This is a genomic window from Streptomyces sp. NPDC058701, assembly GCF_042715295.1.
GTDB lineage: Bacteria > Actinomycetota > Actinomycetes > Streptomycetales > Streptomycetaceae > Streptomyces.
Genome location: NZ_JBHXSY010000048.1, coordinates 1 through 50,967 on the forward strand (window position 1 = coordinate 1; position 50,967 = coordinate 50,967).

The 50,967-nt window shown below is 73.6% G+C and carries 53 protein-coding genes and 3 pseudogenes; 35 read left to right on the forward strand and 21 right to left on the reverse strand.

Annotation, left to right across the window (positions count from 1 at the left end; translation table 11 throughout):
• From ACFWW8_RS32430 to ACFWW8_RS32450, 5 genes are all read left to right on the forward strand, one after another.
• Positions 1–972, forward strand: a 972-nt coding sequence (locus ACFWW8_RS32430; protein WP_386534748.1) for a vWA domain-containing protein, incomplete at its 5' end; no start/stop codon positions are given.
• Positions 973–1,048: 76 nt separating this feature from the next.
• A complete protein-coding gene (locus ACFWW8_RS32435) occupies positions 1,049–1,741 on the forward strand; it encodes a class I SAM-dependent methyltransferase (protein WP_386534751.1) in 693 nt (230 codons plus the stop codon).
• A 927-nt stretch (positions 1,742–2,668) separates the two neighbouring features.
• The gene (locus ACFWW8_RS32440) at positions 2,669–3,139 is read left to right on the forward strand and encodes an LAETG motif-containing sortase-dependent surface protein (protein ID WP_386534753.1); all 471 of its coding nucleotides are present in this window, start codon (positions 2,669–2,671) and stop codon (positions 3,137–3,139) included.
• A gap of 7 nt (positions 3,140–3,146) precedes the next feature.
• Complete coding sequence (locus tag ACFWW8_RS32445) at positions 3,147–3,824, forward strand: RNA polymerase sigma factor (protein WP_386534756.1); 678 nt, start codon at positions 3,147–3,149, stop codon at positions 3,822–3,824.
• Positions 3,821–4,393 (forward strand): hypothetical protein, encoded by a 573-nt coding sequence (locus ACFWW8_RS32450; protein ID WP_386534759.1) that lies wholly within the window; start codon positions 3,821–3,823, stop codon positions 4,391–4,393. Before ACFWW8_RS32445 ends, ACFWW8_RS32450 begins: the two co-directional genes overlap by 4 nt.
• A 19-nt stretch (positions 4,394–4,412) precedes the next feature.
• On the opposite strand, the gene ACFWW8_RS32455 is transcribed toward ACFWW8_RS32450, so the two are convergent.
• Positions 4,413–4,883 carry a MarR family winged helix-turn-helix transcriptional regulator gene (locus ACFWW8_RS32455; protein ID WP_386534762.1) on the reverse strand — a complete coding sequence of 157 codons (471 nt, stop codon included), beginning with the start codon at positions 4,881–4,883 and terminating at the stop codon, positions 4,413–4,415.
• Positions 4,884–5,119: 236 nt separating this feature from the next.
• Here ACFWW8_RS32455 and ACFWW8_RS32460 point away from each other — a divergent pair, with 236 nt between their 5' ends.
• From ACFWW8_RS32460 to ACFWW8_RS32475, 4 genes and pseudogenes are all read left to right on the forward strand, one after another.
• Positions 5,120–6,418, forward strand: a complete 1,299-nt coding sequence (locus tag ACFWW8_RS32460; RefSeq protein ID WP_386534765.1) for an MFS transporter — start codon at positions 5,120–5,122, stop codon at positions 6,416–6,418.
• 26 nt (positions 6,419–6,444) lie between these two features.
• A pseudogene (locus tag ACFWW8_RS32465) lies at positions 6,445–6,591 on the forward strand (heme-binding protein); the annotation flags it as partial.
• Between the two features lie 101 nt (positions 6,592–6,692).
• Positions 6,693–8,285: a glycoside hydrolase family 20 protein gene (locus ACFWW8_RS32470; protein WP_386534767.1), complete on the forward strand. Its 1,593-nt coding sequence runs from the start codon at positions 6,693–6,695 to the stop codon at positions 8,283–8,285.
• Between the two features lie 263 nt (positions 8,286–8,548).
• Complete coding sequence (locus ACFWW8_RS32475; RefSeq protein ID WP_386534770.1) at positions 8,549–9,145, forward strand: hypothetical protein; 597 nt, start codon at positions 8,549–8,551, stop codon at positions 9,143–9,145.
• Between the two features lie 109 nt (positions 9,146–9,254).
• On the opposite strand, the gene ACFWW8_RS32480 is transcribed toward ACFWW8_RS32475, so the two are convergent.
• The 3 genes from ACFWW8_RS32480 to ACFWW8_RS32490 form a co-directional block, all read right to left on the reverse strand.
• Positions 9,255–9,638 (reverse strand): amphi-Trp domain-containing protein, encoded by a 384-nt coding sequence (locus tag ACFWW8_RS32480; protein ID WP_386534773.1) that lies wholly within the window; start codon positions 9,636–9,638, stop codon positions 9,255–9,257.
• An 89-nt stretch (positions 9,639–9,727) separates the two neighbouring features.
• Entirely contained in the window at positions 9,728–10,078 is a 351-nt protein-coding gene (locus tag ACFWW8_RS32485; RefSeq protein ID WP_386534776.1) for a DUF3040 domain-containing protein, read from the reverse strand.
• 96 nt (positions 10,079–10,174) lie between these two features.
• On the reverse strand, positions 10,175–10,990 hold the full coding sequence (locus tag ACFWW8_RS32490; protein WP_386534779.1) for an endonuclease I family protein: 816 nt from the start codon (positions 10,988–10,990) through the stop codon (positions 10,175–10,177).
• 299 nt (positions 10,991–11,289) lie between these two features.
• Here ACFWW8_RS32490 and ACFWW8_RS32495 point away from each other — a divergent pair, with 299 nt between their 5' ends.
• Entirely contained in the window at positions 11,290–11,964 is a 675-nt protein-coding gene (locus tag ACFWW8_RS32495) for a hypothetical protein (RefSeq protein ID WP_386534781.1), read from the forward strand.
• Positions 11,965–12,030: 66 nt separating this feature from the next.
• Here the strand turns inward: ACFWW8_RS32495 and ACFWW8_RS32500 are convergent, their stop codons facing one another.
• Positions 12,031–12,843 (reverse strand): glutamate ABC transporter substrate-binding protein, encoded by an 813-nt coding sequence (locus tag ACFWW8_RS32500; protein ID WP_386534784.1) that lies wholly within the window; start codon positions 12,841–12,843, stop codon positions 12,031–12,033.
• 214 nt (positions 12,844–13,057) lie between these two features.
• On the opposite strand from ACFWW8_RS32500, the gene ACFWW8_RS32505 reads away from it, so the two are divergent.
• Together ACFWW8_RS32505 and ACFWW8_RS32510 are read left to right on the forward strand one after the other, a co-directional pair.
• Positions 13,058–14,176, forward strand: coding sequence for a hypothetical protein (locus ACFWW8_RS32505; protein WP_386534787.1), 1,119 nt, complete (start codon positions 13,058–13,060; stop codon positions 14,174–14,176).
• Between the two features lie 109 nt (positions 14,177–14,285).
• A complete protein-coding gene (locus ACFWW8_RS32510) occupies positions 14,286–14,822 on the forward strand; it encodes a TerD family protein (RefSeq protein ID WP_386534790.1) in 537 nt (178 codons plus the stop codon).
• A gap of 431 nt (positions 14,823–15,253) precedes the next feature.
• Here ACFWW8_RS32510 and ACFWW8_RS32515 read toward each other — a convergent pair whose 3' ends face one another.
• Positions 15,254–15,877 (reverse strand): TetR/AcrR family transcriptional regulator, encoded by a 624-nt coding sequence (locus ACFWW8_RS32515; RefSeq protein WP_386534793.1) that lies wholly within the window; start codon positions 15,875–15,877, stop codon positions 15,254–15,256.
• A gap of 151 nt (positions 15,878–16,028) precedes the next feature.
• Here ACFWW8_RS32515 and ACFWW8_RS32520 point away from each other — a divergent pair, with 151 nt between their 5' ends.
• From ACFWW8_RS32520 to ACFWW8_RS32545, 6 genes and pseudogenes are all read left to right on the forward strand, one after another.
• Positions 16,029–16,967, forward strand: coding sequence for a phosphatase PAP2 family protein (locus ACFWW8_RS32520; RefSeq protein ID WP_386534796.1), 939 nt, complete (start codon positions 16,029–16,031; stop codon positions 16,965–16,967).
• Positions 16,964–17,959: a hypothetical protein gene (locus ACFWW8_RS32525; RefSeq protein WP_386534799.1), complete on the forward strand. Its 996-nt coding sequence runs from the start codon at positions 16,964–16,966 to the stop codon at positions 17,957–17,959. Before ACFWW8_RS32520 ends, ACFWW8_RS32525 begins: the two co-directional genes overlap by 4 nt.
• Positions 17,960–17,964: 5 nt before the next feature.
• Positions 17,965–18,297 (forward strand): hypothetical protein, encoded by a 333-nt coding sequence (locus tag ACFWW8_RS32530; RefSeq protein WP_386534803.1) that lies wholly within the window; start codon positions 17,965–17,967, stop codon positions 18,295–18,297.
• A gap of 154 nt (positions 18,298–18,451) precedes the next feature.
• Positions 18,452–18,586 (forward strand): hypothetical protein, encoded by a 135-nt coding sequence (locus ACFWW8_RS32535; protein ID WP_386534888.1) that lies wholly within the window; start codon positions 18,452–18,454, stop codon positions 18,584–18,586.
• 388 nt (positions 18,587–18,974) lie between these two features.
• Positions 18,975–20,504: pseudogene (locus tag ACFWW8_RS32540) on the forward strand (peptide-N4-asparagine amidase); the annotation flags it as partial.
• 27 nt (positions 20,505–20,531) lie between these two features.
• Entirely contained in the window at positions 20,532–22,259 is a 1,728-nt protein-coding gene (locus tag ACFWW8_RS32545; protein ID WP_386534805.1) for a protein kinase, read from the forward strand.
• Positions 22,260–22,312: 53 nt separating this feature from the next.
• Here the strand turns inward: ACFWW8_RS32545 and ACFWW8_RS32550 are convergent, their stop codons facing one another.
• Positions 22,313–22,972 (reverse strand): transglycosylase SLT domain-containing protein, encoded by a 660-nt coding sequence (locus ACFWW8_RS32550; RefSeq protein WP_386534808.1) that lies wholly within the window; start codon positions 22,970–22,972, stop codon positions 22,313–22,315.
• Between the two features lie 598 nt (positions 22,973–23,570).
• Here ACFWW8_RS32550 and ACFWW8_RS32555 point away from each other — a divergent pair.
• Together ACFWW8_RS32555 and ACFWW8_RS32560 are read left to right on the forward strand one after the other, a co-directional pair.
• A complete protein-coding gene (locus ACFWW8_RS32555) occupies positions 23,571–24,659 on the forward strand; it encodes an S-(hydroxymethyl)mycothiol dehydrogenase (RefSeq protein WP_386534809.1) in 1,089 nt (362 codons plus the stop codon).
• Between the two features lie 133 nt (positions 24,660–24,792).
• The gene (locus tag ACFWW8_RS32560) at positions 24,793–26,103 is read left to right on the forward strand and encodes an alpha/beta fold hydrolase (protein WP_386534811.1); all 1,311 of its coding nucleotides are present in this window, start codon (positions 24,793–24,795) and stop codon (positions 26,101–26,103) included.
• Positions 26,104–26,172: 69 nt separating this feature from the next.
• On the opposite strand, the gene ACFWW8_RS32565 is transcribed toward ACFWW8_RS32560, so the two are convergent.
• Positions 26,173–26,925, reverse strand: coding sequence for a YqjF family protein (locus tag ACFWW8_RS32565; protein WP_386534814.1), 753 nt, complete (start codon positions 26,923–26,925; stop codon positions 26,173–26,175).
• A 188-nt stretch (positions 26,926–27,113) separates the two neighbouring features.
• On the opposite strand from ACFWW8_RS32565, the gene ACFWW8_RS32570 reads away from it, so the two are divergent.
• Together ACFWW8_RS32570 and ACFWW8_RS32575 are read left to right on the forward strand one after the other, a co-directional pair.
• Positions 27,114–29,126 (forward strand): hypothetical protein, encoded by a 2,013-nt coding sequence (locus ACFWW8_RS32570; protein ID WP_386534817.1) that lies wholly within the window; start codon positions 27,114–27,116, stop codon positions 29,124–29,126.
• Between the two features lie 4 nt (positions 29,127–29,130).
• Complete coding sequence (locus ACFWW8_RS32575) at positions 29,131–30,609, forward strand: branched-chain amino acid ABC transporter substrate-binding protein (RefSeq protein WP_386534820.1); 1,479 nt, start codon at positions 29,131–29,133, stop codon at positions 30,607–30,609.
• Between the two features lie 92 nt (positions 30,610–30,701).
• Here ACFWW8_RS32575 and ACFWW8_RS32580 read toward each other — a convergent pair whose 3' ends face one another.
• Both ACFWW8_RS32580 and ACFWW8_RS32585 read right to left on the reverse strand, forming a co-directional pair.
• Entirely contained in the window at positions 30,702–31,058 is a 357-nt protein-coding gene (locus ACFWW8_RS32580; RefSeq protein ID WP_386534823.1) for a PRC-barrel domain-containing protein, read from the reverse strand.
• A 28-nt stretch (positions 31,059–31,086) separates the two neighbouring features.
• Positions 31,087–31,746: a helix-turn-helix domain-containing protein gene (locus tag ACFWW8_RS32585; protein WP_386534826.1), complete on the reverse strand. Its 660-nt coding sequence runs from the start codon at positions 31,744–31,746 to the stop codon at positions 31,087–31,089.
• Between the two features lie 96 nt (positions 31,747–31,842).
• On the opposite strand from ACFWW8_RS32585, the gene ACFWW8_RS32590 reads away from it, so the two are divergent.
• Positions 31,843–33,249 (forward strand): MFS transporter, encoded by a 1,407-nt coding sequence (locus ACFWW8_RS32590; protein WP_386534829.1) that lies wholly within the window; start codon positions 31,843–31,845, stop codon positions 33,247–33,249.
• 70 nt (positions 33,250–33,319) lie between these two features.
• Here the strand turns inward: ACFWW8_RS32590 and ACFWW8_RS32595 are convergent, their stop codons facing one another.
• The 4 genes from ACFWW8_RS32595 to ACFWW8_RS32610 all read right to left on the reverse strand — a co-directional run bounded on the left by ACFWW8_RS32595 (position 33,320) and on the right by ACFWW8_RS32610 (position 36,012).
• Positions 33,320–33,946, reverse strand: coding sequence for a putative glycolipid-binding domain-containing protein (locus ACFWW8_RS32595; RefSeq protein ID WP_386534832.1), 627 nt, complete (start codon positions 33,944–33,946; stop codon positions 33,320–33,322).
• Between the two features lie 504 nt (positions 33,947–34,450).
• Positions 34,451–34,783 (reverse strand): hypothetical protein, encoded by a 333-nt coding sequence (locus ACFWW8_RS32600; RefSeq protein ID WP_386534835.1) that lies wholly within the window; start codon positions 34,781–34,783, stop codon positions 34,451–34,453.
• A gap of 15 nt (positions 34,784–34,798) precedes the next feature.
• Positions 34,799–35,095, reverse strand: a complete 297-nt coding sequence (locus ACFWW8_RS32605; protein ID WP_386534838.1) for an NAD(P)-dependent oxidoreductase — start codon at positions 35,093–35,095, stop codon at positions 34,799–34,801.
• A 65-nt stretch (positions 35,096–35,160) separates the two neighbouring features.
• The gene (locus ACFWW8_RS32610; protein WP_386534841.1) at positions 35,161–36,012 is read right to left on the reverse strand and encodes an inositol monophosphatase family protein; all 852 of its coding nucleotides are present in this window, start codon (positions 36,010–36,012) and stop codon (positions 35,161–35,163) included.
• A gap of 111 nt (positions 36,013–36,123) precedes the next feature.
• Between ACFWW8_RS32610 and ACFWW8_RS32615 the strand changes: the two genes are divergently transcribed.
• The gene (locus ACFWW8_RS32615) at positions 36,124–37,182 is read left to right on the forward strand and encodes a LysR family transcriptional regulator (protein WP_386534844.1); all 1,059 of its coding nucleotides are present in this window, start codon (positions 36,124–36,126) and stop codon (positions 37,180–37,182) included.
• Positions 37,183–37,492: 310 nt separating this feature from the next.
• Here the strand turns inward: ACFWW8_RS32615 and ACFWW8_RS32620 are convergent, their stop codons facing one another.
• Positions 37,493–37,711: a hypothetical protein gene (locus tag ACFWW8_RS32620; protein ID WP_386534846.1), complete on the reverse strand. Its 219-nt coding sequence runs from the start codon at positions 37,709–37,711 to the stop codon at positions 37,493–37,495.
• A gap of 178 nt (positions 37,712–37,889) precedes the next feature.
• Here ACFWW8_RS32620 and ACFWW8_RS32625 point away from each other — a divergent pair, with 178 nt between their 5' ends.
• The 4 genes from ACFWW8_RS32625 to ACFWW8_RS32640 all read left to right on the forward strand — a co-directional run bounded on the left by ACFWW8_RS32625 (position 37,890) and on the right by ACFWW8_RS32640 (position 39,390).
• The gene (locus tag ACFWW8_RS32625; RefSeq protein ID WP_386534848.1) at positions 37,890–38,147 is read left to right on the forward strand and encodes a WhiB family transcriptional regulator; all 258 of its coding nucleotides are present in this window, start codon (positions 37,890–37,892) and stop codon (positions 38,145–38,147) included.
• Between the two features lie 87 nt (positions 38,148–38,234).
• Positions 38,235–38,648 (forward strand): phage holin family protein, encoded by a 414-nt coding sequence (locus ACFWW8_RS32630; RefSeq protein WP_386534851.1) that lies wholly within the window; start codon positions 38,235–38,237, stop codon positions 38,646–38,648.
• Positions 38,645–39,127 (forward strand): DUF3618 domain-containing protein, encoded by a 483-nt coding sequence (locus ACFWW8_RS32635; protein WP_386534854.1) that lies wholly within the window; start codon positions 38,645–38,647, stop codon positions 39,125–39,127. Before ACFWW8_RS32630 ends, ACFWW8_RS32635 begins: the two co-directional genes overlap by 4 nt.
• Positions 39,124–39,390: a DUF4235 domain-containing protein gene (locus tag ACFWW8_RS32640; RefSeq protein ID WP_386534856.1), complete on the forward strand. Its 267-nt coding sequence runs from the start codon at positions 39,124–39,126 to the stop codon at positions 39,388–39,390. Before ACFWW8_RS32635 ends, ACFWW8_RS32640 begins: the two co-directional genes overlap by 4 nt.
• 117 nt (positions 39,391–39,507) lie before the next feature.
• Here the strand turns inward: ACFWW8_RS32640 and ACFWW8_RS32645 are convergent, their stop codons facing one another.
• Positions 39,508–39,684, reverse strand: a complete 177-nt coding sequence (locus tag ACFWW8_RS32645; protein ID WP_386534859.1) for a hypothetical protein — start codon at positions 39,682–39,684, stop codon at positions 39,508–39,510.
• Positions 39,685–40,166: 482 nt separating this feature from the next.
• On the opposite strand from ACFWW8_RS32645, the gene ACFWW8_RS32650 reads away from it, so the two are divergent.
• The 3 genes from ACFWW8_RS32650 to ACFWW8_RS32660 all read left to right on the forward strand — a co-directional run bounded on the left by ACFWW8_RS32650 (position 40,167) and on the right by ACFWW8_RS32660 (position 42,394).
• Entirely contained in the window at positions 40,167–40,967 is an 801-nt protein-coding gene (locus ACFWW8_RS32650) for an MEDS domain-containing protein (RefSeq protein WP_386534862.1), read from the forward strand.
• Positions 40,964–41,932, forward strand: a complete 969-nt coding sequence (locus tag ACFWW8_RS32655; protein ID WP_386534864.1) for an anti-sigma factor RsbA family regulatory protein — start codon at positions 40,964–40,966, stop codon at positions 41,930–41,932. The genes ACFWW8_RS32650 and ACFWW8_RS32655 overlap by 4 nt, the downstream gene beginning before the upstream one ends.
• Positions 41,933–42,121: 189 nt before the next feature.
• Positions 42,122–42,394 (forward strand): DUF3253 domain-containing protein, encoded by a 273-nt coding sequence (locus ACFWW8_RS32660; protein ID WP_386534867.1) that lies wholly within the window; start codon positions 42,122–42,124, stop codon positions 42,392–42,394.
• A gap of 128 nt (positions 42,395–42,522) precedes the next feature.
• On the opposite strand, the gene ACFWW8_RS32665 is transcribed toward ACFWW8_RS32660, so the two are convergent.
• Positions 42,523–42,756, reverse strand: a complete 234-nt coding sequence (locus tag ACFWW8_RS32665; RefSeq protein WP_386534870.1) for a DUF2945 domain-containing protein — start codon at positions 42,754–42,756, stop codon at positions 42,523–42,525.
• 185 nt (positions 42,757–42,941) lie between these two features.
• Between ACFWW8_RS32665 and ACFWW8_RS32670 the strand changes: the two genes are divergently transcribed.
• Together ACFWW8_RS32670 and ACFWW8_RS32675 are read left to right on the forward strand one after the other, a co-directional pair.
• Positions 42,942–44,447: a cryptochrome/photolyase family protein gene (locus tag ACFWW8_RS32670; protein ID WP_386534873.1), complete on the forward strand. Its 1,506-nt coding sequence runs from the start codon at positions 42,942–42,944 to the stop codon at positions 44,445–44,447.
• Positions 44,448–44,534: 87 nt separating this feature from the next.
• Positions 44,535–45,728, forward strand: coding sequence for a spore photoproduct lyase family protein (locus ACFWW8_RS32675; RefSeq protein ID WP_386534875.1), 1,194 nt, complete (start codon positions 44,535–44,537; stop codon positions 45,726–45,728).
• 33 nt (positions 45,729–45,761) lie between these two features.
• Here the strand turns inward: ACFWW8_RS32675 and ACFWW8_RS32680 are convergent, their stop codons facing one another.
• The 3 genes from ACFWW8_RS32680 to ACFWW8_RS32690 form a co-directional block, all read right to left on the reverse strand.
• Complete coding sequence (locus tag ACFWW8_RS32680) at positions 45,762–46,406, reverse strand: HdeD family acid-resistance protein (protein WP_386534877.1); 645 nt, start codon at positions 46,404–46,406, stop codon at positions 45,762–45,764.
• Positions 46,407–46,508: 102 nt separating this feature from the next.
• Complete coding sequence (locus ACFWW8_RS32685; protein WP_386534880.1) at positions 46,509–46,904, reverse strand: VOC family protein; 396 nt, start codon at positions 46,902–46,904, stop codon at positions 46,509–46,511.
• 62 nt (positions 46,905–46,966) lie between these two features.
• A complete protein-coding gene (locus tag ACFWW8_RS32690; protein ID WP_386534882.1) occupies positions 46,967–47,725 on the reverse strand; it encodes a hypothetical protein in 759 nt (252 codons plus the stop codon).
• 372 nt (positions 47,726–48,097) lie between these two features.
• On the opposite strand from ACFWW8_RS32690, the gene ACFWW8_RS32695 reads away from it, so the two are divergent.
• Positions 48,098–48,625: an NUDIX hydrolase family protein gene (locus ACFWW8_RS32695; RefSeq protein ID WP_386534890.1), complete on the forward strand. Its 528-nt coding sequence runs from the start codon at positions 48,098–48,100 to the stop codon at positions 48,623–48,625.
• 110 nt (positions 48,626–48,735) lie between these two features.
• Here the strand turns inward: ACFWW8_RS32695 and ACFWW8_RS32700 are convergent, their stop codons facing one another.
• Positions 48,736–50,268, reverse strand: coding sequence for a SpoIIE family protein phosphatase (locus ACFWW8_RS32700; protein ID WP_386534885.1), 1,533 nt, complete (start codon positions 50,266–50,268; stop codon positions 48,736–48,738).
• A gap of 433 nt (positions 50,269–50,701) precedes the next feature.
• Between ACFWW8_RS32700 and ACFWW8_RS32705 the strand changes: the two are divergent.
• Positions 50,702–50,967 (forward strand): annotated as a pseudogene (locus ACFWW8_RS32705) (glutamate dehydrogenase); the annotation flags it as partial.

Below are 50,967 nucleotides of genomic sequence, written 5' to 3' on the forward strand. Positions count from 1 at the left end.
CAGCCGCAGCCGCAGCCGCAGCCGCAGCCGCAGCCGCAGCCGCAGCCGCAGCCGCAGCCGCAGCCGCAGCCGCAGCCGCAGCCGCAGCCGCTTCCGCAGCCGCAGGCCGCCGCTTCGGCACGCCCCGCGCCCGCGCCGCCCGCGCCCGCGCCGCCCGCACCCGCGCCGCCCGCACCCGCTGCCGCGGCCGCCGAGCCGACCGTACGGTTCACCAAGGGGGAGGAGCGGCTGCCCTCCGACGTGCGCGAGCGCCTGTCGCTGCGCAAACGGCAGGTGGCCGTCAGCCTGAGCAAGCGGGGCGTCACGGGCCTGTCCGCCCGGGTCGTCCTCGTCCTCGACGCGTCCGGCTCCATGGCCGGGCTCTACCACCGCGGCACCGTCGCGGGCGTCGCCGAACGGATGGCCGCCGTCGCCGCCCAGCTCGACGAGGACGGGGAGATGCAGGCCTGGACGTTCGCCTCCCACCCGGCGCGGCTTCCCGACCTGACGATCGGCGCCCTGCCGGAATGGCTGCGCCTGCACGTGCGCGGCGGCGAGTTCAGCCTCTTCGGCCGGCGCAAGCCGCCCAAGGGGCTGGTCTCCGGCCAGGTCGACATGCGCGCCGTCGGCATCGGCAACGAGGAGCAGAAGGTCATCGCGGAGGTCCGGGCGTTCGTCCGTGACCATCCGGCACCCGAACCCACACTGGTCCTGTTCTTCTCCGACGGCGGGGTCTACCGCAACGACGCGATCGAACGGGAGCTGCGCGCGGCCGTGGAGGAGCCGGTCTTCTGGCAGTTCATCGGCCTCGGCCGGGCCGACTACGGCGTACTGGAACGCTTCGACACCCTGCCCGGCCGCCGCGTCGACAACGTCGGCTTCTTCGCGGTCGACGACATCGAGACCCTCTCCGACCCAGAGCTGTACGACCGGCTCCTGTCGGAGTTCCCGTCCTGGATCCAGGACGCCCGCCGGGCCGGCATCCTGCGCTGACGCACACCGGACCGCACACCCCTGGACCTGTGCCGGGGCACCCCGCAGAGCCGACGACCGACCGGGAGGAACGTACGTGCCGACGAACGAGCGGGAACCGTCCGCAGCCGAGGTGTTCGACGCACTGTCCACGCGCTACGAGGAGGCTTTCGGGCAGGACCCCGCGCAGCTGGAAGCGCTCGACTGGCTCGCCGCCCGGCTCTCGCACGGCGCCCGGGTGCTGGACGTGGGCAGCGGCACCGGCCGGCCGACCGCCGAAAGGCTCGCCGCCGCGGGCTGCGCGGTGACGGGCATCGACGTATCGGGGGCGATGGTCGCCCTGGCCAGCGGCCGGGTGCCGCAGGCCCGCTTCGAGCAGGCCGACGTCCGCACGTACACGCCGGGTGAGGCCGGTTTCGACGCCGTGTGCTCCTTCTTCCCGCTGCTGATGATGGACCAGCCGGAGGTGGCGGCGGCCCTGGAGCGGATGGCTTCGTGGGTCCGGCCCGGCGGCTACCTCGTGCTGGCGACCGTGCCCGGTGACATCCGGGGCCTGGGCATCGAGTTCATGGGCCACCGGGTCACCGTCAGCAGTCTGTCCACCGAGGACCACCTGGCCCGGCTCACGGCCGGCGGGCTGGAAGTGCTGCACCACCGTACGGTCCTCTTCCACCCCGCCGGCGGCCTGGCCGAACCGGAGCCGCACCTGTTCTGTTACGCCCGGCGCCCCGACAAGCGGCTCGGCGAACCGGCCCCGGACCCCGTACCGACTGCCGGCCCCGGAACCTGACGGAAGCCGTGCCCACCCGGCGCCTGGCCAGCCGCGTGCTCGCCGCCGAGCCCGGCGTGTCCCGGGGCTCGTCACGGAGGCGTACCAGCGGCTGGCGGAGACCGGCCGGGTCTCCGGCCCGGGGCCGCGGCGGCACGGTCGTCGCCGCGGCCCCGCCCGCGCCGACCGCCACCCTGGCGGCGGCCCTGGGCGGGCCGGGCGGAGCGGGGCGATCGGGCTGAGGGGCCCGAGCGGGCGGCCGAGGCCGGGCAAGCGCGGGGCGGGGCCGCCCGAGGACACCCGCCCGGCCCTTCTGACCTAGGCCTATGCCCCTTGACGGGAGGGCCGGTCCGCTCTACGGTCCGAGTCCGGCCCGTACCGATCCGGCCCGGGACTTCGTTCTCCTCCCCCCGGGAAGTCATGCACCACTACGCCGATGCCCTCGGGAGATCCGCGGTCTTCCGCGGTCGGGCCCCACGCCGCGAGTTATGGACGTTCTGGCTGGTCAACGCGCGACGCGCTGATCGTCGCGGGCTGTGTCCGCCCGGGCGACCTCCCCGGCACCGACCGCCCCGCCCTCTTCCTCAGTCGTGCCGTCCTGCTGCCGACGCTCGCCGTGACCGTACGCGGGCCGCACCGCATCGGCCGGGGGCCCCTGGCGAGACCTACGGGCTCGGCTCGGCTCGGCTCGGCTCGGCTCGGCTCGGCTCGGCCCGGCTCGGCCCGGCTCGGCCCGGCCCCGCCACGACCCGTCTCCCGCTCCCGCACTGACGCCCCCGGCGGACGCGGCTCCCTCAGCGCCCGGCCGTCCGCCGACCGGGCGCGGCGATGACCGAGTTCCGGGCCGCGGAAAGTTTTTCGCCCGCGGCGGCAACCGAACGGCGGGTCGCGCGTCGTGCGGGGTGAAGGGCGTGATCCGGCGTCCTCGACCGACCGTGGAGAACCACCGTGAAGAACCTGAAGCGCGTCCCCCAGCCCGTCCGCCGAGCGGTGGCCGTCACCGTGGCCGCCATGGGTGTGGCCGTCGCTCTCGCCGGGCCCGCCTCCGCCGCGACCACCTCCTCGGCCGCCCCCGCCCCCGCCCCGGTCGCCCCCGGGGCTCCGGCGAGCGCCACGCCCGGCGCCGCCCCCAGCGCTCCCGGGAGCGCCAGGCCGAGCGCCGCCCCGGCGCCCGCTCCGTCGGTCAGCACCCCGTCGAGCGCCTCCCCGAGCGCCTCCCCGAGCACCGCGCCGAGCGGCCGGCCGACCGGCGCCCCCGCCGCCGTTCCCAGCGCGGCCCCCAGCGCACCGTCCGGTACGCCCGAGCTCGCCGAGACCGGCTCGTCCTCCACCACCACCGCCCTCGGCGCCGGGGCCGCCGGCCTGATCGTCGTCGGCGGCGGAGCCCTGTACGCCGTACGGCGCCGCGCCAACGCCTAGGAACCACGTGCTCCACTTCGCACCGACCGCCGGCCCCGCCGCTCCCGTCATCGACCGGGCGTGGCGGGGCCTGTGGTCGTTCCTGCGCCGCGACGGCTCCTCCCCGACGGCGGCCGGGCACGCGTACGCGCACCCGTACGACCGGCCCGGCAGCCACGATCCCGTCCCCGGCCACGAGCCGTTCCCCGGGGACGGCGCCCCGCCCACGGTCAGCGCGCTGTACCACGCGCACCGGCTGGGCATGGTGCGGCTGGCCGTGCTGCTCGTCGACGACCTGGCCACCGCCGAGGACGTGGTGCAGGACGCCTTCACGGCCCTCTACCGCCGCCACGGAGAGCACATCACCGAGGTGGACAACGCCCTCGGTTACCTGCGTACGGCAGTGGTCAACACCTCCCGCTCGGTGCTGCGCCGCAGACGGACGGTACGGGCGTGGACGCCACCGGCCCCGGCCGACGTGCCGTCTGCGGAGGCGCACGTCGTGCTCGGCGAGGCCCACCGCGAGGTGCTGGCCGCGCTCGGCAGGCTGACCCCGCGCCGGCGGCAGGTCCTGGTGCTGCGGTACTGGGCCGACCTCAGCGAGGCGGAGATAGCGGCCACGCTCGGCATCAGCCGGGGCGCGGTCAAGTCGAACGCGAGCCGGGGACTGGACGCGCTGGAACGGATTCTGGAGGGTCGGGTATGACGCGTACGACGCACGACGGCGAACACTCCGCCGAGCGGCGGTTGCGGCAGGCCCTCGACGCCCGCGCCGCCGGGATCACCGTGCGCGACCTCCGCCCGGCGGACCCGCCGGGCCCCGGCCTGCGCCGGTCCCCGGTGGCGCGGCTGCGCGGGTTCGCGCTGCCCCTGGCCGGACTCGCCGCGGCGGCCGTGGCCCTGGTGGGCTACCTGTTGCTCGTGCCCGACCCCGGACCGCCCCGGCCGGTCCCGCCGGCCGCGCCGCCGGAGCTGACGCCGTCCACCCCGACGCCGGGCCGGTCACCGTCCGTGCGCCCGTCCCCGTCGGCCGGTACCGCGGAGCCGGCGGGGCCCACGTCGGCGCCCGGCCCGGCCGCGACGGCGTCGTACCCGGTCCCGCGGGCGACTCCCTCCGTGACCCCGACGTCCCGGGCGGGGAACCCGTCGGCAGCCCCCTCGTCCCCGTCGCCGCAGCCGCCGGGCGCGCCGAGCACGTCCCGGCAGCCGTCCTCGTCCCCGTCGGCCCCGTCGGCCGGCCCGGGGTCCACGCCGTCGTCACAGGGGCAGCGCTGACGGGCCCGCTCGCTCGTGTTCAGTGCCCCCGGGGAGCTGCGGGGACGGCGTTCTCCACCGCCGTGACCAGCGGAGCGAGTTGCGGGTCGAGCGCGGCCTCGTCCAGGGCCTCGCGCAGGGCGGCGTCGTTCGTGGGGCGGGCCGCGGCGAGGAGGTCCAGGCCCGCCCCGCTCACGTCCGTGTAGATGCCGCGCCGGTCCGTGTCGCAGATGTAGCGGTTCAGCAGGCCGCGGTCCTCCAGCCTGCTGACCAGGCGCGTCGTCGCGCTCTGGCTGAGGACGACCGAGTCCGCGACCTGGTGCATCCGCAGGTGCCCGCCCGGTCCGCCGTGCTGGCGGCTGAGGACGTCCAGCAGCGAGAACTCGCGCACGCTGAGGCCGTGCCCCGCCTGCAGCGCCCGCTCGATGTGCGTCTCGATCCGCCCGTGCAGGAGGGAAAGGGCGCACCAGCCCTGCGAGAGGGCGGTGAGCGCGCTGTCCGTGGCCGTCATGGGCTCCTCCAACTGAGGGTGCGGTGCTGCGGTGCTGCGGGGCTGCGGTGCGTCAGCGAAGGGCGCCGCGGCGCGGATACCACCAGGATAGGCCACCCATGCAATATCCCGCGTTTGCAATTATCCCGCGTCTGCAATTAATGTGGACGCACATAAGCCGCGACAGCAACCGTATGTCGCCCCGGGCAGCCACACGCCGCACCGCTCCACCACCTCCCTGAAGGGCACCTCCCCTCATGCCTCTCGCACTCCTCGCCCTCGCCATCGGGGCCTTCGGGATCGGCACCACCGAGTTCGTGATCATGGGTCTGCTCCCCGAGGTCGCCGGCGACTACGGCGTCTCGATCCCCACGGCCGGCTTCCTGGTCACCGGATATGCCCTCGGCGTGGTCCTCGGCGCGCCGCTGATGACCGTCCTCGGCACCCGTATCCCCCGCAAGCGGATGCTGATGCTGCTGATGAGCCTGTTCATCGCGGGCAACGTGCTCTCCGCGCTCGCCCCCGCCTTCGGCGTCATGCTGACCGGCCGCGTGGTCGCCTCCCTCGCCCACGGCGCCTTCTTCGGCATCGGCGCGGTCGTCGCCGCCGAACTCGTCGCCCCCGAGAAGAAGGCCGGCGCGATCGCGATGATGTTCACCGGCCTCACCGTCGCCAACGTGATCGGCGTCCCCCTCGGCACCCTCGTCGGGCAGATCCTCGGCTGGCGCGTCACCTTTCTGATCGTCGCCGGACTCGGCGTCCTCGGCCTGCTCGGCATCGCCAAGCTGGTGCCCGAACTGCCCGGGCCCGTCGGCGGCGTCCGCATCCGCAGCGAACTCGCCGCCTTCCGAGACGTGCAGGTGCTGCTCGCGATGGCGATGACCGTGCTCGGATTCGGTGGCGTCTTCGCCGCGATCACCTACATCACCCCGATGATGACCAACGTCGCGGGCTTCGCCGACGGCTCCGTCACCTGGCTGCTGGTCCTCTTCGGCCTCGGCATGGTCGCCGGGAACCTCGTCGGCGGCCGGTTCGCCGACCGCGCCCTGATGCCCATGCTGTACGTGTCCCTCGGCGCCCTCGCCGTCACGCTGGCGGTGTTCACCCTGACCGCCCACACCAAGGCCGGCGCGGCCGTCACCATCGTGCTCATCGGCGCCCTCGGTTTCGCTACCGTCCCGCCGCTGCAGAAGAGGGTCCTCGACCAGGCCGCCGGCGCGCCCACCCTTGCCTCCGCCGTCAACATCGGAGCATTCAACCTCGGCAACGCCCTCGCCGCGTGGCTCGGCGGGCTCGTGATCGCCGCCGGCCTCGGCTGGACCGCCCCGAACTGGGTCGGCGCGGCCCTGGCGGCCTCCGCCCTCGTGCTCGCCCTCGTCTCGGGCGCGCTGGAGCGCCGCACGGCGCCCGGCGCCGTCCAGCCCAGCGTCCCCCAGCCCGGCGTCCTCCAGCCCGGCGTCCTCCAGCCCGGCGCCGTCCAGTCCGGCGTCCTCCCGGCCGACGCGGAGCGGAGCGTGGCCGCGGGCAGCGCCGCACCCGTCCCCTCCCGCCACTGACTCCCCGCCGACCCCCACCTCACCCGCCGACCGCCCTCGACCGGCCGCTCCTCCTCGTCGCGGGCGGGCTGCCCGTCCACCGCGACGGGCGGCTGATCGGCGCCATCGGCGTCGGCGGTGGCGCCCCTGACCAGGACCACGGGTTCGCCGCGGCCGCGCTCGACGCCCTGGTCCGAGCCCTCCGGGTAGCGCGCCCGTGTCCCGCGTGCCACGTTGGTACGGGGGACAGGGGCGCACGATGCGAAATCCGAGGCGACAGATGAGGGTCCACGTCATGGCGACGGCAACGGTGGCCGCGCTGGTGACCCTCGCCGTCCCGAGCTGCTCCGCCGCCTCCGAGGAGGCCCCCGCGGCCGCCCCCACCCCCGGCAACAGCACGCCGGCCCGGGCCGCGACCCCCGGAGCGGCCGACCCGACCCCGGATCCCACGCGGACGTACCCGATGTCGACGGCGCCGAGCACCATCCCGGCCGTCCGCGAGCACGTCCCGGCCCGCGGTCCCGGCTGGAAGCCCGCCACCAGTGGCCGCGTGATCGTCGGCGCCGACGACGCCGCGGCACTCACCGACGAGGCCAAGCTGCTCGCCGGTGAACTGGGCATGGGCTTCGCCGAGGCGCAGGAGGCCGACCCCGGCGACGTACGGCTGTCCCTGGACGACGCCGCCTCCGAGGCGCCCGAGTCGTACACCCTCACCGTCAAGGACGGCCGGGCCTCGGTCACCGCCCGCGACGAGGCCGGCGTCTTCTACGGCACCCGCACCCTCAAGCAGGCCGTGAAGGCCGCGGGCTCCGCCCCGGAGGGGACCGTGCGCGACGCCCCGGCCCGCGCCCAGCGCGGCCTCAACCTCGACATCGCGCGCAAGAACTTCACCCCGGACTGGATCGAGGACCGGCTGCGCGAGATGGGCGACCTCAAACTCAACCAGCTCGGCCTGCACTTCTCCGACGACCAGGCCTTCCGGATCCAGTCCGACAGCCATCCCGAGATCGTCTCCACCCCGCACCTCACCAAGGCGGAGGTCCGCAGGATCACCACGCTCGCCGCGAGCCTGCACATCACCGTGGTCCCGGAGATCGACTCGCCCGGACACCTCGGCGCGGTGCTGCGCGCCCACCCGGACCTGCAACTGCGCGACGTCCAGGGCAAGGCGGTGAAGGGCGCGGTGGACATATCCAACCCCGCCGCGGCCAAGCTCATCGACGAACTGCTGCGCGAGTACCTGCCGTTGTTCCCGGGCGGTGCCTGGCACCTGGGCGCCGACGAGTACCAGGCCCTCGTCGTCCGCGACCCGCAGGCGTCCTTCCCGCAGCTCGCCGCGGCCGCCCGGGAGCGCTACGGGCCCACGGCGCGGGTCCAAGACCTCGCGACGGGCTGGCTCAACGACCGTGCCGACGTGGTCCGTCCGTCCGGCAAGGCGCTCAAGGCCTGGAACGACGGCTTCTTCTCCGACGGCGTCGCGAAGGCCGCCGCGGACCTTCAGGTCGAGTACTGGACGGGCAAGGAGCTCGGCGCCCGCCCGCCGCTGGAGTACCTGCGCGAGGGCCGCAAGGTGGTCAACCTGAACGACGAGTACCTGTATTACGTCCTCGGCCAGCCCAACCAGTTCACCTACCCCACCGGCCGGCGCATCTACGAGGAGTGGACCCCGCTGGTGCTCCGCGGCACGACTCCGGTCCCCGCGCGGTACGGGCCGCAGATACTCGGAGCCCGCCTCGCCGTGTGGAGCGACCTGGCGAACGCCCAGACCCAGGCGCAGGTGGCGCAGGGTATCCGCACCCCGCTGGCCGCGCTCTCCCAGAAGGTCTGGGACGACCGTCAACCCGCCCGCTCCTGGGCGGAGTTCAAGGCCCTGTCCGACCGCCTCTGACCGCGAACCGGGACGCTCACGGGAAGGAAGGCAGGAGCGTGACTCCCGGTGGCGATTTGCCCTATTTGTGCATCGCTTTGAGCGCGACAGGTGCACGGGGGCGGGGGACCATGGAACGGAAGGCCTGCCTTTCGAGCGGATCGGTACGTGCGCGGGGAGCGCACCCGTCCCATACGAAGCTCGGGGCCCCGTCCGTACGCCCGCCTCCGGGGCGCGGACCTGACGCCCTCTACCGCTCTCCCACCAAAGGTGAGGACCACGAGATGAACAAGCGCAATCGCATCATCCTCTGTACCCCCCTCCTGGCCTGTTCGCTCGCCGTCGGGCCGACGGCCGCAGCGGTGTGGGCGGCCGGTCCGCAGTCCACACCGCAGGCCGTGCCGTCCGCGGCGTGCTTCGTCGAAGCGAAGGCGGGCGACGCCACCAAGGCCATCGTCACGGGCGAGGGCTTCACGAAGGGGACCAAGGTCACCGTCGATCAGACCGACGGCCCCGGTGGTGTGCTGATCACCGTGGGCGAGGACGGGAAGTTCACGGCGAGCGACGTACCCGCCGGCAAGTACACGGCCACGCAGGCGGGCGCCGGCGGACTCAACGCCACCTGCCTGGGCGGCCAGGCGGCTCAGGACGCCGTGAACAAGAAGGCCATCGACACGGCGCGGAAGGCCGGCGCGAAGGAGGGCTTCACGGACGGCAAGGAGCTGGCCCAGTCCGGTGTGTGTGACGCGAAGCCGCAGCTGAAGCCGCCGCCGCAGGGCCTCGCACCTGACGCCGCCGCGCAGAAGGCCGCGAAGGAAGCGCACGCCGCTGCCTACACGGCCGCCTTCGACTCAGCGCTCAAGAGGTACTGCACCGACTAGCCCGTACCCCACGCACGGACTGTGTGCCGCTGCCACCACACGGTGGCAGCGGCACACAGTCCTGCGTAGCCCCGCCGCGGCGTCCGGCCGCAGGCCCGCGGGGAACGGCTCACGTCGCCTTCGCGGCGGACCGCTTGGCGCTCTTGCTCCTGCTGGTGCCCGCGCCGCTCCGGCCGGCCTTGGCGGCGGGCGCGGTCTTGCGTGCCGGGGCCTTCTCCCGGGACCTCTCAGGGACTGCCGCCGTCCGGGACGGCGCGGTCTTCGCCGCTGTGGTCGACCACGTGAGCTCGATCTCCAGCTCGATCTGCCCGTCGTCGACCTCGACCTCGATCTCGCTGCGAAGGTCGTCCGGAATCCGCAGGCTCAGTGTCCCGGCGCCGAGTGCGACGTCGGCCTCACCGCCCTCCCTGAGCATGGCCGCGAGCGCCGAGAGCTGGTCGGCCGCCTCGAAGCGGGACAGGGAGCGCTTCTGCTCAAACTTGAGGTCCGTCATGCTCGTGTCCAATCAGGATCGACGGTGCATACCGTCCATTCTGCGGCCAAGCATCGGATCGGACATTTCCGTGGAGCCGTGGGCGGGCCCTATCCGCGGTCGTCGGGGTTCCGGCCGGTCGTGCGGTCCCGCTGCTGCCAGTGGCGGAGGAGCCACCCGCCGAGCAGTGGCAGCGCGGTCACCACAGTCAGGGTCCAGGTGGCGGCGAACGCCCAGATCAGCGCGTGCGACACGGTGACCGAGGCCGCCACGAACAGCGCGGCCGTCACCGCGCCCAGCAGGCCTGCCGCCACGGTGCGATGACGTCGGGGCGACGAACGCATCATCCGGTCGAGGGAGCGGTCCTGCCTGAGTTGGGCCTCGATCGCGGAGAAGGCGCGCTGCTCGCGATCCGAGAGTCCGGCTCCGTCCATGCGACGCACCTCCGTCGGCTCGGCCACCGGCCGCAGTGTGCGGTCGGTGGCCTCTGACCGGCGAATACCCTTCCTGGCGCGGCCCAACCCCCGCACCGCGCGGTCACCGGCCGCCACGCGCGGTCACCAGATGGAGGCGACCCACTCCGGGTGGTCGATGAACGGGTTGCGGTTGTGCTGGTAGCTGTCGAATATGACCTGGTTGCGGCGCTTCTCGAAGGCGTCCGGCGGGTCCTGCTGGCTCCACTGCTTCAGGACGCTGATCCGGCCCATGGCGGGTGCGGAGCCGTTGTTGACCTTGTCGTTCATTTCCAGGTTCGCGAAGCCGTCGCCACCGTCGTAGCGGACCGCCATGTACAGCAGCATCCGCGCCACGTCACCCTTGACCGCGTCCCGCGGCTCGAAGGAGTCGGAGTCGGTGAGGCTGCCGGGGGCCTCCCCGACGGGGCTGCCGCCCTGGTCGAAGTCCTTGTTCCCGCGCGTGCTGTTGACGGTCACGTCCTCGGGGCGCAGGTGGTGCAGGTCGGTGCCCGGGCCGGTTGCGGTGCCGAAGTCGCCGTGGCTCTTGGCCCAGACGTGCTCGCGGTTCCAGTCGTTGGCCCCGCCGCCGTTGGTGGACTTGGACTGGGAGCGGCCGGAGTAGAGCAGGATGACGTTGTTCGGGTTCGCCGGGTCCTGGTCGGTCACCTTAAGGGCGTTCCAGACCCCGTCGTAGTTCACCTTGGACTGGGCCTTGATGATCGTGTGCAGGGCCGACTTCAGCGCGGCGCCGGTCTTTCCCTCGGCGGCCGCGTAGTACGGCTCGATCGCGGCGGAACCGGTCGCGGCGGCGTGGGGAGCCGCCGTTCGCTCCTGCCCGGCCGAAGCGGTGGCCGGTACGGCCAGCAGGGCGATCGCCGCGAGGCCGGCGGCCGCGGGAGTGAGGCGGGAGAATCTCATGACGTGGGGGGTTCCTCTCCACACGCACCGTCCCCGCCCTTGCGGTTGGCGGGGTGTCAGGTGGCAGAGCGAGGTTCGCATTGTCATGTGCTTATCAGATGAAAACCATGTGTCCGGAACGCGGAAATCAGTGTTCCCGTCCGGGCGGTGAACGGGCTGCCCTGTGCGGTGGCGGGGCGGGGGCGCGTGCGGGGCGTTCGCCCGTGGCCCCACCGGCTCCCGTGGCCAGGGCTGTTGTCAGTGCCGGGTGCGAGGCTGGATCCGATACGAACCGCTCGCAGTGACCAACGGGGTTTTCGATGAGTGAACGATCCGGATCCGCCCTGCTCCCGGCCGGTTTCGGTGCCGCCTGGTGCGCCACCGACCTCGGGGAGTACCGCGCCTGCCGCTACACGTACGAGCGCTACCCCTACGAGACGCTGCCGCCGCTCGACCCGGGCCGGTTCACGGGCGCCTTCGAGGACCTCGGGGGAGTCGGTGACGCCGTCCCGCAGCAGGTGGCCAAGCTCGAGGCCCTGGCCGGTCTGCTCGAAGCCCAAGGCCTGCGGCTGCCACGGGACTTCACCGTGTTCCAGACCTCCGCGCGCCTGCACCGCCTGCTGGACGAGGTCTCCGTGACGGCCTGTTGGAGCGACGTCTCGGACCCGATACCCAGCCCGGTCGAGCCGGGGGCCTTCCTCGTCCGCTTCCTGCGGGACCAGCAGGACTGCGTCATCTGGTACCTCTACCTGCGACCGTCGGGCGAGGCGTTCGTCGTGCACTCGCACCTCGACTACGAGTACGAGGGGGACCACCTCGGCGACACGGAGGAGCAGCGGACCGCGATGCTGTGGTGCGCGCCCTCCTTCGAGGAGTTCGCGCACCGCTTCTGGATAGAGAACCGGCTGTGGCGGGCGGTGCACGGCGGCGACCCCTCGGACCTCGACCCGCTGCTGCGCGGCTATCTGGCGCACTACGCGCCGCCCGCGGGGTGACCCGCGGCGCGGCTCCGGGCACGACCCGGGGTGGGGAGGCGGGCACGACCCGCGAGCCGGTGCGGCTCAGCCGATCGGGGCGACCTGCGGGGCCGGGTCGTACTTGAAGTTGGCCGGACCGAAGTTCTTCTTCACGGCCTCGTCCCAGGAGCCGTCCTGGACCATCTTCTTCAGCGCGTCGTTGATCTTTCCCTGGAGCTCCTTGTCGCCCTTCTTGACCCCGATGCCGTAGTTCTCGTTGCTCAGGCTCTGGCCCGTCAGCTTGAACTTGCCCTCATTGCCCTTGCGTGCCACGTAACCGGCCAGGATGGCGTTGTCCGTGGTCATGGCGTCGGCCTGGTTCTCCTGGAGGGCGACGAGGCACTCCGAATAGCCGGGAAGCTCCAGGATGCTCGCCTTCGGCGCCAGAGTGGTCCTGATGTTCTCCGCCGACGTCGAGCCCGTCACCGAACAGAGCCTCTTGCTGTTGAGGTCCTCCGCCTTGGTGATGCTGTTGTCGGTGGCGCGCACGAGCAGGTCCTGGTGCGCGACGAAGTACGGGCCGGCGAAGTCGACCTTCTCCTTGCGCTTGGCGTTGATCGAATAGCTCGCGGCGACGAAGTCGACCTCGTTGTACTGGAGCAGCAGCTCGCGGTCGTTGCTGTAGACCTGCTTGAACTCGACCCGGTCCGCGCTGTAGCCGAGCTGCTTGGCCACGTACGTGGCGACGTCCACGTCGAAGCCGGTGAACGATCCGTCGGCCTCGCGCAACCCGATGCCGGGCTGGTCGAACTTGATGCCGATGGAGATCCCCTTGGCCTCGTCGTCGCCACCGCATCCGGAGGTGGTCAGGACGAGGGCGATCACTGCGGAGACCGCGCCGGCCTGGGGAACCTTCATGCTGCACTCTTTCCTCGGAACGCGGGGCGTGCGCGGGATCGCCGGCGCACGTGGAACCGCGGGGACGTGGGGGGACGTCGTGACACGTGTACGAGGAAGCTAGGAAGGCGACGGCCGCAGCGTCACTAGATCTGAGTAAAACTTGAGGATAACAATCCGGATCGGCCACAGGATCTGCGGTCGAAACGGGCGGGAGCGGGATAAAGGGGTGGGCATGGGAGCAGGTTCGGTACGCATCGACGGAAGCACGCTGCTACTGGGCGAGGGGGTGCGGATCCGGTTCGTCCGGACCCTGCGGCTGCCCGAATCGGGTACGCACGCGCTGCCCCCGGGGCTCGGCGACTTCCCGCTGCGCAGGGTCGAGGACTATCCGGACACCGTGCCGCCGGAGTGGCTGGCGAAGGGCGGCGTGATGCTGCCCGTGTACCTGCGCGAGGCGATGTGGCTGAGCTTCGGCGGGACCCGGGAGCCCGGGGCCCTCCAGGTCGGCGTCGGCAAGGTGTGCGCGGTCTCCGGCGAGCGCTGGACGGGCCGGCTCGCGCGCACCCCGCAGAACTACCTGGTGCTGCCGCGCCAGCCGTGGCTGGACGGGATCAACTCGGGCGAGGGTACCGTCCGCCAGTTCGTCGCCGTGCCGCTGGGCCTCGGCGCCACCGTCGAGGGGCAGGTCACCGGCGAGGAGACGACCGGCGGGGTGCAGCTCCAGGCGTTCCCGCTGCGCGCGGGGGCGCTCGCCGCGTGGCGCCGGGCGGAGGAGGAGCGGCTCCGGGCGGAGCAGGCCAGACTCCGCACGGCCCTCCCGCAGTACGGGGCCGGCCCGCCCCCGGGCGCTCCCGGCGCCGTCGGCGGGTACGGCGGCGCGGTGCCCATGCCGATGGCGGCGGCGCCGGGCGGCCTCCCGCAGCCCGGATCGGCCCCGCGCGCCGCGGCGGCGCCCGTTCCCGCACCGGCGATGGGGCTCGGCGCCGGCGGTTCCATGCACCAGGAGGTCTACCGCGACGACCGGCCGCTGTCCGACTGGGACGAGGAGCCGGCCGCCCGGGTCTTCGTCCACCTGGTGACGCCGCCCGCGTGGCGCCGCATCACCGGGGAGGAGGCGCCGCCGTCGCCCGTGGACCGGGCCGCCTACACGCGGGCCGGGCTGCCCTGGTTCGACTACTACGACGAGTCCGGCACCGACCTCGCCCCGGCCGGGCCCCTGGGTGAGGTCAAGCCGGTGGGGGAGTGGCTGGGCGACGACCACACCCCGTGGTCCGAGCCCGTTCCCGGCCAGATCAAGCCGCTCGGAAACGCCCCGCGACCGGGCAAACCCGTGCAGGACGGCGACTGGTGACGCCCCCGGGCGACGGGCCCGCGGCCGGGATCGTACGGTCGCCCGGCCCGCCGTCCGGGCCGCGTGGCACGATGGCCGGGCAGATCCCGGCAAACGGAGGGGGAGTTCGGTGACCGGTGTACGCAAGGGCCTGGCCAAAGTAGAGGTCGCACTGCGGTGGGACCCGAGTCGGGCCGGCGCGCCGGCCAACGACCTGGACATAGTCGTCGCGGTCTACGGCGCGGCGGACCTGCACGGCAGCCCCGTCCACCTGGTCCACTTCGGCAGCAGGTCCCCCGACGGCACCATCACCCTCAACCGGGACAGCCACACCGGACAGGGTTTCGGTTTCGACGAGGTCATGACCCTCGAACTGGACCGGATGGCAGCGGAGTTGCGTCGGGTCGTGGTGGGCGTGGTCATACAGCGCGCCGACGCGGGTGACGCCGGGAAGACGTTCGCCGACATCGAGGGCGCGGGCGTCCGGATACGCGAAGGCCACATCGACCTGGCGGCGACCGACTTCGACTCCATCGCGGCCGCCAACGCGGCCACGGTGGCCGAGTTCGCCCGGGACGCCTCGGGCGGCTGGTCGTTGACCGCCCGACTTCACGGCTTCGACACCGACCCGGAGGAGTTCACCCGCATCATGGGCGCCGCCCGCTGACACCCCCGAGCGGCGCCGCCCGACCGGCTACGCGGGCGGGGCGAGGGTCCGGCAGCGCCGCGCCGCTCATCCCCGTAGCCCGGTGCGCCGATCCGGCCGCGGGGGTCCGCGGCGCGGCGCGGCCCGGGAGTGTGCTCGTGCGTTCGTACGGCCACGCCGTTCGTACGGCCGCACCGACCATCCGGCGGGCCCTCTCGCGGCACGCGCCGGCGTGACGGCGGGTCGTACCCGTTGCCGGGCCGGAGCCGAACCGAAAGGTCGCACCGGGATCGCGGGCAGGGCCAGGGCGGTTCGGTGACCCGCGCAGATCGGGCGGCGGGCACTCCGCTCGGGAGTGTCCGCCGCCCGGTCCGGGTGGCGCGCTGCCGCCGTCCCCACGAGGCAGCGCGGGCGGTCCGCCGTCCGGTCATCGAGCCGGCGGGCCACCGGTATCAGGGGGTCGGGCCGTCCGGGCAGCCGGGCGGGGTCAGACCCAGGGCGGGCAGCAGGACCGCGTCGACGAAGCGGACCAGGTACTCGGCGTCGGCGTACCGACCCTCCAGCACCGGCCGGATGCGGAGCACGCCCATCAGCTGCGCCGGCAGGAACTCCACCGCCGGGTGGTCCGCGGTGATCTCTCCCCGCGCCACGCCCCGCGCCACCATCACGTCGAAGGCGGCCAGCTCCGGCCCGACCAGGGCTTCGCGCAGAGCGGCCTGGAGCTCCTCGTCGTTCAGGACCGCATGTCCGAGGGCCTGCATCAGCCGGGTGTCCCGCCCCGAGCTGCAGCCCGCGATCCGGGCCGCCTCGCGCAGGTCGCCCGCCAAGGAGCCGGTGTCCACCGCGACCAGCGTGCCCTGCCGGCCGGCCCGCAGGGCGGCGGCGACGAGCTGGGGCTTCGTCTTCCACTGCCGGTACAGCGTGGACTTTCCGCAGCTGGCCCGAGCGGCGATGCCCTCCATGGTGAGGGCCTCGTAACCGTCCTCGCGCAGCTGGTCCAGGACGGCGTCGTAGAACTCCTGCTCCCGCTCCGGGCTGATCTTGGAGCGGCGCGCGGTGACCGGCGTCGACGTCATGGGGTGCGGCTCTCCTCGGGGGCGCTTCGGGTGGCACGTTCCGGTTCGGAGTGTACGGGACGCGAGCGTATCGGTACACCGGCGTATCGATACGCGAATGTATCGATACACTGGCGTGTCGATGTGCGCACACAGGAAGCGAGACCGGGGGATGACCTCCCACACCACACCCGCCGGGCCGGCAGCCGGACCGAGAGCCGCGCGCCGCCGCCTCTTCCGCGAGCTGCTGCTCGTCGCCGGACTCTTCACCGTCTACAAGGCGGGCCGGATGCTCTCGACCGGCCGCACCGACGAGGCCTTCCGCAACGCCGGGTGGGTCTGGGACGCCGAGCGCACCCTGCACCTGCCGGGAGAGGGGCTGGTGCAGGGGCTGCTGCTGCACGGGGAGACCCTCGTGCGCACCGCGAACACCTATTACGCGGGCGTCCACTTCCCCGCGACGGCGCTGTTCCTGGTCTGGCTCTACGCCCGCCGCCCCGCCCACTACCTCTGGGCGCGCCGGGTCCTCGTCGTCCTCACCGGCGCCGCCCTCGCCCTTCACCTCGCCTTCCCGCTCGCACCTCCGCGGATGCTCGGCACGGCGCACCTCGTCGACACCGGGCAGGTCTACGGCCCCACCGTCTACCGGGCCGCGCCCGCCGCCGACACCATGGCCAACCAGTTCGCGGCCATGCCCTCGTTGCACTTCGGCTGGGCGCTGATGCTGGCCCTGGGCATGATGGCCGCCACCCGCTCCCGGCTGCGGGTGCTGTGGCTCCTCCACCCGCTGGTGACCCTGCTCGTGGTCGTCGGCACCGCCAACCACTACTGGCTCGACGCGATCGTGACGACCGTGCTGCTGGGGGCGGCGCTGTCGCTGATCCCCCGACCGGCCGCCCCGGCCCCGGCGGCGGACGCGGGCCGCCCCGGCATCGCCGAGACCTCCGGGACCTTCGAGGCCTCCGAGGCTTCCGCTACCCGCGCTGCCGACGGCGGCGGTGCCGGCGTATCCGGGGGCGCCCCGGGCGCGCCCGACGCCTCCGCGGCCGTCCCCGTACGCCGGCCGCCGCGCCCGCGCGGCGAGCGCGCCGCCGTGGGAGCAGGACGGTGAACGCCACCGTCCTCGCCGTCGGGCTCTGCCTCGCCGCCGCCGTGACCTACGCGGCCGCCGCCGTCGCGCAGGAGCGGCTCGCCCGCGCCGCCGAGGCCCGTACCGCCAAGGCGCTGTTCGGCAACGGCGCCTGGTGGTGGTCGGCCGGGCTGAACGCCGCCGCGGCGCTGCTGCACGCGGCGGCCCTGCGGTACGGCCCGCTCACCCTGGTCCAGCCCCTCGGCGCGCTCACCCTGGTGGCGGCCGTTCCGCTGGGGGCGCGCGGAGCCGGGCGCCGGGTCGCGGCCACCGAATGGCGGGGCACGCTGGCCACCGTCGCCGGACTCGGCCTGCTGCTGCTCCCCGCGTCCGGGCCGGCCCCCGACGACACCCTCACCCTGGCCGAGGCGTTCGCCGTCTCCGGCGCCACGGCAGTGGTGATCCTGCTGCTGACGGCCACCCGGGACCCGCGCTCGGGGCTGCGGCACGCGACGGCCTCCGGACTCGCCTCCGCGGCGGCCTCCGCCCTGACCCAGACGGTGGCGGTGGCGGGCGGCCGCGGGGGAGCCCTGCTCAGCGTCCGGGTCGTCTCGGTGGCCGCGCTCGTCGTGGTCTTCGCGGTCGGCGGGATGCTGCTGTCCCAGCGTGCCTACCGCGGTGGACTGGGCGCCCCGCTCGCCGTCGTGAACCTGGCCAACCCCCTCGCCGCCGCCGCCATCGGCATGGTGCTGCTCGGCGAACGCCTCCAGGGCGGGGCGGCCGGCGTGCTGATGGCGGCGGCCGGAGCCCTGGCGGCCGCGCGCGGCGTGCTCCTGCTCACCCGGACGCCACCGGTGCCGAAGAGCGCCGCCCCGCCCGCGGGGGCTGCCGCACCCACGGGCACCACCGCCCCCGCAGGCTCTGTCGGCCGCGAGGCCCCGGTCGCCTCCGCGGCCCCGACCACCCCGGCGGTGCCGTCCGTTCCCGCCGCCCCCGTCGTACCCACCGGACCCGCGACCCGTGTGGCAGCATGACGCGCATGCCAGAAGGATCGTCCCTTTCCCTGTGGTCCAAGGACTCGGTGCTGTCGATCGGCTCGGTGGGCTCGGTGCTCTCCGTCGGTTCGGTGGGCAGCGTGCTCTCGATCGGTTCGGTCGGCTCCGCGCTGTCCGCCGCCTCCCTCGGTTCGTCACTCTCGCTCGGCTCCGCCGGGTCGTGGCTGAGCGTGGGCTCGGTCCTCTCCGCGCAGTCCGCCTTCTCCGTACTCTCCTGGCGCTCCCGCGGTGCCTTCCTGGCGGCGGGCGCGGTCGGCGCGGCCGGTGTCGCGACCCTCGCCGTGCTCGCGCTCACCAGGCCGGCCGCGCCCCGCTGAGCGCGTCCGCAGAACCGTGCCGTCGTCGGAGGCCGGCTCTCGGCCCTGGTTCTGCTGTCGGCTACCGCATCCTGTTCGGCGACTCAACGACTGATCCCCACGGGGCGGTCCGCGCCGGCGCGGCTCTCGGCGGACTCGACCCGGGCATCGGGCCATCCCCCGCGAGCCCGGCGAGACCGGCGCGGGCGTCGTGGGCGGGCCCGCCACGAACGGCGGGGTCACGTTCCGCCCCGGGGACACCGTGTACGCGGACGAGGAGGCCGTGGCCGTCCTTCCCACCGGCAGCTGACCGGCCCCAGGCCACCCGCCCCCGGCCGGGCGGTGGCCGGGTCGCCGCCGCCCCGCGTACGTACCGGGCCGGAGCACCCGACGCGGGGGCCGGATCGCGCCAGGGCGGGGCGGCCCGCCCTGGTGTGCCACCGGACGGCGGGCTTCACTCCGGGGCCATGACACGACACCGGATCATCCGCCTGCTCGGCGCGCTGACCCTCGCCGCGGCCGGCCTGGCCGGCGCCTCGGTTCCCGCGACGGCGGCCACGGCCCCGACCCCGTACCGAGCGGCGGCCCCGGGCGCGGACGCCGACGGCCGCCCGGCCCCGGCCCCGGCCCCGGCATCCGCCCCGGGCACGGCCCCGGCCCCCGGCGGCACGGTCCCCGCCCCCGCCCCCGCCCCCGGCGCCGCGACGCCGCCCGCCGAGTTCGGCAGCGACTGGCACGACCCCCTCACGCCCGCCCCGCCCGTCGCCCGCCCCACGACACGGTCCTGCCGGGTGACCCTCGCGGAGGCGCAGTTCCGCGACTTCACCCCGTACCGGGGCTCCTACGCACCCCCCGCCGGCTGCGGCGCCGACCACTGGGCCGCGGTCGTGCTCCGCCTCGACGGGAAGGTCAAGGGCCGCCAGTACGACCGCCTCGGCCACCTCTCGCTCGGCGGCGTGGAGATCCTGCGCACCTCCACGCCCCAGCCCTCGCCCGACGGCATCACCTGGTCCGTGGAGAAGGACGTCACCCGCTACCGCGACACCCTCGCCCGGCCGCAGCCCGTCGAAATGCTCATCGGGAACGTCGTCGACGACACCTACACCGGAGTCATCGACGTCACCGTGACCCTCACCTTCCACGCAGCCGAGGGCGGCACCGGACCGGCCGCGACCCCCGATCGCGTCCTGCCGCTCACCTCCCCGGCCGTCACCACCCCGCGCAACACCGAACGGCTCCTCGCCGAGGTGTACGCCACCGGCTCGGGGGGCGGCTGCGAGGAGTACTGGTACCTGACCGTCCCGGACGCGGCCCCGTATTCCTGCAAGGCGGCGGACGGCCCGTACCGCGAGGTACGCGTCCACGTCGACGGCCGGCTCGCCGGCCTCGCCGCGCCCTTCCCCACCGTCTGGACCGGCGGCTGGTCCAACCCCTTCCTCTGGTACGTCACCCCCGGCCCCCGCGCCTTCGACGTCCAGCCCGTCCTCTACGACCTCACCCCCTTCGCCGCCCTCCTCAACGACGGCCGCCCGCACCGGATCGAGGTGACCGTCGCCGGCGTCCCGGCCGGCCAGAGCGGCTGGAGCACCCCGACCAACCTGCTGCTGTGGCAGGACGAGGCACGGGCGGTCGTCACCGGCGCCCTGACCCGGCACGAGGAGGGCGGGCAGGCCGGACACTCCCGCTGGACGCCCGCCGCACCCGGCTCCGCACACCGCCTCGACACCGAGGGCGGCCGCCGGCTCACCGTCGCCGGGTACCTCGACACCTCGCACGGCCGGGTCACCACCACCGTCACCCGCGCGGTCCGCAACACCTCCGTCCACCGCTGGACCGACGGCGAGAACCTCGACGCCCTGACCGCCGAGTGGACCGACGAGGAGAACGTGACCCGCGGCGCCGTCACGACCCGTACCGTCCGCACGTACACGATGGACGGCGAGACCACCCTCGGCGCCGGCGACCGGCTGCGCACCGTCCTGTCCCTCGGAGACCGTGCGGACACCGCGACCCGACGCGGTGGCCGGACCGTCGATGCCTCCCGGCTCGACGACCGCTACACGGGCGACGCCACGTACACCGCCAACGTCCCGCGCGACCAGCGGCACGCCGTCGCCACCACCACCGCCCGCACCCGGGCGTACGGGGCTCAGGTGGCCGGCGGGTGTCACGACCGCACGCTCACCGCGGTGCAGGGCACCCTCACGGTGGACCGCCGCCGCTGCTGACGGACCGGGCGCCTACGATGACCGGCCATGGAGACGAGCGAGGCCGGCAGACAGCTGATCGACGGCCGGTTTGAACTGATCAAGCCCCTGGGCACCGGCGGCATGGGCACGGTGTGGCGCGCCCGCGACATCGCCCTGCACCGCGACGTCGCGTTGAAGGAGGTGCGCCCGCCGGACCCGGCCACCGCCGCCGCCCAGCCCGGTCTCGCCGACCAGCTGCGGGAACGCGCTGTCCGCGAGGCCCGTGCCCTGGCCCGGCTCGCCCACCCGAACGTCGTGACGATCCACCACATCGTGGAGCCCGCGCCGGGCGCGGAGGGCCACCCGTGGATCGTCATGGAGATGGTCCGGGGCGGTTCGCTGTACGACCGGCTGGAGTCCGGCCCCATGCCGGTCCCGGAGGTGATCCGGCTCGGCCTCGACGTCCTGTCCGCACTGCGCGCCGCGCACGCCGAGGGCGTCCTCCACCGTGATGTGAAACCGGCCAATGTGCTGCTGCGCCCCGACGGCTCCGCTGTGCTCACCGACTTCGGCATCGCCGCCCTGCACGATTCGACGGGTCTGACCTCGACCGGGGTGCTGATCGGCTCGCCCGAGTACATCGCGCCCGAGCGGGTGCGCGGCGCCGAGGGGCTGGCCGCCTCCGACCTGTGGTCGCTCGGCATGATGTTGTACGTGGCCGCGGAGGGCGTCCACCCGCTGCGCCGGGCCTCCAGCCTGGCCACCGTCGTCGCCGTGCTCGACGAGCCGCTGCCCGCGCCCGTACGGTCCGGCCCGCTGGGGCCCGTACTGGAACGGCTGCTCGTGCGGGACCCGGCCGAGCGCCCGGACGCGGCGCTCCTGGAGGAGCTGCTCCGCGGAGCGAGCACCGCTGTCGCGGGTCCGGCCGGCGGGTTCGGCCCGCCCCCGCCCCCGCACGCCGTACCGGCCGCCGCGTCGTCGGCGCCCGCCGGGCTCCCCGCGCCCTACGGTCCGTACGGGCCGTCGGCGCACCGGGCCCACACGCCGACGCCGTTCCGTACCGGTGGCGGCTCTCCGTACGACGCCACCGCGCCGGTCCCGGCGGCCCGCAGCCCGCGCCGCCGGACGGCGCTGATCGCCGCGGTCCTGACCGTGGCGCTGACGGGCGGGGTCGTCGGCCTCGTCCAGTGGCTGCCCGGCGGGGGCGAGCGGTCCGGCGGCGACGCGAAGGGCCCCACCGCCGCCACCGGCGGCTCCGGCACCCCGTCCGCGAAGACGCCCGTCCCGCAGGCGAGCCTGCCCCGGGGCGCCACGGGCGGCCGGCAGCCGGACACCACCCCTGCCCCGCCCCAGGGCGGGCTGCTCAGTCCGGCGGGCGTCCGGACGGCGCTGGAGGCGTTCAAACAGCAGGCCGGGACCACGGTGTTCGTGGACCTGCTGGTCTACGACGGGTACGTCCTCGCCTCGATCCCCACCGCCCCCGGCGCCAAGACGGTCGACGCCTGGCAGTACCGCGACGGGGCCGCCAAACGCACCGGTCCCAAGGGCACCGTCAACGCGGACAAGCCACTGATCGACATGTCGACGGTCTCCTGGGACGCCCTCCCCGGCCTGCTGGAGCGGTCCCAGAAGGAGCTCGGGGTGACCGCTCCGAGGTCGCGGTACGTCATCGTCGACGCCTGGATGATGGACGACCAGCCGTGCATGAGGCCGTACCTGAGCGACGAGTACGGCCAGGGCGGATACGTCCTGGCCGGGATCGACGGCACGGTGCGGAAGGTCCAGCGCTCCTGAACGCGGCGCCGGCCCGCGGTGTTCCGCGGGCCGGCGAGCGCGCCCCGGGCCCTCTAGTAGGGGCCGTTCACGTTGTCGATGGAGCCGTAGCGCTTGGCCGCGTAGTTGCAGGCGGCGGTGATGTTGGCGACCGGGTCGTACGAGTCCAGGGACGTGCCCGGCACGTGGTAGGCCCGGAAGGTCGGGTCGATGACCTGGAGCAGGCCCTTGGAGGGGATGCCGGCCGCGGCGTTGGAGTCCCAGTTGTTGATGGCCAGCGGATTACCGGAGGATTCCCGCATGATGTTGCGGTGAATTCCGTTGTAGGTTCCGGGAATTCCGTGCTGAGCCATGACGGCGAGCGACTCGCGGATCCAGCCGTCCAGGTTGTTCGGGTAGGTCGTGGCCGCTGTGGTGGTGGCCTTCTTCGCCGCCGTGCCGAGCGTCAGTTTCAGACCCGGGCGGATGGTCGCCGGGTTGTCGCCAATGGTGCTCCGGTTCGCGGCGTAAAGCTGTTCCCAGCCGCCGGTGAGGGAGTGCTTCGCCGCGATCTGCGACAGGGTGTCGCCGGCGACCACCGCGTACGTCGTCGGCGCGGCGGCCGACTCGGCCGCTCCGGCGCCGGTCGCGCCGACCAGGGGGAGGGCGAGGGCCAGCCCGCCGGTGCCGACCAGGGCCAGCTTGCGGGTGATCGGGTTCTGCTTCGTCCGGCGGTGCTTACCCTGTGCGGGCATGGCGGAATTCCTCACGTGGGGGGACGGGAGATCCCCGGCGGCGGCCTGATTCGGCTGTCGGCCGCTGGGAACGAGGTGACCGTAGGCGAGTTCGCCGGGCGGGAACAAGACGCGAATTCCGCTCGGAGATCGACTTCCCGCATTCCGCCCGCAAAATGACCATGGAAGGCTCTTCACGCAATTGCCGATTCCCTTTCCAGGGAAAGGGAATCGGCCGCTCGCGCGGAAATGATGTTGAATGCGTCCGAGTGACTGACGTCACGGTTTGAGAGCTGGTATCCCAATTCGGGCAAGTCGCCGCTCCCCATGCCTCATTCGGACGACTCGTACGTTGGTGGCGAATCGCCCACGGGGGACTCTTTCCGGCGTTCTGCGGGCCGCCGCGGTCCGTCGCGGTCATCCGCCGTCCGTCGTGGTCGAGCGCGGCTGACCGCCGCCACCGCCCGACTCGGAGTCGCCGCGCCCCCCGACCCCGCCGCACTGCGGGAGTCCGTACCGCCGGACCCGGCCGGTTCGCGCGCCGCGCGGTGAGACGGCTCCCGCCCGGTGGGGCGTCCGTGTACGTTCGGACGGCAGCCGAATGAGAGTGGGGTAGCACGTGACGCACCGCGTACGAGGGGTCATCGCCCGGAGCAAGGGCGCACCGGTGGAGACGACGACGATCCTCGTCCCCGACCCCGGACCCGGCGAGGCGCTGGTCCGGGTCCAGGCCTGCGGGGTCTGCCACACCGACCTGCACTACCGGGAGGGCGGAATCAACGACGAGTTCCCCTTCCTGCTGGGCCACGAGGCCGCGGGCGTGGTCGAGTCGGTGGGCCCCGACGTCACCTCGGTGGCGCCCGGCGACTTCGTCGTCCTCAACTGGCGCGCGGTGTGCGGCACCTGCCGGGCGTGCCGGCGCGGACGGCCCTGGTACTGCTTCGCCACGCACAACGCGACCCAGCCGATGACCCTGGAGGACGGCACGCCGCTGTCCCCGGCGCTCGGCATCGGCTCCTTCGCCGAGAAGACCCTGGTCGCGGCCGGGCAGTGCACGAAGGTGGACCCGGCCGCCTCGCCCGCGGCCGCCGGACTCCTGGGCTGCGGCGTGATGGCCGGCCTCGGCGCCGCCCTGAACACCGGTGGCGTCGGACGGGGCGACTCCGTCGCCGTCATCGGCTGCGGGGGAGTGGGCAACGCCGCCGTGGCGGGCGCCCGCCTCGCCGGCGCCTCCAAGATCATCGCGGTGGACCTGGACGACCGGAAGCTGGAGTGGGCCCGAGGTCTGGGCGCCACGCACACCGTCAACGGCGGTACCGAGGACGTGGTCAAGGCGATCCAGGCGCTGACCGACGGGAACGGCGCCGACGTGGTCATCGACGCCGTGGGCCGCCCGGAGACCTACCGGCAGGCGTTCTACGCCCGCGACCTGGCCGGGACCGTGGTCCTGGTCGGCGTCCCGACCCCGGAGATGAAGCTCGAACTGCCGCTCCTGGACGTCTTCGGCCGCGGCGGCGCCCTGAAGTCCTCCTGGTACGGGGACTGCCTGCCCGAGCGCGACTTCCCGGTGCTCGTCGACCTCTACCTCCAAGGCCGCCTGGACCTGGACGCGTTCGTGTCGGAGACGATCCCGCTCGACGGCGTCGAGGACGCGTTCGCCCGGATGGAACGCGGCGAGGTGCTCCGCTCGGTGGTCGAGTTCCCGTAAGCCCCGGAGTCCCGCCGGGCCCCGTACCGGGAAGGCGACCCCGTACTAGACTCGGCCGGACCGCCACACCCGTGCCCCCGCCGCGACCCGGCTGGGGCACGGGACTTCGCACCGCGTACCCCAGGGGCCGTCCGTGACCGCAGAGCACAGCTACCGCCAGCCCGGAACGGTCCTCACCGACCACCGGTTCACCGTCCCCCTGGACCACGCGCACCCGGACGGCGAGCAGATCGAGCTCTACGCCCGCGAGATCGTCGCCGCCGGCAAGGACCCGCGGACACTGCCCTGGCTGCTGTACCTGGAGGGCGGCCCCGGCTTCGGCGCGCGGCGGTTCGTCGGACGGCAGGCGTGGCTCGACCGGGCCCTGACCGAGTTCCGCGTCCTGCTCCTCGACCAGCGCGGGACCGGCCGCTCCACCCCGGTCAACCGGCAGACCCTGCCACTGCGCGGCGGACCGGCCCAACAGGCCGACTACCTGGCCCACTTCCGCTCCGATTCCATCGTGCGCGACGCCGAGGCCATCCGGCCCGGCCTGACCGGCGGCGCCCCCTGGACCGTCCTGGGGCAGAGCTTCGGCGGCTTCTGCGCCACCCACTACCTCGGCCACGCGCCCGAGGGTCTGGCCGCGGTCCTGATCACCGGCGGACTGCCGTCGCTGACCGCCACCGCCGAAGAGGTGTACGAGGCCGCGTACCCCCGGATGGAGCGCAAGACCGCCGCGCACTACGCCCGTTACCCCATGGACGTGGAGCGCGCCCGCCGGATCGCCGCCCACCTGGCCGACGGCCCGGCCGCATCCCCGGGCGGCCGGCGGCTGACCCCCGAGGCCTTCCAGTCCCTCGGCATCCTCCTCGGTTCCGGTGACGGCAGCCACCAGCTGCACTACCTCCTGGAGGACGCCTTCGTTCCCACCCCCGGCGGACCGCAGCTCTCCGACGCGTTCCTGGAGGGCGTCCACGGCCTCCTCTCCTTCGCCGGACACCCCCTGTACGCCCTGATCCACGAGTCCATCTACGCCCAGGACCCGGCCGTCCCCACCGCCTGGGCCGCCGACCGGGTGCGAGCCCGCCACCCGCGCTTCGACGCCGGCAAGACCCTCGCGGGAGCGGAACCCCTGCTGTTCACCGCGGAGAACGTCCACCCGTGGCACTTCACCACCGACCCCGCCCTCGTCCCGCTGCGCGAGACCGCCGAGCTGCTGGCCGCCCGTACGGGCTGGACGCCCCTGTACGACCCGGCCCGACTCGCCGTCAACGAGGTGCCCGTGGCCGCCGCCGTCTACCACGACGACCTGTACGTCGACACCGCGCACTCGCTGGAGACGGCCCGCGCGATCCGGGGGCTGCGGACCTGGGTGACGGACGAGTTCGAGCACGACGGCGTCCGCGCGGGCGGGTCCCGCGTCCTGGACCGGCTGCTGACCCTGGTGCGGGACGAGGCCTGAGCGGCGGCCGGCCCGACGCCGGCCCGCGGTCCGCGCGCCCGCCGACCCGCCGCGCGGGGGCCGGTCCCGTCAGCGCGCGGTCAGCCGGCGGGGACGGCCGAAGCGGACCGGAACCCCTTCGGAGTACAGGACGCTGTCCGGGGCGCCGGCCGGGGCGGACAGTCCCGCGGCGGCGATCAGGTCCTCCGTGCACTCCAGCAGCTCCGCGCGCCGCAGCGGCCAGCGCGGATGGGTGTTCGGCAGGTACAGCGGGCCGGTGTGGAAGTCGTTGTGCAGGGCCCAGCGGGCCGTGACGAAGTGCTCCACCGCGGTCGGCTCCGCGATCGGCCGGCCCACGCGGACGGAGATGCGCGAGCGCGCTCCCCGCGGGCCCGGCCACCTGCGCGTACCCGTGTACGTGAGGACGTCGCCGTCGCGCACGACGGACATCCGCGCCCACCGGTAGGGCAACCGGAAGGCGGCGCGCGCGATCACCACCGGCAGCAGCCGGGAGGCGTCCAGGGAGCGGAAGACGACACCGCGCCGCCCCTGCGCGTCCACCGAGTACAGCCGTACGTTCGTCTCCGGGAAGGAGCCGAAGTACGGCACGCCGGGCAGCCCCAGCCAGCCCACGCGGTGCATGCGGAAGGCGATGAGGCCGACGTAGGAGACCCCGTCGAGGGTGTCGGGGACCGTCCCGGCCGGCAGCAGGGGGGCCACCTCGGCCGGGTCGACCGCCCAGTGCAGGAACGCCAGGTCGAGCCAGGACTGCGTCAGCAGGGGCCGGGCCGGCGAGGCGGGTGGCTCCGCGCTCACGGGTTCGGGCGGATACGGGTACAACACTCCGCCATTGTCACAGGCCGGTCCCCTTCATCGGTCACATGACGGTCCCCGCCCCTGTCACATGCCGGTCCCCGCCCTTGTCACAGGCCGGTTCCAACCCCGAATCCGGGAGACCCGGCCTATGGCAGAGATCGGGAACAGATGACAGGCTCGTGTCCTCGAATGCGCGGAGCCTGGGGGGCGGACACGTGACGGAGCCGGGTATCGGCATGGGCTTGCGGGGCCGCAGCGGCATCCTCACCCTCGTCGGCGCGTGCCTCAAGGAGAGCCCGGCGGCCGAACGCCCCCTCACGATGCTGCTCGGACCGCCCGGCAGCGGCGCCAGCGAGGCGCACAGCGCCCTGATGGAGCACTTCGGGCCCGAGTACCCCTTCGCCTTCGTCAACTTCGGCGGCTCCCAGTCGCTCCTGCCCCGCTATGCCCTCGGCCTCCTCGCCCGCCAGCTCGAACGCAAACTGCCCCGCTACGGACGTTCCCGTTTCCCGCTGCTCAGTCTCGGCCTGCTGGCCTCCGACCAGGAACTGAGGATGCGCAACCTCGCCGAGGGCCGGCGCGCGGTCCAGCGGCAGCTCGACCAGTTCCAGCAGGACAACGAGGCCCGCCACGGCGACTACCTCGCCGCCTTCTTCGAAGTCGGCATGGGTGCCGTCGGCATGCCCGAAGGCGCCTCCACCGCCGCTCTCGCCCTCTTCCAGGACGCCCTGAGACGGGGCCGCCGCAGCATGCCGGGCCTGCTCCGCGGCAGGCCCGGCAGCCGGCTCACCACGGGCGCCCACTGGTACGGGGCGCACCCCATGATCCGCAGCGGAGATCCCATGGAGGCCCTCGTCGAGCTCAACCTGTGGCGCCACGAGGGGGACGAGAACGAACAGGAGCGCCTCGACCTCGTGCTGTTCTCGGCGTTCCTGGAGGACCTCAGACGCAACACCGCCCGCAACTTCATGCCCCGTTCCTACCTGCTCCTCCTGGACAACTCCCACACCGAGTACGGCCGCCGCTTCCTGGACCTGCTCGTGCGCGCCCGGCACGACGAGACGGTCGTGGCCGGGCACGCCAGCGACCCCCTGACCGTCGTCGCCAGCTCCAACCGCTGGCTGTCCCGCTGGGGCCCCGCCAGCGGGGACTCCTGGCCCTGGCAGCTGCGCGGCCCCGACCGGGCCTCCCTGTCCGACTGGAACACCCACCGGCCCACCCGGGACAGCGAGGACACCTGGTGGTACCCGTTACGCCTGCGCGACCTCAACCTCGACGAGGTCCGCATCCGCATCGAGCTCCAGCTCGGCGGGCACGGCGACCTCGCCCCGCTGACCCGCCTCACCCCCTTCGTGCACCGCCTCACCGGCGGCCTGCCGCGCGCCGTCCACCAGGTCCTGGAGACACTGCGCCAGTCCGGGCCGCCCCCGGACTCCGGCCCCCGGCAGGACCGCTGGCTGCGGGCCCTCCCCGACCGGCCGCTGAGCATCGGCGAGAGCACCGCCACCCTCGCCGACACCGCCCTCGGCCACCTCCTGCGCGACTTCGACGAGACCGGGCGCGCCGCCCTCGCCGAATGCGCCGCCGCCCGTGACTTCTCCGTCGGCACGCGGCTCCTCAGCCCCGGCGACGCCCTGTTCGGCGAGGTCCGGTCCCGCTGGCTGCTGTCCGGGCCGACCGCCGTCGTCCCCGTGCTCCACCCGTGGCTGCGCCGGCTGCTGCTGTGGCGGCTCGCCCGGCGCCCCGACGCGTGGGACACCGCGCACGAACTCCTCGCCGAGCACTACCGGGACGAGGGGCGGCCGGTCCAGGAGATGTACCACGAGCTCGCCCTCGGGCGGACCGACGCGGTGGCCGCCCACCTGACGCGGCGCTTCACGACCGTCCCGGCCCTGCAATGGATCGCGGAGTTCAGCGCCGTCACCGCGGCCCCCAACCGCCTTCCCGCCGACGGCGGTCCGCTGGACCTCCTCGCCGGACTCGGCCCGCGGGCCGGCGGACGCGGAGGGCGCGTGATGGACGTGGAATCCGTCATCCACACGCTGGTCACCACCCGCTGGGTGTGGAGCGACCCGCTCGCCGACCCCGCCATGCGACTCAACGACATGCTCGCCGACGGTTTCACCCAGCTGTCCCAACTGCGGAGGAACGACATCGTGGCCCTCTTCAACGAGGCGGAGCGACACCGCCACTGGCGCGACCCCCAGACCGCCGGCGGAGAGGGCTGAGCCCGTGGCCCGACTCGAATGGCCGCTGCACGTCGTCCGCCGCGCCGTCCTCGCCCTGGTCGCCGCCGCCGTGCTCGCCACGGCCGTCTGGCTGGGGGCCGACTGGATCCAGGAACGCCGGTCGACCTGCGCGGAGGGAGTCGTCGAACGGGGCGAGCGGGGCGAATGCGTCGGGGTGACCGACGGCTCCTACGCCTTCGCCCCCCACCTCGACGCGGTCGGGAAGAAGATCCGGGAGGAGAACGCCCGGGTCCTCGCCGGCGCCGACGAGGAGCCCTACGTCAGCGTCGCGTACCTGACCTCCTTCACCACCACCGCCGAGGACAGCAACTCCGCGGAGGGCGTCCGGCACGAACTGCAGGGCGCGTACCTCGCCCAGTACCGCCACAACCGCGGCGACCTGTCGGCCACGCCCAAGATCCGCCTGCTGATCGCGAACCCGGGCAGCACGTCGGTGCACTGGCGGCACACCGTCGACGAGCTGATCGCCCGCAAGGACTCCCCGGACCGGCTGGTCGCGGTCGCCGGACTGGGCCCCAGTACGGACGAGAACCTCGCCGCCGTCAAGCGGCTCTCGGAGCACGGCATCGCCATGGTCGGGGCCACCATGACCGCCACCAACATCCAGAACATCAACGGATTCGTCCGGGTCGCCCCCACCAACGTCGACGAGGCGTACGCCGCCGCCGGCTTCCTGAAGCGGCGCGGCACCGCCAGCGCCGTCGTCATCCAGGACGTGGCCCGGGGCAACCTGTACGCCTCCACCCTCGGCACGGCCTTCACCGAGGCGTTCGACGACGGCGGCACACACAGACTGGTGGCCGAACGGATGACGTACGACTCCTCCGTGGGCAGCGCCTGGCAGAACGAACTCCGCTACATGTCAGGCCAGTTGTGCCTCCAGAGCCCCCAGGTCGTCTACTTCGCCGGCCGCGGCCAGCACCTCACCCACTTCCTCGACTACCTGTCCAACCGCAGCTGCACCGAGCAGAAGTTCACCGTCTTCGCCGGTGACGACACCACCAACCTCACCGCCGAGCAGCTCGCCCACGCCGCCGACACCGGGGTCGAGGTCCTGTACACCGGGCTCTCCCACCCCGACATGTACCGCACCTCCCCGCAGTCGGTCTCCGCCCCCTCGGCCAAGAACTTCCAGGAGGGCGGACTGCTCGACCAGTGGTTCCCCCACGACCCGCGCCACGACGGCGGCGCGCTGATGGGCCACGACGCCGTGCTCACGGCCGCCCACGGCGTCCAGATGGCCGCGCGCTGGCAGGGCGCCGTCGCCGGGGACGCGGTGGCGCGGATGTTCCACCAGATGGACGGCAGTCAGCAGGTGGCGGGGGCGAGCGGCTTCATCTCCTTCCAGAACAACGGCAACCCCCGCAACAAGGCGGTTCCGATCCTGCGGCTCAACGCCGCCGGCCGGCCCGAGATCATCGAGGTGTCCGCGGCCCAGGGCAAGCCCCCCGAACAGCAGTGAGGCCCCGCAGCCCGTCGGTGACGGCCGTGACCCGGTAGCCGTACCGCTCCCGCGCCACGCCGAAGGGGCGGCGGGCGGGGGCGCGGTGGTGCTCAGACGGGGTAGCCGGGGCCGTAGTGGGTGCTGAGGCCGGCGTGGTAGGCCGGGTCGCCGAGGTGCAGGTGCTGGTCGAACTCGGGCGCGTTCTCGATCTGCACCCGCGACAGGCCCACGTAGACCCGCTGCTCGTCCAGCTCGATCCGGGTGATGGTCCCGGCCGGGATCAGGACCTCCTTGCCGAAGATCCAGACCCCGGTGTCGACCACCAGGTAGGACGAGTCCACTTCGGCCGAGTGCTTGTCGACCTTGCCCACGGTGCCGTCGGTCGCCTCCACCGGCCAGCCGGCCAGGTCCACGCCCTCGACGAACTCCGGGGCCTGTCGGTGATTCCACGTGTCGTGACTGGTCATGGAACCCGGGTGCCCCCGGCCCGCCGCCTCAACCCCGCGCTTTGACAGCCCCGGAGTGGCCGGTTCGTACGACGGCCTGGTCGCCGCGCGGCCCGAACAGGTGGAGGATCTCCACCGTGCCCGTGCCCGGGGGACCGAACCAGTGGGGCTCACCGGTGTCGAAGTCGGCCGCCTCGCCGGGGCGCAGGACGAACTCCCGCTCTCCCAGGACGAGACGCAGCTCCCCGGCGAGGACGTAGAGCCACTCGTGGCCCTCGTGGCTCACCAACTTCGGCTCGCGGGGCGCCAGCACCTGCTTGAACACCTGCACCCGGCCCGGGTACCGGGTCAGGGGGACGAGGATGCTCCCGTGTCCCTTGCGTACGGGTTCCAGGTGCACCCGGGGGTCGCCGCTGGCCGGTGCGGCCACCAGCTGGTCGAGTGCGACGCGGTACAGGCGCGCGAGCGGGATGAGCAGGTCCAGCGTCGGGCGGCGCTTGCCCGATTCGAGGCGGGACAGCGTACTCACCGACATCCCGGTCGCGGCCGCCAGCGCCTCCAGGGTGAGCCCGCGGTCGCGGCGCAGGCCGCGCAGCCGGGGCCCGATCCCGTCAATCACCCGCTTGACCTCGGCGTCCGCGGCGCGGGCGCCGCCCGCGGCGGCCGGTGGATCCGTGGGGGGCGTCGCGTCCCCGGGGTGCTCGTGCATGGACCCATTTTGCAGTGTCCGCAAGTTTCCTGGTCACCGGCGCCCGGCCCGCACGAGCCTGACCGGGTACCCGTACCCGCACGTGAGAGGCACACCGTGACCGCGACGACCCGTCCCGTCCCGCTCCCCACCGAACCGAGCGCGCGCAGGCGGTGGACGGTGCTTGCCGTCTGCTGCCTCAGCATGTTCCTGGTGGGCCTCGACACCACCATCGTCAACGTGGGCCTGCCCGCGATCGGGCAGGGTCTCCGGATCGGAACGCACGGCCTCGAATGGACCGTTGACGCGTACACCCTGGTCCTGGCCAGTCTCCTGATCTCGTCCGGCGCGCTGGCGGACCGGTTCGGACGCCGGCGGATCTTCCAGCTGGGGCTGGCGGTGTTCGGCGCGGCATCACTGCTCTGCGCACTCGCCCCCTCGGCCGGTGCGCTCATCGCGGCCCGTGCGGTCCAGGGCGTCGGCGCCTCGATGCTCAGCCCGGTCGCGCTGGCGATCGTGGTGAACACGATGCCCGACCCGAGGGAGCGGGCGCGGGCGATCGGCGTCTGGGCGTCCGTCTTCGGGCTCAGCATGGCCGTGGGCCCGGTCACGGGCGGCGCCCTCGTGGCGGAGTTCGGCTGGCGGTCGTTGTTCTGGATCAACGCACCCGTCATCGTGGCCGCCCTCGTGCTCACCGCCGTCTTCGTGCCGGAGTCCCGCGCCAAGCGCGTGCGGCGGCTCGACCTGCCGGGCCAGGCCCTGCTCACCGCGGCCATGGTGGCCGTGGTCGGCGTCCTGATCGAGGGGCCGCGCATCGGCTGGACCTCGCCCGCGGCATGGGGTGCGTACGGAGTCGCCGTGCTGGCGGCGGCCGCGTTCGTACGGGTCGAGAGCCGCCGGCCCGAGCCGCTGATGGATCCGCGTCTCTTCCTTCGTCCGGCCTTCAGCAGCGCCGTGCTGGGGGCGGTGGCGGTCTTCGCGGCCCTGAACGTCACGCTGCTCCTCTCCACCCTGTACCTGCAGCACACCCGGGGCTGGACGCCCCTGGCCGCGGGGGCGGCGACCCTGCCCATGGCCGTAGGGGCGGCCGTCTGCGCACCCCTGTCCGGGCGGCTGGTCGGCCGTGTCGGACCACGGGTGCCGCTCGTCCTGGCGGGTGGCTTCACTACGGCCGGCGGGATCTTCCTGGTCGGGCTCGACCGGCACACCGGTGTTCCGCTGCTCCTGCTGGCCTACGGGCTCATCGGCACCGGGTTCGGCTTCGCCAACGCGCCGATCACCAACACGGCGGTGAGCGCGCTGCCGTCCGACCGGGCCGGAGTGGCCGGGGCGATCACGTCCACCGCCCGCCAGTTCGGCGCCGCGGTCGGCATCGCCGCCGCGGGGGGCCTCGTCGCGGGAACCGGCCCGGCCGCTCTGGCGCACGCGTCCCGTCCCGGCTGGATCCTGGTGGCCGGCTGCGGGCTGGCCCTCCTGGCCGTGGCCCGCGCGTCGCGGCCGGGGAAGGACACCGCCGGCGGGTGACGGCACGTGCGGACGGCGCCGGCTGGCTCGCCGGGGGACTCGCGGGCGGGCTCGCCGGCAGGTCGGCGCGTCAGCCGATGAAGCGGCGGCGGGCCAGGTCCGGGTAGTCGACGACGAGGCCGTCCGCGTCGAAGTCGACGTCGGCGGTGAAGTCCCCGGAGGCGTAGCGGATGCGTGCGCCGCCCGAGCCGGTGCGGCCGAGGTGCGTGTACGTCTGCCGGGACGGCCGGACCGCCAGGTCGGGCACGGACACCCAGGCCATCAGGAAAGCGTGCTCGCCCGGGTTCCGGTGCAGGGCGTGCCGGAGCACGGGCATGGAGTTGGTGAGGGGGCACAGGCCGAGGTCACAGTCGAACGCCCCCTCCAGGTCCGGCCGCGGGTGCCCGTCGACGGTCCACCCGCCGGCTGCCGAGCGCCGCAGGTCCAGTTCCCGTACCTGTCCGGCGTCCTCCACGCGCACGGTCAGGCGCCGGGTGGCGTAGTCGTCGCCGGTCTCCAGCTCGTACGAGAGCCAGTAGGGCTCCGGCTCCGTGCCGACGGCCCGGCCCCGGGCGAGGAGCCGCCCGGGGCTCGCGGGGCCGGGGGCGTGGCTCGCGGGGTCGGGCGGGCCCGCGGGGCCGGGGTGGATCTGCACCCAGGCGGTCTCCAGCCCCCCGCTCGCCGTCACTTCCCAGGTCGGTACGCGGTGTTCGCTCACCCCGCCAACCTACCGGCGGGGACGCCCGCCCCCGGGCTCCACACCGCCGCCCGAGCTGTGCGGGGCACCGAGGTCCACCGGAGGTAGCCCTCAGGTATGCGGACGCGAATGGCTCCGTGGAGTGACGACGGGTGATCCCCGCCGGTGAGAAATTCGGAGACGTCAGCAGAACGAGGGTGAGGAGCCCGTCGATGTCCGCGATCCGCCGTACCGTCCATGCCGCCGCCGGTGCGGTCCTTGCTCTGCCGGTCGGGCCGGCGGCGGCCCTGCCGTCTCTGACGGGGCGGTCCGGGCGAGCCGCCCGGTTACAGGGCCGCACAACCGGCGCCCAGGGGCGGAGGGGCGGACGGGTGCTGAGCCGGGCCGTGCCCCGACCACCACCAGGCCTGGGGCGGCCCGACCACGGCAGGCATTCCGGGCGGTGCACGCGGGCGGGTGGCTGATATGCCTCGCGGTGCCGTTGCACTGGCCGGTGCGGTGGCCGCGCGCAAGGGCAGCGCGGGGTCAGCCGCCGCTGCCTCGGCTGACGCCGCTTTCGAACAGGGCGATGGTGTCCGAGTCGGCGAAGTGCGCTGTTTCCGCTTCCGCGACCATGAGCCTGGCGATTCCCGCGCGCGGCGCCGTGGGAGGGACCAGCCGAGGGCGGAAGTCCCCGGTGTGGATGAGGCGGCCGTTTCCCTGAGGGGACTTGTCCGTCAGCGGCCCGGCATGGACGGTGGTGCCGCCCGCGGCGCGGACGGTGCGGCCGGACACCTCCTTGGCGTCCCACTCGTGGCGCAGGACGCGCTTGAGGAGAGCGCCGGTGAAGGTGCCGAAGGCCCCTTCGGTGGCGCCCATGCCCAGGGAGGCGAGCTAGACGACGCGGGGGCCGGCCGACACGACCTGGCGGGCACCTTCGGTGAGGAGGGCGGGGTCCTGCTTCCTGGTGACGCCCAGGGCGCTCACGACGACGTCGGCACCCTCAACGGCTGCCTCGACGCTGCCGGGTTGGGTCACGTCCGCCCGGACCACCCGCAGGTTCCCGGCGGCCGGGGCCTCGATCTGTTCCGGGCGGCGGGCGAGGGCGATGACGTCGTGCCCGCGTTCCACTGCGCGTGCGATCACCAGTCGGCCTGTCCGTCCGGTGGAACCGAGTACGGCGATCTTCACGATGATCTCCAGTCGTGGGAGCAGGGGGAAAGGGGGGTGGGAGGGGGAAGGAGGGGGGAAGGGGGTCAGGCCAGGTCGGAAAGGACGTCGACCACCCGCGTGTGCAATCCGGAGGCGGAGGCGAGGAAATCGGCGCTCGCCAGGTTCCACGGCTCTCCTCGGGTGTCGGTGACCGAGCCGCCCGCCTCGGACACCAGCAGCGCGCCGGGCAGGAGGCCCGAGCGAACGTCGGAGAACTGCCAGAAGGCGTCCATGCGACCGGATGCGACGTGGACGAGCTGCAGCGTGGCCGGCACCGAGACCCGCACGACCAACGCGTTGAGCAGCATGGCGGTCACCGAGGCCCCCGTGCGACGAAGGGCTTCCTCGGCCTCACCGGGCTTCGCCTGGCCGGTCCCCACGAGGGCCGCTCGGAGGTCGGTCTTGGCGGAGGCCCGCAACGGCTCGCCGTTGAGGTGGGCCCCCCTGCCCCGGACCGCGGTGTAGGTGTCGCCGGTCAGCGGCAGGTGGACCACCGTCAGTAACGGGGCATTGGCGCGTACCAGTGTGGCGGTCACCCCCCACTCGGCCATGCCGTGAATGTGGTTGATGTTGCCCTCGGCCGTGTCCACGACCCACCATTCGCCCTCGGGCAGCAGGCCGCTCGCCAACTCGTCCTCCACCCAACGGGATCCGGGACGCGCCGCCAGCAGCGGCCGCTCGATGAGCGCCATCACCGCCTCGTCGTTGGCGTAGATGGCGCGGACCACCTCGTCGAGGTCACCGGGGCGCGCGCTCACGTCGTGGCGCTCGCGCAGCAGCTCCCCGGCCGCCTCCACGGCGGCCACCGTGCGCTCCAGCAGCGCGGCGAGCTCGGCGGTCTCGGTGGAGGCGGTGGTCTCGACGGCGGCGGTACCGGGCGAGGAGAAGACGTTCATGATCGCTCCAGCGGGAGAGGGGGTGGGCGGCCGTCCGACCGCTCGACCACGACGTTATGACCAGGCATCATTAACTTCAAATGCAATCTAGTTACGACTGGATTTACCTACATGCAACTGGACTTGAATCTGCTCACCGCGCTCGACGCCCTGCTGGAAGAGGGCAGCGTGACGGACGCCGCCGCCCGCCTCCACGTTTCGGCCCCGGCGATGAGCCGCACCCTGGGCCGCATCCGCCGGGCCACCGGCGACCAGATCCTGGTGCGAACCGGCCGCACCATGACTCCCACTCCCCGCGCCCTCGCCCTGCGCGCGACCGTGCACCAACTGGTCCAGCAGGCGCAGGCCGTCCTCTCCCCGCAGACGGAGGTCGACCTCTCGCGCCTGGACCGGACCTTCATCCTGAAATGGCACGACGCCCTGGCCGCAGCAGCCGGCCCGGCCCTGCTCCGTACGCTGCGCGCCCAGGCGCCGGGGGTGCGCCTGCGCTTCCTGGCCGAAGCCGCCACCGACACCCATGACCCGCGGCGGGGGGACATCGACCTCGAAGCCGCGTCCAGCCAGCCCTCGTCGCCCGAGATCCGCCGCGAGATCGTGGGCCACGACCGGCTCGTCCTCGCGATGCGTCCCGGCCACCCGCTGGACAGCGCCGCCCTCACCATCGAGGACTACGCGGCCGCCGAACACGTCACCGTGTCCCGCCGGGGACGACTGCGCGACCCCGTCGACGACGCGCTGCAGGCCCTGGGCCTGGCCCGACAGGTGGGGGTCGCCGCGCCCACCAACGCCACGGCCCTGCAGTTCGTCCGCCACCACGATCTCGTCGTGGCGGTTCCCGAACTCGTCAGCCGCCGCCTCCTGGACGACTTCGGGCTCCGGGTCCGGCCGTTGCCGAAGCCCCTGACCATGCCCGCCATCCCGGTCTACGTCGCCTGGCACCAGCGCTACGACAACGACCCCGCCCACACCTGGCTGCGCGGGCAGGCCCGTACCGCGCTGCGCGGGGCCTGCGCCGGACCACAGACCCCCGCGGCCACGCCGCCGGGGGCCGAGGACTCACGGGGTTCCGCGGCCGGCCGGATCGCTGCCGAAGTCGGCGTCGTGGACGGGGATGGCGATCCGGACCCGGCCGGTGAGCCCGAGTTTGGTCATCGCGGCGGACACGGATGAGGTGACGGTGGGTACGACGTCTCCGGTGGAGGGCGCCCGCGATGTCCTCGCTGGTGCGGCCCCGAGCGACGGCGAGGACCGCTTCGCGCAGGCGAGCCAGGACCCGCAGCCGTTCCCGGGCGTTGGCCCGGCCGGGGCGGACGCGCGGCTCGGAAGCCTGGGCGGTGGCCTTGATGACGAGCTGGTGAGTGAGGTACGCGGCCCCATCCCCGCGGCCGAGCAGACGATCCCCGAACTCCGCGGCCCGGACCACACCTTGCTGGCCGTGTCCCGGCTTCCGGCCCCGGCCAGCCCCGCCCCCCGGCGCGGTCTACCGTCCCTGATCCGCCTCTTCGCGGCGGAGCTCCGACCTGCGAGTGCCGCGGAGCCGGCTCGCCTGCGTCCATTCGGCGAACCACCAGGCGCCGGTGACCACGACCGCCCACAGCAGCCCGCTGAGCACCGCCGCCGACCAGGGCGCGCCCTCGCCCCAGCGCTCGACACCTGTCAACACCACCCAGCTGATCGCGAGGACAACAGCCGTACGCACACGTCGATGCCTGAACATGCGTCCCGCCTACCCCACACGCCCGCACTAAACGAACCCGCACCGAACGAAGCCGTACCCGCCGATGGGAAACGAGAAGACGCCGCCGCTCTGCATAGAGCCGGCGATACCGGCAAGGCGAACAGGGAAGCAATCCGGCAACGCGAACGGAGGCACGACGATGGACTGGCGTCACCAGGCCGCCTGCCGGCAGGCAGACCCGGACCTGTTCTTCCCCATCGGCACCAGCGGCCCGGCCCTGCTCCAGATCGAGGAGGCTAAGGCGGTGTGCCGACGCTGTCCGGTCCTGAGCGAGTGCCTGCAGTGGGCTCTCGAAGGGGGCCAGGACATGGGCGTGTGCGGCGGTCTGACCGAAGACGAGCGCCGCGCTGTCAAGCGCCGGACGGCCAGGGAGACCCGGGCCCGTCTCCGGGCCTGACCCCATCGGCGCTGCTTCACGACGCGTGGCCGGCCTGGTAGCACCGGCGCGTTCCAACAGACGGAGGGAAGGCAAGGTGACCTCATCATGAGCACGATCGAGCGAACGCCCCACACGGCCGACGAATCGGTGGGCGTCCTGGTTTCACGGGCATCGCAGCAGATCTCGGAGCTGGTCCGCGAGGAGATGCAGCTGGCCCGGGCGGAGATGACCCAGAAGGGCAAGCGCTTCGGCAAGGGCGGTGGCCTGTTCGGCGCCGCCGGGGTGATCGCCCTGCTGGCACTCCAGGCCTTGGTGGCCACCTGCATTGCCGCTCTGGCGCTGGCACTGCCGGTGTGGGTCGCGGCCCTCATCGTCACCGCGGTCCTGGGGATCGTCGCGGCTGTCATCGCGCTGGCCGGGAAGAAGCAGATCGCCAGGGCGGGCAGCCCCGCCCCCGAGCAGACCATCGACAGCGTCAAGGCCGACCTGGCCGAGATCAAGGAGAAGGCACACCGATGAACGACGACGCCCGCGCCACCATAGGCACCCCCACCCCCGGTACGCCCCGCCCCGACGCACTGCGCGAGCAGGTCGCGCACACCCGTGACGAGGTCGGGCAGACGGTCGAGGCCTCCGCCGACACGGCGGATGTCAAGGCCCGGGCTAAGGAGGGGACGGCCGCGCTCAAGGGACAGGCGGCGGACAAGGCAGCGCTGGCCACCGACCAGATCCGCGAGAAGGCGGGTCGGGTCGCACAACTGGCCAAGGACAAGACGCCCGATCCCGTCCTGGAGAAGACCGCGCAGGCGGCGGACCAGGTGCGCCAGACCGCGGCCAAGGCGGGCCAGTACGCGGTGGACCACACCCCCGACCCCCTCCTGGAGAAGGCCGGAGAAGCGGCCACGGCCGCGCGTGCCAACCGCACGCCGCTCCTCGCGATCGGCGCCGCGGTGATCGTGTTCCTGCTGGTGCGCCGCAGCCGCGGACGCCGCGGGTGAAGGCGTCCACGATCGCGTACAAGCCCGTCGGGCTGGCCGTGGGTGCCGTCAGCGGCATGATCGCGGGCGCCGCGTTCAAACAGGCGTGGAAGATCATCGAAGGCGAGGGCGATGCGCCCGACGCCACCGATGAGGACCGCCCCTGGCGGCAGATCCTGCTCGCCGCCGCCATCCAGGGCGCCATCTTCGCCGTGGTCAAAGCCTCGGTCGAGCGCTCGGGCGCCGTCGCCGTACGCCGAGTGACGGGCACATGGCCGGGCTGAGACCCGCCTCTGGACCGGGCCGGGCCCCTTCCCGGACGGGCTGCCGCCGCCCCCGTGACATCGATCCGGGGACCTGACCCGCACCCGTACGAGGCGCCCGCCCGGCCGCCCCCGCGGTCAGCCCGTCACGGGGAACCGGTCACCCCGGTGACCGTCCACTGGAACCACGCGGTCCACGCGGTCCCCGAGCACCTCTCCACAGGCAGCGACATCACCGGGGTCCTGGCCGGGACGCCCGGCCTGCGCCTGCAGGCCGCCGCCCACCGGGAGGACGCCTTCGTCCTGCAGGTCCACCACCGCCTCCTCACGGACGGCGGCCGGCCGGCGACGCCCGCACGTCCACGGTGCGAACCTCGGGGTCACCGCCGAGGCCTACCTGTCCGTCGGCGGCTTCCCGCCCCTCGCGGTCGGTGAGGACGCCGCCCTGGTCGACGCGCTGAACCGGGCCGGGCACCGCGTCCTCGCCACGCCGCTCTGCCCGGTCCTCACCTCGGCCCGGGTCCGCGGGCGCGCACGCGGAGGCTTCGCCGACGACCTGGCGGCCCTGGCCGCCCACCCGCTGCGGGGGCGGCGGCCGACCGCGGGATGAAACCGACGCCCCTCCGCCCGCCCGCCCGGCAGCCTCGGACTGTCCGGGACGGTTCGCGCTCCGCGCTGCGGGCAGGGGCAGATCGGAACACTCGCGGGCGCGTCGGCAGCGGCCAGGTTCACGGCTGTCCGTCCGGGGCCAGTAGGGTGCTGTGTTCGCAGGACGGTTGACGTGGGGAGGCGGCGAGGTGAGAGCGGCGCGGGCTTTGGCGCGATTGGACGAGGTCGAGCTGGGCGACCACGTCTGCTGGCGCATGGATCCGGCGGCCACGTTCGCCGACGCACGGGGTTACGTCGCCGACGGCGCCCTCTACGGGGACAAGGTGGTGGTCATCGGGTCCCGCGGTTCCACCGCGATCGGGCGGGACGGTGGGCGCCCGGGCTCCGTGGTCCTCGATCTGCCGCACCCGGCGGACACGGAGGTCCTGCTGGCCGCGGTCCGGCGGGAGGCCCGTACCGCGGTGCGCGAGGGCTTCAGGTCCGTACGGGTCCTTGCCGAGCGGAGCCCTTCGGCCGCGCCCGGTGGCGCCGAGGAGCTGCTGGCGCGAGAGCTGAAGCTGGACGAGTTCGCCTCGGAGAGCGGCGCGATCGTGGTGTGCGCGTTCAGGCCGACCCAGTGGGACGCCTCCGCGCTGGAACAGGCGGCCTGCCTGCATCCGCACGAGACGGGTGCGCGCGCCGCGCGTCCCGCCTTCCGGATGTTCAGCACGGGCGCCGACCGGTGGAGCGTGGACGGAGTGGTGGACTCGGAGTGCGCGGCGGCGTTCAACGCCGTGGTCCGCGCCGCGATGCGGTGCACGCCCACAGTGAGACTGAGGTTCGACGCCCTGGAGATCATCGACGCCGCGGGCATGCACGCCCTGGTCGACGCGGCCCGCCACCTGCCGGACCGCCGGATCGTCGTGGAAGGTGCCAACGAGACCGTGCGGCTGTGCTGGGAACTGGCGGGATACGCGGCCGTGGGCGTGCCGGTGGTGATGGCGGCATGACCGCGACCGTGCCTTCGAAGCCGGCCGGCCCGGACGAGGCCGTCTTCCGCCACGAGCTCTACCCGTACCGGGGGGAGGCCCAGTTCCTTTCCGGGACGCTGGACTTCATCCACGAGGCACTGGAGGCCGACGAGGCGGTGGTCGTGGCCGTGCCCGCGGACAAGACCTCGCTCCTGCGCGGCGAACTCGCCGACGAACCGGCCGTCACGTTCGTCGACACCACGACGGCCGGCGCCAATCCGGGTCGGCACATCGCCGCCTGGTCGGCCTGGATGAACGAGCGCGGCGCAGCGGGCAGGACCGTGCGGGGCATCGGCGAAACCGCCTGGCGCGAGGCGCGCGACACGGCGCACCTCTCGGAACTCCGCTATCACGAATGGCTGTTGAACCGGGCCTTCGCGCGCAGCTCCACGCGGTCGATGCTGTGTCCGTACGACGCCGCCGACGAGGACGAGGACGCCCTGCGGCTGATCTCCCGCTGTCACCCGCACATCCGCCACGACGGGCAGTACGCGCCCAACGAGGGGTACCTGACCGGCGAGGAGTACGCCTTCGACGCGCTGACCGCCCCCTGCGACCCGTTCCAGGAACTGAGCTACGCACACGGCGACCTGGCCGCGATCCGCTCCAAGGTGTCCCAGTGCGCGTCCGACGCGGGTGTCTCCCCGGACCGGCTGCCGAAGCTCGCCGTCGCCGTCACCGAGATCGCCACGAACAGCATTCGCCACGGCGGGGGCGGTGGGACCCTGCGCACCTGGGCCCGGGACGAGACGTTCCTCTGCGAGTTCCGTGACTCCGGATACATCCCCGACGTGCTGGCCGGCCGCAGCCGCCCCGAGGCGGACCAGATCGGCGGCCGCGGCCTGTGGCTCGCCCACCAGCTCTGCGACCTCGTCGAGATCCGCTCGGCCCGTGAGCTGGGAACCACGATCCGCCTGCACATGGACGCCCGGCGGCGACGGTAGGGGCCTGCCGGGACCGGTCCTGCCGGCCCGGGGTGCTCCGGGGGTCCGGGCGCGGAGATCAGACGTCCGCGTGATGGGCGGCGTACGCCTGGCCGGGCGGGATGACGGTGATGACGTCGATCAGCACGCCGTCGGGCGCGGCGATGACGAAGCCCGCCGCGCCCGCCCCGCCCGCGCGACACTGGGGGAGTGACGGACAACGGACCGCAGACGGAACGCCGCTTGGAGCGGGCCATCCTGGACCTGCTGGAGCGCCGGGGCCCGACCGCGTCGATCTGCCCCTCCGACGCCGCGCGCGCCGTGTACGGCGGGGACGGCGACGGCTGGCGCGCACTCATGGAACCGGCTCGCCGGGCGGCCCGGCGACTGGTGGCGGCCGGCGAGGTGGAAATCACCCAGGCGGGCCGCCCCGTAGAGCCGGAGCGGGCGCGCGGTCCGATCCGCATCCGCCGCGTCCGCTGAACCGGCCGGTACGAGGTCACCCGGCGGGCACCGCGCCCCCGCGGCAGCGTGGCCGTCCGGCCGGTGCGCGCCGCGCCCGGCGGAGCCGGCCCCTCGCGCGGGTCCGCACGGGCGCTCCGCTCCGGCCGTCAGGAGGAGCGGCCCTTCTTGCGCAGCGCGCCCGGCTTGTGGACGGCGTCCCGTCCGGTCGCCTCGCTCTCCACCTCGTACTGCGGCTGCTCCTCCGAGGCGTCGACGGTGCGGCCCGCAGCCCGCGTCCGCTTCGTGATCTTCTTCTTCACCCGGCCCGTCACCTCCTGGCCATGGCTCTTCCACGTGACCTCGTCACCCCGGCCGAGACCGTCCTTGCCGGCGCTCGTCATGACCGTCTCCCTCCTGTCGTGGCCGCCCCGCTCGCCCGGGCGTGCCAGATTCGGTGTCCGCCTCCCAGCCTCGGGCCCTGGGGCCGCCCGCGCACCTCCGGCAGGGTTGTGCCACGGGCGTTCGAGCCGTACGGAACGGCCGCGTCGGCCCTCGCGGACCCGGACCGGGTTGCTTGGATGGGGCCATGAGTCCAGTGCACTGGTTGTTCGGCGACCAGCTCGGCCCGCACTTCACCACCACCGCCGCGGGCGGGACGCCACGGAACACCCAATGGCTCCTCATCGAGTCACGGGCCGTCTTCCGCCGCCGGAGGTTCCACCGGGCCAAGGCCCACCTGGTCCTCAGCGCCATGCGCCACCGGGCCGCCGACCTCGGCCGGCGCGCACGGTACGTCGAGGCCGAGACGTACCGGGAGGGCCTGGCGCGCGCCGTGGGCGACGCACCCGTGTCCGTGCACCACCCCACCTCCCGGGCGGCCCTCGCCCTGGTGGCCTCGTTGCCGCAGGTCACGGTCCACCCGGCCCGCGGGTTCCTCGTCGGGCACCGGGAATTCGCCGACTGGGCCGCACGCCAGAAGGGCCGACGGCTGCTCCAGGAGCACCTGTACGAGCACACCCGGCGCACCCACGACATCCTGATGGAGGGGGACCGGCCGGCGGGCGGCCGCTGGAACCTGGACCACGACAACCGCGAGCCTCCGCCCCGCGGCCGGGCCACCCTGGGTGCGCCGGCGCCGTACCGGCCCCGGGAGGACGAGATCGACGAGGGCGTCCGGCGGGACCTGGACCGGTGGGAACGCGAGGAGGGCATCACGTTCGTCGGCCGCGACGGCCCGCGGCTCTTCCCCGCGAGCCGCCGCGAGGCACTGGCCGCGCTCGACCACTTCGTCACGCACCGCCTCGCCGGTTTCGGCGCGCACGAGGACGCCATGCTGGCCGGCGACCCCGTGATGAGCCACAGCCTGCTGTCCTCCTCCCTCAACCTCGGCCTCCTCGACCCGTGGGAGTGCGTGAGCCGGGCCGAGGAGGCCTGGCGTGCCGGGCTCGTGCCGCTCAACAGCGCCGAGGGGTTTGTCCGGCAGGTCTGCGGCTGGCGCGAATACGTGTGGAACCTGTACTGGCACCTCGGCGAGGACTACCGGCACCGCAACGACCTGCGCCACACGGCGCCCCTGCCCGCGTGGTTCGCGGAGCTGGACGCGGACGCGCCCGGGGCCCGCTGCCTGTCCACCGTGCTGGCGCAGGTCCGGGACACCGGGTGGACGCACCACATCCCCCGGCTGATGGTCCTCGGCAGCCGTGCGCTGCAGCAGGGCTGGGACCCGGCCGAGGTGACGGACTGGTTCCACCGGTGCTTCGTCGACGGCTACGACTGGGTGATGCTGCCGAACGTGGTGGGCATGTCGCAGTACGCGGACGGCGGGCTGATGACCACCAAGCCCTACACCTCCGGCGGCGCCTACATCCACCGGATGAGCGACCTGTGCGGGGGCTGCCGCTACCGGCCCGGCGACCGCACGGGCGAGCGGGCCTGCCCGTACACCGTCGGCTACTGGTCCTTCCTGGAGCGCCACCGTGCACGGCTGGAGGGCAACCCGCGCATGGCCCAGGCGGTACGGGGCCTGGACCGGCTGGGCGACCTGGCGCAGGTCGTCCGGGCCCACCGCGACGCGGGCGACACCCCGCCCTGAGACACCCGCGGGTGCGCCCCGGCGGCACCGCGGGGCCGCCTACAGTGGGAGGGTAGGCCGACCGCGACAGATCCGCAGGAGACGCACATGGGCCCCGCCCAGCCGTACGCCAGTGGCCCGGACGGGCCCGCGGACGCCCTGTTCGGCCTGGAGGACCTCGACACGGGGCAGGAGCGGCGCAGCCCGGGGGACGGCCGTCCGCTGTTCCGCGACACCCCGGCCGCGCGCCGGCTGCTGTCGGTGCGGCGGATCCACGCCGAACCCGGTGCAGCCGCCTCGCCGCGCGGACGGCAGGTCCTCGCCCGCTTCCCCGGGGCCGAGGTCGTGCCCGTGGCATCGCACTGGGGGATCCCGGACCTTCACGGCAACGAGGGGAACGTCGACCGCTGGGTCCGCATCAAGAGCGAGGTCCTGGTCCTGGGCGAGCGCAAGACGCTGACCACGCGCCCCAACGGCCGCTCCGCGGACTGGATCGCCCCCGGGCACGCCAACGGCTGCGCCATGGCCTGCGCCTACTGCTACGTCCCGCGCCGCAAGGGCTTCGCCAATCCGATCACCGTGTTCACCAACATCGAGCGCATCACCGCCCACCTGTCCCGTCACGTCGCGCGCCTCGGCCCCAAGCCGGAGGCGAACCAGTGTGACCCGGAGGCGTGGGTCTACGACATCGGAGAGAACAGCGACTGCTCGGTGGACGCTCTGATCAGCGAGAACGTGGCTGACCTGATCCGCGCCTTCGCCCGCTGGCCTACCGCCAAGGCCTCGTTCGCCACCAAGTTCGTCAACCCGGACCTGCTGTTGTGCGATCCGGGCGGCCGCACCCGCGTACGGTTCTCCGTCATGCCGCAGGAGGACTCCACCCTGCTGGACATCCGCACGAGCCCGGTGGAGAGCCGGATCGCCGCCGCCGGGGACTTCCTCGAAGCGGGGTACGAGGTCCACTTCAACCTCTCGCCCGTGGTCATCCGACCCGGCTGGGAGCGGGACTGGGCCGCCCTGCTGACCCACATGGACGATGTACTGCCGCGCGCGGTGAAGGCGCAGGCGGCAGCGGAAGTGATCATGCTGACGCACAACCAGGACCTGCACGAACTCAACCTCGGCTGGCACCCGCGTGCCGAGGACGCCCTGTGGCAGCCGGGCCTCCAGCAGCCGAAACGCTCCGAGAACGGCAGTACGAACGTCCGCTACCGCGACGGCGTGAAGGCCCGGGCGGTCGAGACGATGCGCACGCTGGTCGCCACCCATGCCCCGTGGCTGCGCATCCGCTACGCCTTCTGACGGCGGGTCCCGCACGGTCGCAGCGAACCACCGTCACCGCCCGGGGTCCGCCCCGGCGGCATCGACGATCCTGCGGGTGGCGGAGCGCAGCGCCAAGGCCATCACCACTTCGAAGACCCCGAGCAGAACGAGCCAGAGGCCCAGCAGGCGGGTCAGGGCGACCGCGGAGTCCACCGGGAAGCAGAGCACCACGATCCCGGCGACGGTGCCGAGGGCGCCCAGGGCGAAGAGGAGGCCGCGGTGCAGGAGCGCCCGGTCGGCGATCGCCACGTACGCCGTGAGCACCCCGGTCAGCAGCCAGAACACGCCGACGATCAGGGACAGGGCGCCGATCGTCTGCATCGGGTGCCGCAGCACCAGCACGCCCGCCAGGAACGCCAGTAGGGCGATCAGGACGGCCGCCAGCCTGCTGCCGCCCCCGTCGTCGCCGTGCGAGAAGGCCGTGACGAAGCGGAAGCCGCCGGCCACCAGCAGCTGCAGTCCGATGATGACGGCCAGGACGTGCAGCGTCTCGTCGGGCCAGACGAGTACGAGGATGCCCGGGATCAGGGTCGCGAGGGCGAAGCCGAGCGCCCAGTGCCACGATCCTCCGAGCCGCTTCAGGACGTCCTCGGGATCGCTCTGCGGTCCCTGTGAGCCCTGCGGACCTTGCGGTACCGCGTCGGGGACAACGGTCATCACGCCTCCAGGACCGGCCGGACGGTTTCCCTGCCTGACGCCTCCATGGTAGGCCGCGGGGGTGCACCCCGCCGCTCCGGCCGGGCGGGGGCGGTCCGGCTGTTACTGCCGGGGCTGGGTGGCGATCTGGATCAGGTTGCCGCAGGTGTCGTCGAAGACGGCGGTGGTGACGACGCCCATGTCCAGGGGCTCCTGGGTGAAGCGGACGCCGAGGGCGCGCAGGCGCTCGTACTCCGCGTGCACGTCCTCGACGGCGAACTGGGCGAGCGGGATGCCGTCCTTGACGAGCGTGTCGCGGTACGGCTTCACGGCAGGGTGGCCGGAGGGCTCCAGGAGGAGCTGGGTGCCGCCGGGGTCGTCCGGCGAGACGACCGTCAGCCACCGGTCCGTCCCGCCCACGGGGACGTCGTACTTCTTCACGAATCCGAGGATCTCGGTGTAGAAGCGCAGGGCCTCGGCCTGGTCGTCGACGAAGACGCTGGTCAGATGGATCTTCACGGGGTGCTCTCCTCCGGGTCGGACGGGACGGGCACGGGCCACCCCCCTATCGGCCGCTGCGGCTACTTCTGGCAGGTGAAGGTCACCTGTGCGCTCCGCGCGGTCATCTTCTGGTCCGGCAGGTGCAGGGTGACGAAGGTGCCCACCGTCGAGACGTTCGCCTGGCCCGACACCCGCACCACGTGCAGCAGCGCCCGCGTGCTCGTTCCCTTGCCGAAGACCGCGGTGCCGGGGGAGACCGGGTCGGAACTGGAGGCGAAGGTCCAGTAGTACCGGACCTTGCCCGGACCGGTGGCCGTGATCTTGCCGTCGAACTCCGCCGTGGTCCCCTTGGTGCAGTCGATGACCGACCCGGGCGGCGTCAGGACGACCACCTCGACCTTGCCGACCCTCACGGTCTGCTTGCCGTCCGACGGCTTCGCCGGGGGAGGCTTCGCGCAGGTGACGCGCTTGCCCTGCTGGCCACCGCCCGCCTTGTAGCCGACGACGCCGTACGTACCGTACGGCAGGCCCGGCCGGTCCAGTTCGCCCCTGCCGTTCACCGTGGCGCGGAAGGAGGTCTTCGGCCCGTCGACCCGCACCGTCTGGTTCGCGGAGAACCCGCCGAGGTGGAGTCGGTAGCGCACGTCCGCGCCCGGCTTGCCGCCGGCGCTCGGCACCAGCTCGCACGAGGGCGCCGAGGGCGCGGCGCCGGGCGCTGCCGTGCGGCCCTGAGCCGCGAAGGCGGGCGTGAGGGCGACCGAGGAGGCGAGGAGCGGGGCCGCGAGGAGCATGAGGCAACGACGCCGGTTCGTCTGCCGGATCATGGTGCTGCCCTTCATGAGGAGAGCCCCGAGGTCAAGACCTCAGGATATCGGTCGACGCGGTCACCGGGCAGCCCGAGCCCCGCAGCCCCCCATCCCACGACGAAGGACCTGCGCGCCCCGCAGCCCGCGGGCTACGGGGGCGAGAGCAGCCGCGTCGCGCGTCACGCGCCCCAGCCCCGCCGTCCCCGGGTCCGTACGGTCGTGACCAACGTCCCGATCCGCTCGTTCACGTATGCCCCGGCGTCGACGACCGGCCCTGCCCCGACCGGCCCTTGACCGGTGTCCGCGGCGAAGGCCGGTGTCCGCGCCGCCACTTCGGCGTACGTGAACTCTTCCCGGGATCCTGCGCCCGCTGCACCCGGAAAGTATGATCAAGCAATGTCTGACATGACCGAAACCACGCCCGGTTGGCTGACCAGCGACGAGCTGGAACTGGCCAGGGCCCGGATGCCGATCCTTTACGTGGAGGCCGTGCCCGTACGCGTGGACACCAGCGGCGAAGTCACCAGCATCGGACTGCTGTTGCGCATCGGCCAGGACGGGACGGTCAGCCGGACGCTGGTCTCCGGCCGCGTCCTGCACCACGAACGGGTCCGGGACGCGCTGCTGCGCCACCTGGAGAAGGACCTCGGTCCGATGGCGCTGCCGCGCGTCCCCGCCTCCCTCCAGCCCTTCACGGTCGCCGAGTACTTCCCCACGGCGGGCGTCACCTCCTACCACGATCCGCGGCAGCACGCGGTGTCCCTCGCCTACATCGTCCCGGTGACCGGCGACTGCCGGCCCCGGCAGGACGCGCTGGACCTGGTCTGGCTCAGCCCGCAGGAGGCCGCCTCCCCGTCCGTGCAGAGCGAGATGCCGGGCGGACACGGGGTCCTGCTCAAGCAGGCACTCGCGTACGCGGGGCACACCTACTGAGCCCGTCCGCTCACCAGTACGGGCGGGTGGACCCCACCCGCCCGTAGGAGCACCGTCAGGGCGTCCCTCTCGGATCGTGCCGGACCCGGCAGGATCCGACGGGAGCGGCCCTACGGGACCCGGCCCCCCGCCGGCGCGGGCCCTTCGCCCTCCGTGGCCCGTGTGGCCCGGGCGATGAGCAGGGCAACGTCGTCGTGGTCGCCCGGGTGGCGCAGCGTGTACAGGAGCTGGTCGCAGGTGTCGTCCAGCGAGCGGTGCGGGTCGTTCAGGACGTCGAGCAGGACGGCGAGCCGGGCGTCCAGCGGCGCGTCGCGGGTCTCGACCAGACCGTCGGTGTACAGGACGAGCTGGTCTCCCGTCTCCATGGCGAGGCTGGTGGCGTGGAAGGCGACTCCGCACCCGCCCAGCGGCGCGCCGGTGGGCAGGTCGAGGAGCTCGCGGGTGCCGTCCTTGCGCAGGAGTACGGGCGGCAGGTGCCCGGCGAGGGCCAGGCGACACCGCGCCGTGCTGGGGTCGTACACGGCGTAGACGCAGGTCGCGATGGTGTCGAGGCTCTCGGTGACGTGGTCGAGGTGGTAGAGGACCTGCGCGGGATCGAGGTCGAGGTCGGCCAGCGTCCGGGTGGCGGTGCGCAGCTGGCCCATGCTGGCCGCGGCCGCGACTCCGCTGCCCATGACGTCGCCGACGACGAGGGCCGTCTTGTCGCCGTTGAGGGGGATCACGTCGAACCAGTCGCCGCCGATCTCCATGGTGGCCTGGGCGGGCCGGTAGCGGGTGGCGACTTCCAGTCCGGGCCGCCGGGGCGGTGTGCGGGGCAACAGGCTGTGCTGGAGCGTGAGGGCGGTGTGCCGCTGTTCCTCCACGGCGCGGTGCCGCTCGGTGACGTCCACGCTGGAGGTGGCCACGCCCAGCACGTTTCCGTTGGGGGCTTCGAGCCGGTAGAACGAGATGGACCAGGCGTGGTCGTGATCGGGATCGGCCGCAGTACGACCGACGGTGTACTGGTCAACGATGGGGACGCCGGTCGCCAGGACCTCGCGCATCGCCGCCGCGAAGGACGCGTCCACCGCCGGCAGCACCTCGTGGACGTGCCGGCCGATGTGCTCGGCGGCCGGCAGTCCGTTGAGACGCTCCTCCGCGGGATTGACCGACACGTAGCGCAGGTCGGTGTCCAGCACGCCCAGGCCGATCGGCGACTGGGCCACCAGACGGGCGGCCAGCGCCAGGTCCCGCTCGACCTGCCGCACCGTCGCCTGGTCCGCGGCCAGGCCCAGGGCGTAGTACTCCTGCTGGGAGTCCAGCAGCCGCATGTTGCGGAACTCGACCATGCGCGTGCTGCCGTCCTTGTGGCGGACGGGGAAGGTGCCGGCCCAGTTGCCCCTGCCCTCCATGACCTGGGCGAACATGTCCAGCACGACCGTCAGGTGCTCCTCGTGGATGAGCAGGCGGCCCGCGAACTCGCCCAGCGCCTCCTCGGCGGTGTACCCGAACAGGTTCTCGGCCTGCGGACTCCACAGGTCGATCCGGCCTTCGGCGTCCAGGAGGACGGCCGCGACGCCCAGCACGTCGAGCAGGCCGCCCTGCCCGGACGTGGCGTCCCACATCCCGTCGGCTTCGCCCCGCGAAGGCTCGTTCGCACCCATGCTCCGGACTCCTTCCGGCCGCGCCGGGCCGTGGCCTCCTGCCGGCCGGGGCCGTGTACCGGCGTCTGCACTCACGGCCATCCCATCGTCCCCCCTCCACCGGACGTACGTGCGCGCCACGCTGTCGGGGGAGGCCCCTCCCTCTGAGGCCGTAGCGGGAGGGGCCCGTCGTCCCGACGCCGGGCTTCACCCGTTCGGAGCACACGACAGGCCGCTCAGGGCCCCGCCGGGCGCACCGGCCGTCGATCAGACCGGCACGTGGTGCGCGCAGGCCGTGCCTCTGGCTTCGGCGTGGCCGCTCCGGGCGCAACAGGGCGCGTACGCACGGTCCTTGTCGGAAGATCACAAAGTCCCGCGGTGGCCGGTCGGCCTCGGGTTACGCTCCCCGATCCGGGCCCCCAGGGCCGCCGGCGACCCCCGATTGGACTGCACAGTGACGGATCCGAAGGACAGGCTGGACGACCTGCGGGTCGACATCGAGCGTCGCAACCCCGCCCAGCCCGAGTTCCACCAGGCGGTGCGCGAGGTCCTGGACACGCTGGCACCGGTGTTCGCGTCGCGCCCCGAGTACGCCGACCCCGCCGTGGCCCTGGTCGAGCGGCTCACGGAGCCGGAGCGTCAGATCGTCTTCCGGGTGGCGTGGGCGGACGACCGGGGTCGGGTGCAGGTGAATCGTGGTTACCGGGTGGAGTTCAACAG

Bases quoted from the DNA above. Each gene is read 5' to 3' on its own strand.
- ACFWW8_RS32635 (WP_386534854.1), top strand. From the start codon at position 38,645: ATGAACGACGACGCCCGCGCCACCATAGGCACCCCCACCCCCGGTACG.
- ACFWW8_RS32580 (WP_386534823.1), bottom strand. From the start codon at position 31,058: ATGACCAGTCACGACACGTGGAATCACCGACAGGCCCCGGAGTTCGTC.
- ACFWW8_RS32450 (WP_386534759.1), top strand. From the start codon at position 3,821: ATGACGCGTACGACGCACGACGGCGAACACTCCGCCGAGCGGCGGTTG.
- ACFWW8_RS32680 (WP_386534877.1), bottom strand. From the start codon at position 46,406: ATGACCGTTGTCCCCGACGCGGTACCGCAAGGTCCGCAGGGCTCACAG.
- ACFWW8_RS32470 (WP_386534767.1), top strand. From the start codon at position 6,693: ATGGCGACGGCAACGGTGGCCGCGCTGGTGACCCTCGCCGTCCCGAGC.
- ACFWW8_RS32690 (WP_386534882.1), bottom strand. From the start codon at position 47,725: ATGAAGGGCAGCACCATGATCCGGCAGACGAACCGGCGTCGTTGCCTC.
- ACFWW8_RS32505 (WP_386534787.1), top strand. From the start codon at position 13,058: ATGGGAGCAGGTTCGGTACGCATCGACGGAAGCACGCTGCTACTGGGC.
- ACFWW8_RS32700 (WP_386534885.1), bottom strand. From the start codon at position 50,268: ATGGGTGCGAACGAGCCTTCGCGGGGCGAAGCCGACGGGATGTGGGAC.
- ACFWW8_RS32665 (WP_386534870.1), bottom strand. From the start codon at position 42,756: ATGACGAGCGCCGGCAAGGACGGTCTCGGCCGGGGTGACGAGGTCACG.
- ACFWW8_RS32545 (WP_386534805.1), top strand. From the start codon at position 20,532: ATGGAGACGAGCGAGGCCGGCAGACAGCTGATCGACGGCCGGTTTGAA.
- ACFWW8_RS32600 (WP_386534835.1), bottom strand. From the start codon at position 34,783: ATGGGCGCCACCGAAGGGGCCTTCGGCACCTTCACCGGCGCTCTCCTC.
- ACFWW8_RS32625 (WP_386534848.1), top strand. From the start codon at position 37,890: ATGGACTGGCGTCACCAGGCCGCCTGCCGGCAGGCAGACCCGGACCTG.
- ACFWW8_RS32475 (WP_386534770.1), top strand. From the start codon at position 8,549: ATGAACAAGCGCAATCGCATCATCCTCTGTACCCCCCTCCTGGCCTGT.
- ACFWW8_RS32670 (WP_386534873.1), top strand. From the start codon at position 42,942: ATGAGTCCAGTGCACTGGTTGTTCGGCGACCAGCTCGGCCCGCACTTC.
- ACFWW8_RS32495 (WP_386534781.1), top strand. From the start codon at position 11,290: ATGAGTGAACGATCCGGATCCGCCCTGCTCCCGGCCGGTTTCGGTGCC.
- ACFWW8_RS32630 (WP_386534851.1), top strand. From the start codon at position 38,235: ATGAGCACGATCGAGCGAACGCCCCACACGGCCGACGAATCGGTGGGC.
- ACFWW8_RS32520 (WP_386534796.1), top strand. From the start codon at position 16,029: ATGACCTCCCACACCACACCCGCCGGGCCGGCAGCCGGACCGAGAGCC.
- ACFWW8_RS32460 (WP_386534765.1), top strand. From the start codon at position 5,120: ATGCCTCTCGCACTCCTCGCCCTCGCCATCGGGGCCTTCGGGATCGGC.
- ACFWW8_RS32480 (WP_386534773.1), bottom strand. From the start codon at position 9,638: ATGACGGACCTCAAGTTTGAGCAGAAGCGCTCCCTGTCCCGCTTCGAG.
- ACFWW8_RS32695 (WP_386534890.1), top strand. From the start codon at position 48,098: ATGACCGAAACCACGCCCGGTTGGCTGACCAGCGACGAGCTGGAACTG.
- ACFWW8_RS32515 (WP_386534793.1), bottom strand. From the start codon at position 15,877: ATGACGTCGACGCCGGTCACCGCGCGCCGCTCCAAGATCAGCCCGGAG.
- ACFWW8_RS32530 (WP_386534803.1), top strand. From the start codon at position 17,965: ATGCCAGAAGGATCGTCCCTTTCCCTGTGGTCCAAGGACTCGGTGCTG.
- ACFWW8_RS32675 (WP_386534875.1), top strand. From the start codon at position 44,535: ATGGGCCCCGCCCAGCCGTACGCCAGTGGCCCGGACGGGCCCGCGGAC.
- ACFWW8_RS32615 (WP_386534844.1), top strand. From the start codon at position 36,124: ATGCAACTGGACTTGAATCTGCTCACCGCGCTCGACGCCCTGCTGGAA.
- ACFWW8_RS32490 (WP_386534779.1), bottom strand. From the start codon at position 10,990: ATGAGATTCTCCCGCCTCACTCCCGCGGCCGCCGGCCTCGCGGCGATC.
- ACFWW8_RS32550 (WP_386534808.1), bottom strand. From the start codon at position 22,972: ATGCCCGCACAGGGTAAGCACCGCCGGACGAAGCAGAACCCGATCACC.
- ACFWW8_RS32455 (WP_386534762.1), bottom strand. From the start codon at position 4,883: ATGACGGCCACGGACAGCGCGCTCACCGCCCTCTCGCAGGGCTGGTGC.
- ACFWW8_RS32500 (WP_386534784.1), bottom strand. From the start codon at position 12,843: ATGAAGGTTCCCCAGGCCGGCGCGGTCTCCGCAGTGATCGCCCTCGTC.
- ACFWW8_RS32610 (WP_386534841.1), bottom strand. From the start codon at position 36,012: ATGAACGTCTTCTCCTCGCCCGGTACCGCCGCCGTCGAGACCACCGCC.
- ACFWW8_RS32585 (WP_386534826.1), bottom strand. From the start codon at position 31,746: ATGCACGAGCACCCCGGGGACGCGACGCCCCCCACGGATCCACCGGCC.
- ACFWW8_RS32655 (WP_386534864.1), top strand. From the start codon at position 40,964: ATGACCGCGACCGTGCCTTCGAAGCCGGCCGGCCCGGACGAGGCCGTC.